Annotated in this window: 53 protein-coding genes and 3 tRNA genes; 21 read left to right on the top strand and 35 right to left on the bottom strand. The window is 41.6% G+C overall.

The features are described 5' to 3' along the window. Positions 1-13: 13 nt before the first annotated feature. Positions 14-622: a nucleotide exchange factor GrpE gene (grpE, locus tag N480_RS13185; protein WP_063372964.1), complete on the bottom strand. Its 609-nt coding sequence runs from the start codon at positions 620-622 to the stop codon at positions 14-16. Between the two features lie 58 nt (positions 623-680). Continuing rightward, positions 681-1,625 carry an HrcA family transcriptional regulator gene (locus N480_RS13180; protein WP_063372963.1) on the bottom strand — a complete coding sequence of 315 codons (945 nt, stop codon included), beginning with the start codon at positions 1,623-1,625 and terminating at the stop codon, positions 681-683. 93 nt (positions 1,626-1,718) lie between these two features. On the opposite strand from N480_RS13180, the gene nadK reads away from it, so the two are divergent. From nadK to recN, 3 genes are all read left to right on the top strand, one after another. Next, complete coding sequence (gene nadK / locus N480_RS13175) at positions 1,719-2,603, top strand: NAD(+) kinase (RefSeq protein ID WP_063372962.1); 885 nt, start codon at positions 1,719-1,721, stop codon at positions 2,601-2,603. A 62-nt stretch (positions 2,604-2,665) separates the two neighbouring features. Further along, the gene (locus tag N480_RS13170; protein WP_063372961.1) at positions 2,666-3,256 is read left to right on the top strand and encodes a hypothetical protein; all 591 of its coding nucleotides are present in this window, start codon (positions 2,666-2,668) and stop codon (positions 3,254-3,256) included. A 62-nt stretch (positions 3,257-3,318) separates the two neighbouring features. Continuing rightward, on the top strand, positions 3,319-4,998 hold the full coding sequence (recN, locus tag N480_RS13165; RefSeq protein ID WP_063372960.1) for a DNA repair protein RecN: 1,680 nt from the start codon (positions 3,319-3,321) through the stop codon (positions 4,996-4,998). A 74-nt stretch (positions 4,999-5,072) separates the two neighbouring features. On the opposite strand, the gene N480_RS13160 is transcribed toward recN, so the two are convergent. The 4 genes from N480_RS13160 to N480_RS13145 form a co-directional block, all read right to left on the bottom strand. Further along, positions 5,073-5,660 (bottom strand): cytochrome b, encoded by a 588-nt coding sequence (locus N480_RS13160; RefSeq protein ID WP_063372959.1) that lies wholly within the window; start codon positions 5,658-5,660, stop codon positions 5,073-5,075. A gap of 242 nt (positions 5,661-5,902) precedes the next feature. Then, entirely contained in the window at positions 5,903-7,318 is a 1,416-nt protein-coding gene (locus N480_RS13155) for an FAD-dependent oxidoreductase (RefSeq protein ID WP_063372958.1), read from the bottom strand. A 10-nt stretch (positions 7,319-7,328) separates the two neighbouring features. Further along, positions 7,329-11,789: a glutamate synthase large subunit gene (gene gltB, locus N480_RS13150; protein ID WP_063372957.1), complete on the bottom strand. Its 4,461-nt coding sequence runs from the start codon at positions 11,787-11,789 to the stop codon at positions 7,329-7,331. Between the two features lie 476 nt (positions 11,790-12,265). Then, positions 12,266-12,601 carry a Grx4 family monothiol glutaredoxin gene (locus N480_RS13145; RefSeq protein WP_063359249.1) on the bottom strand — a complete coding sequence of 112 codons (336 nt, stop codon included), beginning with the start codon at positions 12,599-12,601 and terminating at the stop codon, positions 12,266-12,268. A 233-nt stretch (positions 12,602-12,834) separates the two neighbouring features. On the opposite strand from N480_RS13145, the gene N480_RS13140 reads away from it, so the two are divergent. The 4 genes from N480_RS13140 (at position 12,835) to N480_RS13125 (ending at position 18,366) form a co-directional block, all read left to right on the top strand. Then, on the top strand, positions 12,835-13,416 hold the full coding sequence (locus tag N480_RS13140; protein ID WP_063372956.1) for a Fe-Mn family superoxide dismutase: 582 nt from the start codon (positions 12,835-12,837) through the stop codon (positions 13,414-13,416). A gap of 191 nt (positions 13,417-13,607) precedes the next feature. Continuing rightward, positions 13,608-15,530 carry a PrkA family serine protein kinase gene (locus tag N480_RS13135; RefSeq protein WP_063372955.1) on the top strand — a complete coding sequence of 641 codons (1,923 nt, stop codon included), beginning with the start codon at positions 13,608-13,610 and terminating at the stop codon, positions 15,528-15,530. A gap of 23 nt (positions 15,531-15,553) precedes the next feature. Beyond that, a complete protein-coding gene (locus N480_RS13130; RefSeq protein ID WP_063372954.1) occupies positions 15,554-16,840 on the top strand; it encodes a YeaH/YhbH family protein in 1,287 nt (428 codons plus the stop codon). 17 nt (positions 16,841-16,857) lie between these two features. Then, positions 16,858-18,366: a SpoVR family protein gene (locus N480_RS13125; RefSeq protein WP_063372953.1), complete on the top strand. Its 1,509-nt coding sequence runs from the start codon at positions 16,858-16,860 to the stop codon at positions 18,364-18,366. A gap of 92 nt (positions 18,367-18,458) precedes the next feature. Here the strand turns inward: N480_RS13125 and N480_RS13120 are convergent, their stop codons facing one another. Together N480_RS13120 and N480_RS13115 are read right to left on the bottom strand one after the other, a co-directional pair. Next, positions 18,459-19,430, bottom strand: a complete 972-nt coding sequence (locus N480_RS13120; RefSeq protein ID WP_063372952.1) for a sensor domain-containing diguanylate cyclase — start codon at positions 19,428-19,430, stop codon at positions 18,459-18,461. Between the two features lie 4 nt (positions 19,431-19,434). Then, complete coding sequence (locus N480_RS13115) at positions 19,435-20,439, bottom strand: response regulator (protein ID WP_063372951.1); 1,005 nt, start codon at positions 20,437-20,439, stop codon at positions 19,435-19,437. 192 nt (positions 20,440-20,631) lie between these two features. Here N480_RS13115 and tpx point away from each other — a divergent pair, with 192 nt between their 5' ends. Further along, a complete protein-coding gene (gene tpx / locus N480_RS13110; protein WP_063372950.1) occupies positions 20,632-21,219 on the top strand; it encodes a thiol peroxidase in 588 nt (195 codons plus the stop codon). 50 nt (positions 21,220-21,269) lie between these two features. Here tpx and htpG read toward each other — a convergent pair whose 3' ends face one another. Together htpG and N480_RS13100 are read right to left on the bottom strand one after the other, a co-directional pair. Further along, positions 21,270-23,186 carry a molecular chaperone HtpG gene (gene htpG, locus N480_RS13105; protein WP_063372949.1) on the bottom strand — a complete coding sequence of 639 codons (1,917 nt, stop codon included), beginning with the start codon at positions 23,184-23,186 and terminating at the stop codon, positions 21,270-21,272. 232 nt (positions 23,187-23,418) lie between these two features. Further along, positions 23,419-23,721: a helix-turn-helix transcriptional regulator gene (locus N480_RS13100; protein WP_081225449.1), complete on the bottom strand. Its 303-nt coding sequence runs from the start codon at positions 23,719-23,721 to the stop codon at positions 23,419-23,421. Positions 23,722-23,908: 187 nt separating this feature from the next. Between N480_RS13100 and N480_RS13095 the strand changes: the two genes are divergently transcribed. Beyond that, positions 23,909-24,361, top strand: a complete 453-nt coding sequence (locus tag N480_RS13095) for a helix-turn-helix domain-containing protein (RefSeq protein ID WP_063372948.1) — start codon at positions 23,909-23,911, stop codon at positions 24,359-24,361. A 340-nt stretch (positions 24,362-24,701) separates the two neighbouring features. Here N480_RS13095 and N480_RS13090 read toward each other — a convergent pair whose 3' ends face one another. The 12 genes from N480_RS13090 to N480_RS13035 all read right to left on the bottom strand — a co-directional run bounded on the left by N480_RS13090 (position 24,702) and on the right by N480_RS13035 (position 36,098). Continuing rightward, positions 24,702-25,046: a hypothetical protein gene (locus N480_RS13090; protein ID WP_063372947.1), complete on the bottom strand. Its 345-nt coding sequence runs from the start codon at positions 25,044-25,046 to the stop codon at positions 24,702-24,704. Between the two features lies 1 nt (position 25,047). Then, on the bottom strand, positions 25,048-25,599 hold the full coding sequence (locus N480_RS13085) for a hypothetical protein (RefSeq protein ID WP_063372946.1): 552 nt from the start codon (positions 25,597-25,599) through the stop codon (positions 25,048-25,050). A 228-nt stretch (positions 25,600-25,827) separates the two neighbouring features. Beyond that, entirely contained in the window at positions 25,828-26,202 is a 375-nt protein-coding gene (locus N480_RS13080; RefSeq protein ID WP_155732850.1) for a hypothetical protein, read from the bottom strand. Positions 26,203-26,493: 291 nt separating this feature from the next. Next, on the bottom strand, positions 26,494-27,093 hold the full coding sequence (gene recR, locus N480_RS13075; RefSeq protein ID WP_063372944.1) for a recombination mediator RecR: 600 nt from the start codon (positions 27,091-27,093) through the stop codon (positions 26,494-26,496). 152 nt (positions 27,094-27,245) lie between these two features. Continuing rightward, positions 27,246-27,803, bottom strand: a complete 558-nt coding sequence (locus tag N480_RS13070; protein WP_063372943.1) for a rhomboid family intramembrane serine protease — start codon at positions 27,801-27,803, stop codon at positions 27,246-27,248. A 121-nt stretch (positions 27,804-27,924) separates the two neighbouring features. Then, entirely contained in the window at positions 27,925-29,784 is a 1,860-nt protein-coding gene (locus N480_RS13065) for a M48 family metallopeptidase (protein ID WP_063372942.1), read from the bottom strand. Between the two features lie 393 nt (positions 29,785-30,177). Continuing rightward, positions 30,178-30,504 (bottom strand): YbaB/EbfC family nucleoid-associated protein, encoded by a 327-nt coding sequence (locus N480_RS13060; RefSeq protein ID WP_010368987.1) that lies wholly within the window; start codon positions 30,502-30,504, stop codon positions 30,178-30,180. Between the two features lie 58 nt (positions 30,505-30,562). Further along, positions 30,563-33,028 carry a DNA polymerase III subunit gamma/tau gene (dnaX, locus tag N480_RS13055; protein ID WP_063372941.1) on the bottom strand — a complete coding sequence of 822 codons (2,466 nt, stop codon included), beginning with the start codon at positions 33,026-33,028 and terminating at the stop codon, positions 30,563-30,565. A 5-nt stretch (positions 33,029-33,033) separates the two neighbouring features. Beyond that, positions 33,034-33,579 (bottom strand): adenine phosphoribosyltransferase, encoded by a 546-nt coding sequence (gene apt / locus N480_RS13050; RefSeq protein WP_063372940.1) that lies wholly within the window; start codon positions 33,577-33,579, stop codon positions 33,034-33,036. A gap of 385 nt (positions 33,580-33,964) precedes the next feature. Next, positions 33,965-34,732 (bottom strand): DNA-binding domain-containing protein, encoded by a 768-nt coding sequence (locus N480_RS13045; RefSeq protein WP_063372939.1) that lies wholly within the window; start codon positions 34,730-34,732, stop codon positions 33,965-33,967. Beyond that, positions 34,732-35,571 (bottom strand): DUF692 domain-containing protein, encoded by an 840-nt coding sequence (locus tag N480_RS13040; protein ID WP_063372938.1) that lies wholly within the window; start codon positions 35,569-35,571, stop codon positions 34,732-34,734. The genes N480_RS13045 and N480_RS13040 overlap by 1 nt, the downstream gene beginning before the upstream one ends. 56 nt (positions 35,572-35,627) lie before the next feature. Then, entirely contained in the window at positions 35,628-36,098 is a 471-nt protein-coding gene (locus N480_RS13035; RefSeq protein WP_063372937.1) for a hypothetical protein, read from the bottom strand. 196 nt (positions 36,099-36,294) lie between these two features. Between N480_RS13035 and N480_RS13030 the strand changes: the two genes are divergently transcribed. Then, a complete protein-coding gene (locus tag N480_RS13030) occupies positions 36,295-37,275 on the top strand; it encodes a tRNA-dihydrouridine synthase (RefSeq protein WP_063372936.1) in 981 nt (326 codons plus the stop codon). 42 nt (positions 37,276-37,317) lie between these two features. Next, positions 37,318-37,668 (top strand): TraR/DksA family transcriptional regulator, encoded by a 351-nt coding sequence (locus N480_RS13025; protein WP_063372935.1) that lies wholly within the window; start codon positions 37,318-37,320, stop codon positions 37,666-37,668. Here N480_RS13025 and N480_RS13020 read toward each other — a convergent pair. From N480_RS13020 to N480_RS12975, 10 genes are all read right to left on the bottom strand, one after another. After that, entirely contained in the window at positions 37,658-38,692 is a 1,035-nt protein-coding gene (locus N480_RS13020) for a hypothetical protein (RefSeq protein WP_081231869.1), read from the bottom strand. The genes N480_RS13025 and N480_RS13020 overlap by 11 nt on opposite strands. 240 nt (positions 38,693-38,932) lie before the next feature. Next, entirely contained in the window at positions 38,933-40,195 is a 1,263-nt protein-coding gene (locus tag N480_RS13015) for a hypothetical protein (protein WP_063372934.1), read from the bottom strand. Between the two features lie 10 nt (positions 40,196-40,205). Continuing rightward, positions 40,206-40,820, bottom strand: coding sequence for an energy transducer TonB (locus N480_RS13010; protein ID WP_063372933.1), 615 nt, complete (start codon positions 40,818-40,820; stop codon positions 40,206-40,208). After that, a complete protein-coding gene (locus N480_RS13005) occupies positions 40,820-41,224 on the bottom strand; it encodes an ExbD/TolR family protein (RefSeq protein WP_023402250.1) in 405 nt (134 codons plus the stop codon). The genes N480_RS13010 and N480_RS13005 overlap by 1 nt, the downstream gene beginning before the upstream one ends. A gap of 14 nt (positions 41,225-41,238) precedes the next feature. Next, entirely contained in the window at positions 41,239-41,763 is a 525-nt protein-coding gene (locus tag N480_RS13000; RefSeq protein WP_023402251.1) for a MotA/TolQ/ExbB proton channel family protein, read from the bottom strand. Then, positions 41,763-43,127: a MotA/TolQ/ExbB proton channel family protein gene (locus tag N480_RS12995; RefSeq protein WP_063372932.1), complete on the bottom strand. Its 1,365-nt coding sequence runs from the start codon at positions 43,125-43,127 to the stop codon at positions 41,763-41,765. The genes N480_RS13000 and N480_RS12995 overlap by 1 nt, the downstream gene beginning before the upstream one ends. 6 nt (positions 43,128-43,133) lie before the next feature. Next, complete coding sequence (locus tag N480_RS12990) at positions 43,134-43,904, bottom strand: DUF3450 domain-containing protein (protein WP_063357095.1); 771 nt, start codon at positions 43,902-43,904, stop codon at positions 43,134-43,136. A 385-nt stretch (positions 43,905-44,289) separates the two neighbouring features. Beyond that, on the bottom strand, positions 44,290-44,949 hold the full coding sequence (locus N480_RS12985; protein ID WP_063372931.1) for a CatA-like O-acetyltransferase: 660 nt from the start codon (positions 44,947-44,949) through the stop codon (positions 44,290-44,292). A gap of 59 nt (positions 44,950-45,008) precedes the next feature. Continuing rightward, positions 45,009-46,049: a Leu/Phe/Val dehydrogenase gene (locus N480_RS12980; protein WP_063372930.1), complete on the bottom strand. Its 1,041-nt coding sequence runs from the start codon at positions 46,047-46,049 to the stop codon at positions 45,009-45,011. Between the two features lie 500 nt (positions 46,050-46,549). Next, positions 46,550-48,076: a fumarate hydratase gene (locus tag N480_RS12975; protein WP_063372929.1), complete on the bottom strand. Its 1,527-nt coding sequence runs from the start codon at positions 48,074-48,076 to the stop codon at positions 46,550-46,552. Between the two features lie 237 nt (positions 48,077-48,313). Here N480_RS12975 and pabB point away from each other — a divergent pair, with 237 nt between their 5' ends. The 3 genes from pabB (at position 48,314) to N480_RS12960 (ending at position 51,691) form a co-directional block, all read left to right on the top strand. Beyond that, entirely contained in the window at positions 48,314-49,660 is a 1,347-nt protein-coding gene (gene pabB, locus N480_RS12970; protein WP_063372928.1) for an aminodeoxychorismate synthase component I, read from the top strand. A gap of 80 nt (positions 49,661-49,740) precedes the next feature. Continuing rightward, a complete protein-coding gene (locus tag N480_RS12965) occupies positions 49,741-50,214 on the top strand; it encodes an NUDIX hydrolase (protein WP_196761492.1) in 474 nt (157 codons plus the stop codon). Positions 50,215-50,314: 100 nt separating this feature from the next. Beyond that, entirely contained in the window at positions 50,315-51,691 is a 1,377-nt protein-coding gene (locus N480_RS12960) for an L-serine ammonia-lyase (protein ID WP_063372926.1), read from the top strand. A gap of 48 nt (positions 51,692-51,739) precedes the next feature. On the opposite strand, the gene cysB is transcribed toward N480_RS12960, so the two are convergent. Further along, a complete protein-coding gene (gene cysB, locus N480_RS12955; RefSeq protein ID WP_063372925.1) occupies positions 51,740-52,717 on the bottom strand; it encodes an HTH-type transcriptional regulator CysB in 978 nt (325 codons plus the stop codon). Between the two features lie 285 nt (positions 52,718-53,002). Between cysB and N480_RS12950 the strand changes: the two genes are divergently transcribed. Then, positions 53,003-53,764 carry a hypothetical protein gene (locus N480_RS12950; RefSeq protein ID WP_063372924.1) on the top strand — a complete coding sequence of 254 codons (762 nt, stop codon included), beginning with the start codon at positions 53,003-53,005 and terminating at the stop codon, positions 53,762-53,764. On the opposite strand, the gene N480_RS12945 is transcribed toward N480_RS12950, so the two are convergent. Then, positions 53,765-55,054 carry an NCS2 family permease gene (locus tag N480_RS12945; protein WP_063372978.1) on the bottom strand — a complete coding sequence of 430 codons (1,290 nt, stop codon included), beginning with the start codon at positions 55,052-55,054 and terminating at the stop codon, positions 53,765-53,767. Between the two features lie 118 nt (positions 55,055-55,172). Between N480_RS12945 and N480_RS12940 the strand changes: the two genes are divergently transcribed. The 3 genes from N480_RS12940 (at position 55,173) to N480_RS12930 (ending at position 56,640) form a co-directional block, all read left to right on the top strand. Next, complete coding sequence (locus tag N480_RS12940; RefSeq protein ID WP_063372923.1) at positions 55,173-55,628, top strand: tetratricopeptide repeat protein; 456 nt, start codon at positions 55,173-55,175, stop codon at positions 55,626-55,628. Positions 55,629-55,744: 116 nt separating this feature from the next. Beyond that, positions 55,745-56,170, top strand: a complete 426-nt coding sequence (locus tag N480_RS12935) for a SulA-like leucine-rich domain-containing protein (protein ID WP_063372922.1) — start codon at positions 55,745-55,747, stop codon at positions 56,168-56,170. Between the two features lie 14 nt (positions 56,171-56,184). Further along, a complete protein-coding gene (locus N480_RS12930) occupies positions 56,185-56,640 on the top strand; it encodes a YchJ family protein (protein ID WP_063372921.1) in 456 nt (151 codons plus the stop codon). Positions 56,641-56,735: 95 nt separating this feature from the next. Here N480_RS12930 and N480_RS12925 read toward each other — a convergent pair whose 3' ends face one another. Next, entirely contained in the window at positions 56,736-57,257 is a 522-nt protein-coding gene (locus N480_RS12925) for a VC2046/SO_2500 family protein (protein ID WP_063372920.1), read from the bottom strand. A 112-nt stretch (positions 57,258-57,369) separates the two neighbouring features. Here N480_RS12925 and N480_RS12920 point away from each other — a divergent pair. The 3 genes from N480_RS12920 (at position 57,370) to N480_RS12910 (ending at position 57,669) form a co-directional block, all read left to right on the top strand. Further along, positions 57,370-57,454 (top strand) — tRNA-Tyr (locus N480_RS12920). Positions 57,455-57,474: 20 nt separating this feature from the next. Continuing rightward, positions 57,475-57,559: transfer RNA gene (locus N480_RS12915), tRNA-Tyr, on the top strand. A gap of 25 nt (positions 57,560-57,584) precedes the next feature. Next, a tRNA-Tyr gene (locus N480_RS12910) sits at positions 57,585-57,669 on the top strand. Positions 57,670-57,671 lie beyond the last annotated feature (2 nt).

The following is a 57,671-nucleotide window of genomic DNA, read 5'->3' as shown; positions in this document are numbered from 1 at the left end:
ATAACAAGCTAGATTACTCAGCGGCCTTTGAAACCATAACCATTGCAGGTCTAAGTAGATGGCCATTTAACGTATAACCTTTTTGCATAACCGCTAACACCGTGTTCGGTGCTACGTCATTACTTGGTTGAATAGACATTGCTTGGTGGAATTCTGGAGAGAACGCCTCACCTTGTGGATTTACCGCTTCCACACCGTACTTGTTTAATGCATCTGAGAAGCTTTTCAGCGTCATTTCAACGCCTTCTAAGATAGATTTAGTTGCTTCATTCTCTTTATCAGCAAACTCAACCGCACGCTCTAAGTTATCGATTACAGGGAGTAGGTCGTTGGCAAATTTCTTAAGTGCGAGCTTGTGCGCTTTCTCAACATCTTGCGCTGCACGGCGACGCATGTTCTCTACTTCTGCAGCAGCGCGAACAACACCGTCTTTTTGACCTTCAATTGTTTGCTTTGCAGCTTCAAGCTCAGCGTATAAACCAGCAATTTCCTCTTCAGGGCTTAACTCAGCCTGTTCAGCCTGTGGCGCTTCTTCTTGTGTTTGCGCTTCAGCAGCTTGTTCTACTACTTCTTCTTGTGCAGTTTCTAATTCCTGCTCTGGTGCTTTTGTCTGCTCAGACATGAAAGTGTATCTCCGATTCTTTACAACTGCCGTAATTATGGGGATGGAATTTTTAGTTTCAAGAGTCTTTTTGCTCGATTCGCGTAAATTCCTCAATTATTGATTCAATTTGCGCTTCAGCGGGGCAAACGACACAAAACCGGCTTTGATACTCCTGATCCACAAAGTAAGGGACGCTCAATATCACGTAGCGAGATAGATTGGCTTCGTCCACTTCAGATCCTAATAATACTGACACGCCTTCGCGAAACGCTAATTTGTCTTCAACTTGATGCAAAAATGGTACACCAAGACTTAAATCATTAGATTGCTCTAAACGATTATAGATATGTCGTTCACCAACCACGATACTGTTATCAGTCCCAAGCTGTAAACTCAACTCCCGAGTCCACTGTGTGAGTAACTCGCGACAATTGGGCATCGCACTATTGGCCATTGCTCGCATGCGGTGTAACCCCTCTTTTAGGGTTTGCTGACTGAACACAGTATTCATCCACAATGCAAATTGATAACGTATTTCATCCGAATTGTCTGCTGGTTTGTTAATACAGATGTTTTGGGACTGCCCCGCTCTATCAATCAATAATACCAACCAGTGTTTTCTATCAAAGTCTAACACTTCGACACGAAACACTTTTTGACTACTAACTTGCGGTAAACCTACCACGCAACAAACCTGATATTGCTGACTAAGCGAATGTGCCAATGTCACAAGTTGCTCTTGTTCCGGCTGCCAATAAGAAGCTATATCGTCTAATTCAAAATACTCTTGTAGCCAATATTTGATACCAATATCTGATGGGACACGTCCAGCGGATGTATGCGGTGAAAACAGCAAACCTTGGTTTTCTAGTCGTGCCATTGCATTACGTACAGTTGCAGAACAAATTGCCATCCCTTTCATCTTGGCAATTTTACTGGACGCAACAGGCACCCCCTCTCCATTACAGTAAAGGCTCATCACAGCTGAAAAAACTTGTTTGTCGCGGGCACTTAATTTCATAATTATTTATGTTGGGGCTAATTTCAAAGTTTCAAGCGCCTCAAATTTAAGATAATCTTGGTAAAGTTTAAACACCAAGGATTTGCGTTAAAAATGAGCACTCCATTTAACACCATCGGCCTTATCGGAAAACCAAACCACGACGGCGCCGCTCAGACCTTACATCGCCTTTATACATTTTTGCAAGCACTCGGATATGAAGTTTTTGTCGAACGCCGCGCGGGTAAACAACTTACCGGCCTGGCAAGTAGCCAGCTTTTAGATCTTGTCGAGTTAGGTGAAAAATGTGATTTGGCTGTCGTCGTTGGCGGTGATGGCAACATGCTAGGCGCTGCGCGCGTACTCGCACGATTCGATGTTGCTGTAATTGGAGTAAACAGAGGCAACCTCGGCTTTTTGACCGACCTCAACCCTGACGACTTCGAGCCTGAGCTTGAACAAGTCTTAAGTGGTAAATTTGTCGAAGAACATCGCTTTCTTTTAGAAGTTGAAGTTTATAGACATGCCCAGCTCAAAAGCGCAAACCTTGCTGTCAATGAGGCTGTTCTGCACGCTGACAAAGTGGCACATATGATCGAATTTGAAGCCTTTATAGACGATCAGTTTGTATTTTCTCAGCGTTCTGACGGTTTAATAGTCACCACCCCCACAGGATCGACCGCCTACTCTCTCTCAGGTGGAGGCCCAATCTTAACGCCTGAGTTAAATGCAGTGGCGTTAGTGCCTATGTTTCCGCATACATTGTCCAGCCGTCCTCTGGTCGTTGATGCTAGTAAACAAATTAAATTGAAATTAAGTCCAGAAAACACAGCTAGCTTACAAGTTAGTTGCGACAGTCATGTCGTATTAGCATTGCTCCCCGGTGACGAAGTTGTGGTCAAAAAAGCATCTCAAAAGCTTCGCCTTATTCATCCTACAAGCTATTCCTACTACCATGTTCTTAGAGAAAAACTAAATTGGGGCAGTAGGCTTTACTAAAGCAAATTTGTTAAGCAGAATAGGGCTGATTTATTTTCTATATTAGGGAAAAGTAATACAACATGACTTACATAGTGATTGTGTCGATAGTGTTGCTCATCACTATCCTTGGCGTCTACATGGTTATTGAAAGCAATCGACAAAAAGCACGGGATGCCGAGAAACGCATTTTCAATGAGCGCGTTAAAGATATTACAGGTCTGTACAAACGAAAAATATCTGAGTATGTCGATTGCAAACTAATTAGGCCTAAACATGCGCCTAAGTTTAATGCAATCGTCAGTAATTTTTTCGTGGTTCAGCCTCACAATGATGAAAACCTAGACAGGCTGGAAAAAGTAAGTGAACTCTTACTCATGCAAATTGGTTCGGAACTCAATAAGTGCAGAAACAACGATAACCTTGAGCTGTTATCCGAGCAATTGTTTCTTTTTGCTGCTGAATTGCCTTCTACTGGTATTGCCTACAACAAAGCTTTCTATACCGAAGTTTTGCCTGCACTGATTTCACGCATTCAAACACCCGACTCATATGATGCAGATCCTGTAGACCAAGACTCTGATATTCAAGAGGAAGAGGCACAAACGGAAGAGTCAAAATCAGAATTGGACAATCCTCCTATGCAACGCCAAACGGCTGACATTGCCAATTAAAAAGTTGCTTTTTTAAAAAATGCTGTATAAATTAACAGTAAAATACTGTTTGGATATACAGCATGCTTACGAGTTTGCAAATTAAGAACTTTGCGATTGTCAGTGAATTAAACATTGATTGGCGTACTGGAATGACTGCAATCACTGGTGAAACCGGTGCAGGTAAATCAATTGCCATTGACGCCTTATCCCTATGTCTTGGTGAACGAGCAGATGCCAACGCTATTCGCCCGCAAAGTAGTAAAGCTGAAATCTCAGCACAGTTTGATATTCGAAGTTTACCCCAGGCACAAAAGTTCCTTTCTGAACTACTGCTTGATGATGACGAGCAAAACTGCATATTGCGCAGAGTAATTACGCGAAATGGCCGCAGTAAGAGCTTTATTAACGGCTCATCAGTCACCGCCGCTCAATTAAAAGAGCTTGGACAAATGCTCATCGCAATTCATGGCCAACATGCACACCAACTACTACTTAAACCCGAACATCAGCTTGGGTTACTTGATGCTTATGCTGGCCACCATAATTTGCTCAGTGCAGTCAAAGCACAGTATAACCATTACCAAAAACTACAAAAAGAACATACTCACTTAATAAAACAACAGCAGGCCCAAGCAGCAAAAAAGCAGTTGTTAGAGTATCAAGTTGAAGAGCTGGATGAATTTGCCTTACAAGCAGGAGAATATGAGCAAATAGAGGCTGAGCACAACCGATTAAGCCACTCACAAACGCTCGTTGAGAGCTGCCAAAGAGAACTCATGAGCCTGTACGAGCAGGATGATCAAACAGTATTGGGGCAATTGCAGCACAGCGTACAAACTTTCAGTGAACTCAGCAGTTTAGATAAGTCTTTGGAGGGTATTAGCATGATGCTCAATGAAGCTGCGGTACAATTGGAAGAAGCTTGTCGAGAGATCCGTAGTTATGGAGAAAGTGTCGAGCAAGATCCATTACGCTTACAGGAAATAGAAGAGCGCATTACTCAAGCCATGGCTCTATCGCGAAAACATCAGATACAACCTGATCAATTGGCAGCACATCACACAGCCTTGAAGTTAGAGTTGGACGGCATTTGCTCCGACAATGCTCGTATAGACCATTTAGAGCACGAAATAGCTGAAGCGCTTCATGCCTATCATATTTCGGCAAATCAATTGAGTGAAAGTAGAGCGATATCGGCAGACAAGCTGAACACCTTAATCACCGAAAGCATGCATGAGCTATCAATGGAAAATGGCCGTTTTGCAATAGAATTAGTCAAAGAAAATGACCGACGCCCCAATGAGTTGGGAATGGATAGCATTGACTTTTTAGTATCTACTAACCCCGGGCAGCCAATGCAACCGCTCGCAAAAGTGGCTTCTGGTGGTGAGCTTTCTCGTATTAGCTTAGCAATACAAGTTATCATCGCGAACAAAGTAACTACCCCAACGCTAATCTTTGATGAAGTGGATGTTGGTATTTCGGGCCCAACTGCATCGCAAGTTGGCAAACAACTTCGCTTGCTAGGCGGTTCAACGCAAGTGATTTGTGTTACTCACCTACCTCAAGTTGCCTGTAGTGGCCACCAGCAGTTTTTCGTTAAAAAGGACGTAGACAACGATCAAACTTATACCTCGATGGTCCCTTTAGACGAGAATAAGCGAATAGATGAAATAGCAAGACTACTTGGAGGCGACAGCGTAAGTGAAACGACCCGTGCAAGCGCAAAAGAGCTCCTAACAGTTCAGCGCTGTGCTTAAGCTAAGTCAGACGTCGATATAAGCCTTGTTACAGCAGCCATGACAATTGAGTGTTTGTAACAAGGTGACAAGGGTTACCTGCTGGAAGTCATTTTTAATAGTGTTCTATCTTTTTTCACATAGTGATGAAAAAATGCGGCCCCGGCGTGCCCAGCAATCAATATCCAGATCAACCAAGCGCCAAGTATTTCCTTGTGAATAAAGTCTACTGGCTCTTCAAGCTCGGCGAAAGTCAGTCCTAAACCATCTGAGACAATGTATTGAAACATAGCGGTACTCTCAAACTTTGGAATATCAAACATGAAAAAGAACTCAGTATTGACGCCTGTACCAATATAACCTGTTACTGGAGCAATAATCATAACAGCGTAAAGCACGAAGTGACCTAGATGTGCCGCGAGATGTTCAAGCTTAGAGCCTGGTTCAAGCTTGGGTGATTGATTCATCACTCGCCACACTATACGCAGCACAACAATAACCATAATTGATACACCAAACGATAAATGTAACTGCAATGCATTCCAATTTTCTGGAGTCTTTACTTCTGTAAACCATTGTCGGTAATAGACTGATATGTAAGCCGCTAAGAACAAAACTGCTGTTGTCCAGTGGATCCATTTAGCAATACAGCCATAAGTCAGCTCAGTATTTTTAATACTCATATTTGTCTCGTTTTCAATTCTAATTGACGCATGTTGCTTACTATTCTAGGACATTAATCTCACTAAGAGTTATGCCAATTATGGGACAGTTCAATCTGCAAAAAAGAATATCTAAATCGGAACCGACATGTTTGATATTAAGAGCCAACAGCCAAAAAAGAAAAAACCCCAATACAAAATTTGTATTGGGGTTTGCTACGTAATATAGATTCTCACATCATGTGATGATTTACTCTAAACACCTAAACATCTATATAATCTAGGATCCCTTCAGCTGCGTTTCTACCCTCAAAAATGGCTGTGACAACTAAATCTGAACCTCTTACAGCATCACCACCTGCAAAGATTTTTGGGTTGCTTGTTTGGTGGGTAAATGTATTTTGCTCAGGTGCGACAATACCACCCCAATGATTTATTTCGACGTCATAGCTGGCAAGCCACTCAAGGTTATGTGGCTTAAAGCCAAATGCCAAAATGACAGCATCTGCTTCAATGACGTGCTCAGAACCAGCTACTTCTTGTGCTTTGCGTCGACCATTACTATCTGGCTCACCCAGTTCTGTTTTCACCATTTTTACGCCACATACATCGCCCTGCGCATTCAGTACAATACCTTTTGGTTGAATGTTAAATTGAAAGTCTACACCCTCTTCTTTCGCATTTTTCACTTCGCGTTTTGAACCCGGCATATTTTCTTCGTCCCGGCGATAAGCACAAATTACCGAACTGGCTTTTTGCCTAACAGAAGTTCTTACGCAGTCCATTGCTGTATCACCACCGCCTAATACAACTACGCGCTTGTCTGTCATACTGATATACGGCTGCTGAGATTCGTCATAGCCCATTACTCGATTTGTATTACCGATCAAAAATGGTAAGGCGTCATATACTTGCTTAGCATCTTCATTTTCTAAACCACCGCGCATGTATTGATAAGTTCCAACACCGACAAACACTGCATCATACTCTGCAAGTAAGTCATCCATGCTGATATCTTTGCCGACTTCAGTGTTTAACTTAAACTCAACACCCATTTCACTGAAAATTTCTCTGCGCTTCTCCATCACCGACTTTTCAAGTTTAAAAGAAGGGATACCAAATGTTAGCAAGCCGCCAATTTCTGGGTTACGGTCAAACACCACCGCTTTTACACCATTTCTCACCAATATATCAGCACACCCCAATCCCGCAGGACCCGCACCAATAATCGCGACCTTTTTATCTGTCCAATTGACATATGACAAATCTGGCTTCCAGCCCTGCGCAAAAGCGGTATCTGTGATGTACTTCTCTATGTTGCCAATGGTTACGGCACCAAACTCTTCATTTAACGTACATGCACCTTCACAAAGCCTATCTTGTGGACATACTCGCCCACAAACCTCCGGTAAGCTATTTGTTCTATGTGATAACTCAGCCGCTTCGATTATCCGACCAGTACGGATCAGTTTCAGCCACTGAGGAATATAGTTATGAACAGGACATTTCCATTCACAATATGGGTTTCCGCAATCCAAGCACCTATCTGCCTGAGAGTCCACTTGCTGCCCAGAAAATGGTTCATAAATCTCAACAAAGGAACTTTTGCGTGTAGAGATTGGTTTTTTTCGTGGGTCTACACGCTGAACATCGATAAATTGATAAACATTTTCGCTCATAATTCCTCCTTTACTGTGCCTGTACTCTAAGCTCAGCACTACTTCTAGCACGATGACCAAGTAAGCTCTTTACATCGCTTGACTTCGGCTTAACCAACTTAAACATAGGAATGTACAAGTCAAAGTTCGCTAAAACTTGCTCAGCTCTGTCTGATCCTGTGAGCTCTAAGTGTTCAGCGATTAACCCTCTTAAATGTTCTTGATGCGAGGGGAGCTGTTCTAGGGTCATAACCTCAACCAACTCAGGATTGAAACGTTTACCTATGTCATTTTCTTCATCCAACACATAAGCAAAGCCACCAGTCATGCCCGCTCCAAAGTTGACACCAATTTGTCCAAGCACACAGACAACGCCTCCGGTCATATATTCACAACCATTGTCACCCAAGCCCTCCACAACCGCTTGAACGCCCGAGTTACGAACAGCAAATCGCTCACCGACTCTGCCAGCAGCAAACAGCTTTCCGCCTGTTGCACCGTAAAGGCATGTATTTCCAGCAATGGCAGCTTGATGCGATTTGAAGCTAGAACCAAGAGGCGATCTAATAACTAACTTTCCACCAGCCATACCTTTACCAACATAATCATTGGCATCCCCAACCAGTGTTAATTCCAACCCTCCAGCATTCCATACGCCAAACGATTGTCCCGCGGTACCATGTAATTCAATTGACACAGGATCCGCTGCCATACCTTGATTGCCATACTTACTCGCAATATAACCAGAGAGCATGGCACCAACAGAACGATCGGTATTTTTAATTCGGTTTACTAATGAAATACCAGATTTAGAGTCAATCGCTTGCTGTGCTTTACTCAACAGAGATTCGTTTAACTCGCCTCGATAGTGGGAGGTGTTTTCTGCACTACAGTAAAGCGTTTGCTGGCTCGGATTATTTGGCTTAGCCAAAATTGGGCTCAGATCTAGCTTGCGCTGCTTATCGCTATTACCTTCCAATACTTCAAGTAACTCGGTACGACCAATCAAATCGGTGAGTTTTGTTACACCCAAAGAAGCCATTATTTCCCTCGCTTCTTGGGCGATAAATTTAAAGTAATTCATTGCCATTTCAGGCAAGCCATGGAAGTGTCTTTGTCTTAAAGTATCATCTTGTGTTGCAACGCCAGTTGCACAGTTGTTCAAATGACATATTCTGAGGTATTTACACCCCAAAGCAACCATAGGACCGGTGCCAAAACCAAAGCTTTCAGCGCCGAGAATCGCAGCTTTGATAATATCTAAACCCGTTTTTAGACCGCCATCCGTTTGCAAGCGAATACGGTGCCTTAAACCATTCTCAACTAGGGCTTGCTGTGTTTCAGCTAAACCTAGCTCCCACGGGCAGCCAGCATATTTAACCGATGTCAGAGGGCTAGCACCGGTACCACCATCATAACCAGCTATCGTAATTAGATCGGCATAGGCCTTAGCCACCCCAGTTGCAATAGTCCCTACACCAGGCTCTGATACTAGTTTCACAGAGATCATAGCGGTAGGGTTGACCTGTTTCAGATCAAAAATAAGCTGTGCGAGATCTTCAATTGAATATATATCGTGATGCGGAGGTGGAGAAATTAACGTTACCCCAGGTACTGAATATCGCAATTTTGCAATGTAAGGGGTTACTTTTTCTCCTGGCAATTGACCACCTTCTCCAGGCTTTGCGCCTTGCGCCACTTTAATCTGAATGACATCTGCACTTTGTAAATAATGCGGAGTGACCCCAAAACGCCCTGAAGCCACTTGTTTGATACGAGAATTGCGCTCGTTGCCAAATCGCGCTTTATCTTCACCGCCCTCCCCTGAGTTAGAGTATCCGCCCAGTCTATTCATCGCGATCGCTAGGGCTTCGTGCGCTTCAGGTGATAATGCGCCAATACTCATTGCGGCAGAGTCAAAACGTTTATATAACTCGGACGCCGGTTCAACATCGTCTACTGATACGCCAGACTCTGGCAGTTTTAATTGCATTAGGTCTCGTAAATTTGTCACTGGACGATTGTTAACGATTTCAGCGTACTTTAAATAATCCTCATACTTCCCTGATTTAACAGCGACCTGTAAAGATTGAACCACATCAGGGTTGTAAGCATGATACTCACCACCGTGAACAAACTTTAATAGCCCACCGTGACTTAATAATTTACGCTTACTGTATGCGAGCTGATTGAGCAATTTAGACTCAGCCTCAAAGTTGTCAAAATCAGCACCTTTGATCCGACTTACAACGCCTTTAAAGCATAAATCTACAACTTCGTCTGCCAGACCAACTGCCTCAAAGAGCATTGAACAACGATACGACGCAATCGTGCTAATCCCCATCTTTGACATAATTTTGTATAAGCCTTTATTAATTGCATTACGATAAGCAAGTGTCACATCACGATAGGACTTTTTAATTACTCCTTTATCCACAAGAGAGACGAGTGTTTCATAGGCTAAATAAGGGTAAATCGCAGTGGCACCAAAACCCAGAAGCACGGCAAACTGGTGTGGATCTCTTGCACTTCCTGTTTCAACAACAATATTTGAATCGCAGCGTAAGTTATTCTTAACCAAGCACTGCTGAACAGCACCTACTGCCATAGCTGCGGGAATCGGTAGCTTCCCTTTTTCAATGTCTCTGTCTGTAAGAAGTACCATTACGCACCCAAGTGCAGCTTTCTCTTGTGCTTCATCACACACTCTGCGAATAGCTTGCTGCAACCCTTCTTCGGCTGGGTTGTAATTTAAGCTCACTTCACCCACTTTGTAGTGTGCATCGTCAGCCGATTTCAGCTGCTGGACATCTGAATAGGTTAAGATTGGAGAATTAAACTGTAGACGCTTTGCATGCCCGGTCGTTTCGTTAAAAACATTTTGCTCTCGACCAATACACGTTGCCAGAGACATAACATGGTTTTCTCTAAGCGGGTCTATCGGCGGGTTCGTTACTTGAGCAAACTTTTGTCTGAAGTAGTCGTACAAAGAGCGTGCCCCCTGTGAAAGCACGGCAAAGGGTGTATCGTCGCCCATGGATCCAGTCGCTTCTTGACCATTAGCGCCCATCACACTGATCACTTGCTCAACTTCTTCGTTGCTATAACCAAATTGCTTTTGATAGGTCAGCAGCACATCATCGCAAAAATCTCTCTGCCCAGCGTCTTTTTCATCAAGCTCCTCAAAAGGTGTTAAACGCTGAACATTTTGTTCTAGCCACGCTCGATAGGGGTGTCTCGCCTTTAAATCCTGATCAATTTCTGATGACTGCCAGATTTTGCCATGTAATGTATCGACAACAAGTAATTCACCAGGCCCGACTCTGCCCTTTTCAATGACTTCATCGGCTTCATAATCCCATATACCAACTTCAGACGCGATCGTAATAAAACCGTCTTGAGTCACTACATACCTCGCTGGCCTCAAGCCGTTTCTGTCTAGATTACATGCTGCAAAACGACCGTCAGACATTACAATACCGGCGGGTCCATCCCATGGTTCCATATGCATTGAATTAAAGTCATAAAACGCTCTTAAGTCGTCGTCCATTGCGCGATTTTTTTGCCATGCAGGTGGTACGAGCATACGCATGGCCCTAAAAATATCCATTCCACCAGCAAGAAACAGTTCAAGAATATTATCCAAGCTCGAAGAGTCTGAACCGGATTCATTTACAAATGGCGCAGCAACTTGTAAGTCTGGCAACAACGGTGAGGAAAACTTGTAAGCGCGCGCACTTGCCCACTGTCGGTTACCCATAATCGTGTTAATTTCACCATTGTGAGCGAGATAACGGAACGGTTGCGCTAGCGGCCATTTTGGTTGTGTATTGGTAGAAAAGCGCTGATGGAATACACAAATCGCGCTGGTCATTCTTAAATCAGCGAGATCCTGATAAAAATTAGGTAGATCAGATGGCATCATCAGACCTTTATATACGGTCACGAGCCCAGACAAGCTTGCTATATAAAACTGCTCATCATTGGTAATTCGCTTTTCGATTCTACGTCTGGCGACATACAATCTACGCTCCAAATCTTTTGGTCGCCATCCCTCCGGGGCACTCACAAAAACCTGCTCAAATTGTGGCAGTTGTGATTTCGCGATAGGCCCAAGCATAGACGGCTGAGTCGGCACTACTCGCCAACCAACAATTGAAAGTGTTTCTTTTTCTAGTTCTTCATTAACAATGCTTTTAGCAATATTGGCAAGCGTTGGGTCTGAGTTTAAAAATACCATCCCAACAGCATAGTTTTTACCCAAACGCCATTCGTTTTCAGCAGCTATTGCGCGGAAAAAGCTATCAGGCTTTTGTAACAGCAAGCCACAGCCGTCACCCGTTTTACCATCCGCAGCAATTCCACCTCGATGCTGCATGCGATCAAGCCCAGTTATCGCGGTACGAATTAATTTATGAGTAGCTTGTCCTTGCGCATGCGCAATTAGACCAAAGCCACAGTTATCTCTTTCTAATGCCGAGTCATATAACATAGACCCCTCCCCTTGCTACTACTGCCAGCTGGATTGACTTCGACGATTTACTGGCAGATATTCAAAATTAGCGCTGAATCAAATGTGAGTCAATCAAAAAAAGAATAAATATTCACCCTCTTGAATATTTCTCAACGACCCCTTTTTGTAACCAATATTTAATAACTTGCAATATTGCAGGTAAATATGACATCAAAAACAAAATGACACCGGTATCAAATGTTAAATAACCCAAAACACGCACAAGCAACCAGCCAGTTTACGTAAACGTAAACATGCAGCTTTATGAATAACTATTCACAAGCGTGATATTTGTCATTTCCGTAAGTCATGCCAGTAAGCGCTACCTGTAGGTAAGGTGCCAAGGTTAAGGTTACGAATGTATAAGGCGGGAAAAGTAAGCGAATAAAGAAGAAGTAATAAAACGAAAAACCCGAGCTATTGCTCGGGTTCACAGTAAAAATATTTAGCAGTGATTATTCTGCTGCTTCTTTATACTTTGCTGCTGTTTCTGTGATAAGAGGCTGTAACTCGCCCTTTTGGAACATCTCGATGATGATATCACAACCACCAATAAGCTCACCTTCAACCCAAAGCTGCGGGAATGTTGGCCAATTTGCGTAGTGCGGAAGCTCAGCTCGGATGTCTGGGTTTAGTAAGATGTCAACATAAGCAAATTGCTCACCGCACGCCATAAGGGCTTGTGAAGCTTGAGAAGAAAAACCACAATTAGGTAACTTTGGAGAGCCCTTCATATATAGAAGAATCGGGTTTTCTGCAATTTGCTGTTTAATCTTTTCAATGGTTTCCATATATACCTCAAATGACGATAAGATCGTTTCACACGCACTTGACTGGTTAAAAATAGTGCATATGAATCATTCAGACTACAAGTCTTAGCAACTGCCATTGCTGTTTGCTAAAACTTGAGTAAAATACTCAGGAATTATAGTATCACTATATAGAACCAAAACGTACTGAAATGTGCCCGTAGCAAGGCATCTTTTTACTGTTTTGGGAATTCAACATAAAAATGGAGATTAAAATGGCTTTTGAACTACCGTCACTTCCTTATGCTATTGATGCACTAGAGCCGCACATTTCTAAAGAGACTTTAGAATTTCACCACGGCAAACACCACAATACATACGTTGTTAAGCTAAATGGCCTAGTAGAAGGTACTGACTTCGCTAATAAAACGCTAGATGAAGTTGTTCTTAGCTCTGAAGGTGGCATTTTCAACAATGCAGCTCAAATCTGGAACCACACTTTCTACTGGCACAGCTTGGCACCAAACGGTGGTGGCGAAGCTAAAGGTAAAGTAGCTGAGCTTATTAACGCAAAGTGGGGCTCTTTTGCGGCATTCCAAGATGCATTTAATGACAAAGCAGTTAACAACTTCGGTTCAAGCTGGACTTGGTTAGTACAACTAGCAGATGGTTCTTTAGATATCGTTAATACTTCTAACGCTGCTACACCATTTACTGAAGAAGGTGTTACACCAATTTTAACAGTTGACCTGTGGGAACACGCTTACTATATCGATTACCGCAACGTTCGCCCAGAATACTTAAAAGGATTCTGGTCTCTAGTTAACTGGGATTTCGCAAACGAAAATCTAGCTTAATTACAACAGTATAACTGTACCAATTTAAGCAATAAAAAAGACGCAAGTGCGTCTTTTTTTACACCTTTCAAGTTTCGCTATCACATTAAATTCTCATATTTTTTAAGCAAATATCCAATAACGCGACTAAGCTTTAATTAAGCCTTGCATTTTAACCCCAGCTAATTTTTAACAGGTTATTGGAGTTTGATATGACTATATTTGAGCATTACCAATCCCGATACGAAGCAGCAAAAGAAGAAGAGTTCACAATCGCTGAATTTCTCGATATTTGTAAAGAGGATAAGGCAGCTTATGCCAGTGCGCCTGAAAGGTTGCTCATGGCCATTGGTGAGCCAGAAATGATAGACACCTCTACCGACGCAAGATTGAGTCGGCTATTCTCGAATCGGGTTATCGCGCGCTACCCCGCATTTCAAGAGTTTTATGGCATGGAAGATGCCATTGAGCAAATCGTTTCATATTTAAAACATGCAGCTCAAGGCCTTGAAGAGTGTAAACAAGTACTGTATTTACTCGGACCTGTCGGTGGTGGTAAATCTTCCATCGCTGAAAAGTTAAAGTATTTAATGCAGCAAGTTCCTGTGTATGCCATCAAAGGTTCCCCGGTCAACGACCACCCCTTAAGTCTATTCAACGCGCAGGAAGATGGTGAACTACTTGAAAAAGAGTACGGTATTTCAAAACGCTACCTTAAAACGGTCATGTCTCCTTGGGCAACCAAGCGTCTACATGAATACAATGGTGATATTAGCCAGTTCAAAGTTGTAAAACGATACCCATCAATTCTTGATCAAGTCGCTATTGCTAAAACAGAGCCTGGTGATGAAAATAATCAGGATATCTCAGCACTTGTAGGTAAAGTGGATATACGTAAATTAGAACATTTTGCGCAGAATGATCCTGACGCATATGCTTATTCTGGTGCACTTTGTTTGGCAAACCAAGGCCTGATGGAATTCGTTGAGATGTTCAAAGCGCCAATAAAAGTGTTGCACCCTCTCCTAACAGCCACACAAGAGGGCAACTATAACGGGACAGAAGGCATCTCGGCGCTACCGTTTAATGGTATTATCCTTGCCCACTCCAATGAGTCAGAATGGCAAACCTTTAAAAACAACAAAAACAATGAAGCATTTTTGGACCGTGTGTTCATTGTGAAAGTACCATACTGTCTGCGCGTCTCAGAAGAAGTAAAAATCTATAAAAAGCTTCTCGAGAATAGTGAACTTAAAAATGCGCAATGCGCCCCAGGCACATTGGAAACCTTGGCAAAGTTTTCTTCTCTTTCGAGAATTAAAGAACCCGAGAATTCTAGTATTTATTCAAAAATGCGCGTCTATGACGGTGAAAGCTTAAAAGATACGGACCCTAAGGCAAAATCTTACCAAGAATACAGAGACTATGCCGGGGTGGATGAAGGCATGAATGGCTTGTCTACGCGCTTCGCCTTTAAGATTCTCTCACGGGTATTTAACTTTGACCATACTGAAGTCGCAGCAAACCCTGTGCACCTTTTCTACGTGCTTGAACAACAGATAGAGAGAGAGCAATTTAATGCCGAGATACAAGAGCGATACCTAAGCCACTTAAAAGGTTACTTGATACCTCAATATGTAGAGTTTATAGGTAAAGAGCTGCAAACAGCTTATCTAGAGTCTTATTCGGAATATGGTCAGAATATTTTTGACCGTTATGTTACGTATGCTGATTTTTGGATTCAGGACCAAGAGTATAGAGATCCAGATACTGGGCAGCTTTTCGATAGATCAGCGCTCAATGCTGAACTAGAGAAAATAGAAAAGCCAGCGGGTATTTCTAATCCAAAAGACTTCAGAAATGAAATAGTAAATTTCGTTTTACGTGCTCGGGCCCACCACAATGGCGATAACCCTGTTTGGACGAGCTACGAAAAGCTTAGAACAGTTATTGAGAAAAAAATGTTCTCTAATACTGAAGATTTACTACCCGTTATCTCTTTCAATGCCAAAACTTCAGCCGAAGATCAGAAAAAGCATGAGGACTTCGTCAATCGAATGATGGAAAAAGGATATACCCAGAAACAGGTTCGGTTACTTTCTGAATGGTATTTAAGAGTTAGAAAGTCACAGTAATCTTAGCGATTGGAGGGTGGTCTATGGCACATTTCATCGATCGAAGATTGAATGGGAAGAACAAAAGTACGCCGAATAGACAAAGGTTTATTCGGCGCTACAAAAAACAAATAAAAGAGGCTGTCTCTGACGCCATCAATAAAAGAAGTGTAACTGACATCAGCAGTGGAGAAAGTATTTCTATTCCGCAACGAGATATTAGTGAGCCGATATTTCATCAGGGTAAAGGTGGAAATAGAGAGCATATCCACCCAGGTAATGATCAGTTTACAACTGGGGATAAAATCCAAAGGCCACCTTCAGGTCAAGGCGGTGGCGCTGGCGAGGGCAACGCCAGCGATCAAGGTGAAGGGCAAGATGACTTTGTATTTTCAATATCAAAAGATGAATACCTAGATCTACTTTTTGAAGATTTAGAGTTGCCTAATCTGCAAAAGAGTCAGCTTGATAAGTTAGTACAAATGAAAACTCATCGCGCGGGTTTTTGTAATGACGGCATGCCCAGCAATTTGGACATTGTACGCTCACTGAAGGGGTCTATTGCACGAAGAATAGCAATGACCGCTGGGAAAAGAGGCCGTTTAAAGGAACTTGAGCAAGAGCTTGAGGCACTTCTGGCAGAGCCAGTGCCGCCTCAACAAAAAATTCAACAGCTCGAAGAAGAAATTGAAACGCTTAAAAAACGCATTGCTGCAGTGCCGTTTATTGATAACTATGACTTGAGATTTAGAAATTATGAAAAAAGGCCACATCCAACCAGCAAAGCTGTGATGTTTTGTTTAATGGATGTTTCCGGCTCAATGGATCAAGCTACAAAAGACATGGCAAAACGTTTTTATATTTTACTTTATCAGTTCCTGACCAGAACCTATAAAGACATAGAAGTAGTATATATACGCCACCATACTCAGGCTAAAGAAGTCGATGAGCAAGAGTTCTTTTACTCTCAAGAAACTGGTGGGACGATTGTATCAAGCGCCCTAAAGTTAATGGATGAGATTGTAGCAGAGCGATATTCGCAAGGTGATTGGAATATCTACGCAGCGCAAGCATCTGATGGAGATAACTGGGCCGACGATTCACCACACTGTACCGATATTCTCGCTAATAAACTACTGAAGATGGTTCGATATTACGCTTATATAGAAATAACCACCCGGGCTCATCAGAGTTTGTGGCGTGAGTACCAAGGACTATCCGCAGCCTATAATAATTTTGCTATGCAGCACATTCGTTCGGTTGAAGATATTTATCCTATCTTCCGAGAATTGTTCAAGAAAAACCGCCAAAAACAGCAAGGTGCAGCATAATCAGAGGGGAAGCGCAAATGACCTATAACCCTTTAAATGACGGTCCTGATTGGACATTTGAACGGCTTGAGATTTATCAAGCTGAGATTGCTCGGGTAGCAGAACACTACCGATTAGATACCTACCCAAATCAAATTGAAGTAATAACTGCAGAACAGATGATGGACGCGTATTCAAGCGTTGGTATGCCTATCGGCTATGCGCATTGGTCATACGGTAAAAAGTTTATTCAAACAGAGCAAAACTATAAACGTGGTCAAATGGGGCTGGCCTACGAAATTGTGATTAACTCAGATCCCTGTATTGCTTACTTGATGGAAGAAAATACGCTGCCAATGCAGGCTCTGGTTATGGCACATGCATGTTATGGGCATAACTCTTTCTTTAAAGGTAATTATCTATTCAAAACATGGACAGATGCATCATCCATTATCGATTATCTTGTTTTCGCAAAAAATTATGTCGCTCAATGTGAAGAGAAGTATGGGATCGAAGAAGTGGAAAACTTGTTGGACTCATGTCACGCATTGATGAATTATGGAGTTGATAGATATAAACGCCCTCAACAAATCTCTTTATTTGAAGAGCAAAAGAGACAGAAAGAAAGAGAGGATTATCTACAATCACAGGTGAATGAGCTTTGGAAAACGATTCCCACAAATAAACAAGAGGATACTGAAAGTTTACTCAAGTTTCCTTCTGAGCCGCAAGAAAACATTCTCTACTTTATCGAAAAGAACGCTCCCCTACTCGAGTCGTGGCAACGAGAGATAATACGTATCGTGCGCAAGATATCTCAATACTTCTACCCTCAGAGACAAACTCAGGTAATGAATGAGGGCTGGGCTACGTTTTGGCATTATACGATATTGAATCATTTATATGACGAAGGAAAGCTTAGTGACGCGTTTATGTTGGAATTTTTACAAAGCCATACCAATGTGGTTTACCAACCGCCATACAATAGCAAGTTTTACTCTGGTATAAACCCATATGCACTTGGGTTTAATATGATGGTCGATATTCGCCGTATTTGTGAAAATCCAACTGAAGAAGATAAATACTGGTTTCCAGAATTTGCAGGAAAAGATTGGCTAGATACCTTGCACTTTGCGATGGAGAACTTTAAAGACGAGAGTTTTGTTAGTCAGTTTTTGTCACCTAAAATTATCAGGGACTTTAAGCTATTTTCAATTCTTGATAAAGAGTCATCTCCGCATTTAGAAGTTAGTGCAATTCATGATGAAAGTGGGTATCTAAAAGTTAGAAATAGCCTCTCTGCACATTATAACTTAAGTAACAATGAGCCAAATATTCAAGTGTATAATGTTGATGTTAGAGGCGATCGATCATTAACATTGCGATATGTCCCTCAAGATAAGATCCCCCTCGCTGAATCTAAAATTGAAGTACTCAAGCATTTGTATCGCCTTTGGGGCTTTGAAGTGAGATTAGAGCAACTAGAAGAAGATGGTACTATCACCTTACTCGGTCAATGCCCATTAGAATCTGCGGACACAGATTGAATATCAATTGAGAGCTTGAAAGTAAAAACTTTCAAGCTTTTGAAATACTAATTCACACCTAACTGACACAGATGTAATGTCTCAAGTTAAGTTTACTGAGACATTGATTGCTCATAGATTGTGACTTTATTTCTGCCATTTTCTTTAGAATGGTAAAGCGCTGCGTCTGTGGCCTCAATCCACTGCTCATGCTTACTGAATGCTTCGTCATAGCTCGCGATACCTAGACTGACTGTCAGCTTAATTTCTTTTTTATCATAATAAATGACTGAGTTTTCTATCATACTGCGCAGCCTTTCAGCAAAAATCATCGCGCCTTCAGCGTCGGTATCCACAAGCGTTACCGCAAACTCTTCTCCACCATACCGGCCTGCAATATCAGTTTCGCGCAATGTCTTTTTTAATAAGTCTGAGATATGCCTAATGGCTTCGTCACCACCGCTATGCCCATACTCATCATTAATACGCTTAAAAAAATCGATATCAAACATTAATAAACTGCTACAACCATGGTTTCTTTTCAGCCGTTTAAACTCATGTCTGAGCGATTCTTCCCAATACCCTCTATTTGACAACTTTGTTAATGCATCTGTTCGACTCATTTCTTCAAGCGTCTTATTCGCTTTTTCAAGCTCAAGCTTATTCATCGCTTCGTCAGTAACATCATAAAGAATGACACAAATATGTCCTACTTCACCTGTTACCGTTGTTAACGGGATAAACGTTGCGTTCTGATACATGTATTCCGCTTTGCCAGTAATTGGGCGATAATTTTTGAAGCGGAATATGTAAGGCTGTTGTTCCCAAATAGTGAAAGAGCGATTTTTTAACACAAAAACGGGTTCTGCTTTTCCCCTAAACCAAGATTCATCGATACTTGGAAATAGGTCAAACACATCTTTATCTTTCACAGCACTCGGTAGCAAACCAGAATGGTTTTCCATAAAACCATTCCAAATACAAACACGGTAGTCTCTGTCTAGTACAACCAGCCCAACGTCTACAGTGTTAAACATATCCATTAGCCAATGGATTTCATTCATATCAAAATCAGAAGCAGGCATAATTCTAGTCGTCTAATAGGTAAGCAACTTTGTATTTCAGCGTTTTCAAAGAATCCTCTGTAAACAACAGCATCAAGTCGCAGTTAATATTGTGGTGTTCTATTCCATAGCTTATTTCAATTGCTAATGTTCTTTGCCACCTAGATTTGTTAGCTTTTACCAATTCGGAAACTTCGCAATGCTGACCTAACACCACTGGGTGTCCCTGACTAAAAGGCATGTCTAGTTGTCGCGACAACCCTGTTAAAATGGCGCCAATTAGAATATTACTTACATCCATTAACAGCTCGAGCTCTACTTTTTGGTTGAGCTCTCCATCGTATTTCATCAAGGATGCGATTTCTTTAAAACTGGAATCATTTAGCAGCAATAATGCCTCTCCCGAGACACCTCCACCAATAAATCCCTGACATACTCCGGAAGTAGTTGCATTTGCATCTATTGCCTGTAACGCCATGTGTAACTCATTTACTTCAAGTACATTGACATTGGGGATTGGCAATTCAACAAAAACATTCAATAGCCTTGCCAGCAGATCGCCAGCTTGACCCATCGCAACATTGGCGATTTCTTGATAAATATCTCTGATCTCGGGCTCTAATTGCTCGCCGAGCTTATGGACCAAGTTGGCTCGGATCGCCTTGTCTTTGATCCCGTGGTGAGTGATGATTTCTTCGAGTTTTTGGGCATCGCAAGGCTTGCGGATAAAATCTATTGCGCCGAGCTCCATTACTCTTTGATGAGCATTAGGCTGGATATCTCCAGATACCACCACGGTTAAAACATTTAAATCTTGCTCTTGGATAGCCTGCAGTACTTCATATCCATCCATGTGCGGCATGTTGAGATCTAGAAAAAGAATTTCCGGAGAAATTACTTTAATCTTTTCTATACAATCCAATCCATGCTCTGCAAACTCAACTTTTATATCCCAGTCATCAGGCAAAGAGCGGGCTAATTGCCTGCGTGCAAGTTTAGAATCATCGCAAATTAGGATGGGTGTTGACATAAAAGCTCTCTATTATTTGGGTTTATTTTTACCCAAGAATTCTAATTATAGTTATTACACAGCAGCGTTGAGAGTAAATATGTTAATCAATGCATGACCAATTTACAATCCAAATTACTGCCGAAGCTTGGTTATATAAAATCAGTATAATACACTGTCGAGAATTGCGAAAAATTTAAAAAGGAATACGTTATGCGTAAAGTCTCTTTTTTGGCAACAATGTTATTTGCCACAAGCTGTTTTGCTGCCTCAGCTGCACTTTCCGAAAACCAGCTAGATCAAGGTAAAGTTATGGCTGGAGGGAAGCCTGTAACCTTACTTGGTAGCGGTGTTAAATTGGGTGATCAGGCGCCCAACTTTAAAGTTGTCAATGCAGATTTTACACCCGTTTCTCTAACTGAATTTGAGGGAAAAGCCGTTTTAATTAGCGTAGTCCCCAGCTTAGATACAGGAATTTGTAGCCTGCAGACTAAATACTTTAACGAGAAAGTCGCCAGTGAATATCCTGAAGTCATCATGCTAACGGTGAGCACTGATCTGCCTTTCGCACAAAAGCGATTCTGTAAGCAAGAAGGCGTTGATAAGGTGCAGACATTATCAGATTCCGTCTGGCGCAACTTCGGCGAGCAGTATGGCTTACTCATAAAGGATATGGGTTTACTAAGCAGAGCAGTATTTGTACTTGATAAATCACATAAGGTTCAATACAAGCAGTTGGTTGCAAATTTAGCAACAGAACCAGACTACGATGCTGCGATAGCCGCATTAAAAGCGCTATGATACACAAAATAAAAAAGCCAGCATAAGCTGGCTTTTTTACTCACTAAAGATTACTTGCTCAAATCAAGCATTAACTTGTTCAAACGAGTCACAAAGCCGACAGGATCTTTCAGACTGCCTCGTTCTGCCAATAGCGCTTGGTCGAACAAAACTTCTGACCATTGTGCAAACTTATCTTCATCCTGCTCATCATTTAAATGTTTAACTAATTGGTGCTCTGGATTTAATTCAAAAATTGGTTTGCTTTCAGGTGCAGACTGGCCAATTGATTCCATGAGCTTCTGCATTTGCGAACTCATATCATGATCATCAACGACCACACATGCTGGAGAGTCTGTTAGACGATGCGTAAAGCGAACTTCTTTAACTTTGTCACCTAGTGACGCTGAAATACGCTCAACAAGTCCAGCTACATCTTTTTCGCTCTCTTCCTGCGCCTTTTTAGACTCTTCGTCCTCTAAGTCACCTAGGTCTAAATCGCCACGTGTCACAGACTGGAACTGCTTACCATCGAATTCTGTTAGATGGCCCATCATCCACTCATCAACACGGTCTGACATAAGTAGCACTTCAATGCCCTTCTTACGGAAGATCTCAAGATGTGGAGAGCTCTTAGCTGTTGCAAAACTATCTGCAACTACATAGTAAATCTTATCCTGGCCTTCCTGCATGCGCTCGACGTACTGCTCAAGTGACACGTTCTGAGTGCTTTCATCTGTGCTTGTTGAGCTGAATCGTAATAGTTTTGCAATCGCTTCTTTGTTTGCTGCGTCTTCAGCCGGACCTTCTTTAATTACTTGGCCAAACTCATTCCAAAATGTCTGGTACTCTTCAGGTTTATTCTTGCCCATTCGGTCAAGCATCTTCAATACTCGAGATGTACAGCCCTTGCGTATGGCCTGTGTAATTTTGTTATCTTGAAGAATTTCTCGTGATACATTCAGAGGTAAATCATTTGAGTCCAACAAACCTTTTACAAATCGTAAATAGCTTGGCATGAACTGTTCAGCATCGTCCATGATAAAGACACGTTGAACATATAACTTCAAACCTGTTTGACGGTCACGGTTCCAAAGGTCAAAAGGTGCCTTCTTCGGAATATACAATAAGCTAGTGTATTCTGTCTTACCCTCAACTTTGTTATGTGCCCATGTTAGAGGCTCTTCCCAATCGTGTCCTACGTGCTTGTAAAACTCTTTGTACTCTTCTTCAGAGATCTCTGATTTGTCGCGTGTCCAAAGAGCTGTAGCACGGTTGATCGCTTCCCACTCGCCAGGTTGCGCTTCAATTTTTTCGCCATCTGGACCTTCAGATTCAGGTACTGGTGCTTTAAACATTTCTACAGGAATAGAAATATGATCAGAGTACTTAGTAATGATTGAGCGTAAGCGGAATTCATCTAGGAACTCACCTTCGTCTTCTCGTAAATGAAGGGTAATTTCAGTTCCTCGTTCAGCCTTTTCAACATCTGCCAGTGAGTACTCGCCTTCACCTTTTGACTGCCACTCAACAGCTGTGGTTTCACCTGCTTTTCTTGTGCGTACCGTCACCTCATCTGCAACGATAAATGCAGAATAAAAACCAACACCAAACTGCCCAATTAATTGAGAGTCCTTAGCTTGATCTCCCGTAAGATTTTGGAAGAATTCGGCTGTGCCTGATTTTGCTATTGTACCAAGCGAGTTAATCACTTCCTCACGGGACATACCGATACCATTATCAGAGATAGTGACAGTTTTAGCATCCTTATCGGCGCTTACACGTACTTTAAGGTCAGCATCACCTTCATACAAGTCACCATTTTGCAAAGCTAAATAGCGCAGCTTGTCTGCTGCATCTGACGCATTTGACACAAGTTCACGTAAAAATATTTCTTTGTTTGAGTACAAAGAATGGATCATGAGGTTTAGAAGCTTACCTACATCGGTGCCAAACTGGTGGTTTTCTTTATTTTTAATATCAGACATTCGATATATCCTAATCAATTTAGTACAAAAGCTCGTCGTACTAGTATTCTATTTGTAAAGTTATGGTTAGGTATATTGTGTTGTGAAAAGGTTTTTCAAGAGGAAAAAATAATTTTTTTTGTTGCCGATGTTCGTAAGTACGAAGCAAAGTATTATTTAATTAGTACTCACTGTACTGCACGAAACATAAGTTTAGCGCAGTACTTTTAACAGCCTAACAGAGTCAGGGTCACTATGCTGATTTTCGCGCCACAAAAGCCATGTCAGAAGCGTCGCTTTGCTCTAAAAGCATAAGAAAATTAGGTTTGCCGAATAACATCATTACATCTAATAGTTGTGAAGCTGATAATTCCGTTTTCCCAGATTCCCAGTTTGAAATGGTTGCTTGGTCAACTGGTGTAACCAGGCTTTTACCTAATTGAGCCTGTGTTAAGTTCATGTCTTGACGCAGTCTGCGTATAGTCATTTGAATATAACGTTTAGCATCTTGTGTTTGCGCTTTACGCGAACGTTCATTTCTAGAGATCACACTCATAACATATCCATATCTATTTTCAGCATTCTACTAACATTAAGCTGGATATGTTTACTAACAGAGCTAGTTCACCCAACTAAAAGTCAGAAAAAATGATTAAATTAACCCCGACCCAATTAGACAACTGAATTCATTTAATGTAGTCTATCTGGGTCAACTGAGTAAATAATTGATCGGATTGGGTTATATGTCAACAACTTTTGCAACAAGATTGAAACAACTAAGGGTTTCCTTAGAAGAATCACAAATTAGTTTTTCTGAAATATTAGATATACCTACCGCCTCATATCGTAAGTATGAAAAAGGAGAGAGGGAGCCTACGCTATCTGTAATTGAAAAGTTTTTTTCACACCCGTTAACGGAGAAGCATGCGTGTTGGTTAATCACTGGCCAAGAGAGACCCAATGCGACCACTTTAACCCCATCCACTCAGTCAGAAAATGTAACCCAATCGTACGATAAAGACTTTGAATCTCAGTTTTTGAAAGCAGCAAAAGAAAGTTTACTCTTTATTTGCCACCTTGGATGGTTTAAAAGAGGTAAAGAAGTCAACTTCGATAATTGTGGCAAAATTTTATTGAGAGACCTACAACCATTTTTAGACAAACGAGTTGTAAACCCAACTAAAAAGGTCGGCTAGCGCAAAACATGTCGAATGCTAGTTAAACATAGCAATAAATTCAAATTTCAGTATCGAGCCAAAGGATACAAAGGCAAAGCAGGTTACTATTGCGTAACGACGTCTGCTTTCGAATAAAATTCTAATTTGGCAGCGCCTCTCATATAAAGCATACAAAAGCCCATTCCTTGTAGCTAATAGCTCACTAAAATACATATTTACCCTAAGTATTTGTCACTAAGACTCTGTGGTAGCTTGAATCGGCTTCAATTCGTTTTATAAATTAAATAGAACCATAAGGGAAATAAATTGAGTGCACCATTGCAGAGTACACAGTATGGTAAAGTAGTATGCGCGGAGATTATTTTATAACTTTAAGACTAGGTTTTGGTTCTGTCTCTTCTTGAGTTTGATAATTGAAATCTTTTGAATCGTCTCGAAAATCTTCAACGCGCTTTAAAACCATTTGTACGCCATCATGCTTTGCTAGGTCATTTTCACTTTCTAATGCCTCTCCTAAGTCCATAACAATTTCGTAGGCTTTATTGTAGAGCTCGTCCGGTACCTCTGTTTCCTCTTTTGTTTTGACCAAAAAAGCTCGGACTTTTTTTTCGAGGCGAGTTAATTCGTGACCATTGATGACTACCGCCAAAATAAAACAAATGACCAAACAATAAATCAACAATAAAACTATTAGTAGTGGCATGTCAGCTTTCCCTAGCAAACTTATTGATCATGAAGATCTTCAACGGGTATTTCGCGACCAAGATAAATTGAACAATGGTAATTGTTAGGAGCAATATAGAAAAAGCTGAGTTGAATGCAGCAATATCCATATAACCATAAACAATTAGCTGGGTTGTTTTTAATACCATACTAAGAAATTGCAGGTAACAACAAAACCTCGCAACAGGAGAAAACGTACAGCCTCTCACAGCATGCAAAAGTGTCAAGGTAATAATGATAGAAGCTGACGTACAGGCCGCGATAAAATGGTAAATCTGCCTCAGAGCCATTGGTTCAATAGGCAACGTTACTATGTAATCTAGCAGCTGTTGAAAAAGTACGTAAAAAACAAGTGTTACCAAGGCAGCCAGAAAACATGAGTGCAACTCATGGTCAGCTCTCGTTTTAAGACTTCCAGAACGGCCAAACAATAAGCCTAAACGATACTGCTTAAAGTAATAAAGCAAATAAACGACAACAAGAAGCATGAGTGCTTTAAGTACCCAGCTAATTAAGTCTATAAATTCATTCATAAATGTGAGTTACTATAAAACTTCTAGGTAATTTAAGCACATATTATTCTGGTCGTTAATCAGCTCGCATTCAAACACTCTACCTAAACCACTCATTATTATTGTTTTGTCATTTTTCGGCTGCTTTTTATAGTTTAAAATTCCTTAACCGCTTAAAAATCCGTTTTGAACAAACATAAGCTGCTCATTTTCCGTGAAGAAAAAAGAGATAGTGCTAAGCCTCAACACTTATTTCACGACCCATAAGCCGTTTCTCTTCTTACAAGCTTGATCGTCTAGTTCAGATTCACCTTCGTCGATTTTATTCGTCTCAGGTTGTTTTTGATTTCTAAACTTTTCAACACGTCGAAATACGCTCTTGACACCATCATACTTGACCATGTCATTATTGCACTCCAGTACCGCTCCCAAATCATCTACTATTTCATACGCCTGATAGTAATCTTTTTGGGTGATCACGTCTTCGCTATCTGCAGAGTCCTTTGCAATTAGTTTTTTTAACTTTTTTTCTATATTATTTAGGCTATGACCCTTTACTATCACGGTTAAACAGATAGTAATTGCCAACATATAAAGTAATATAGCAGCGATTAGCATTGTCACAGTTTATACCTTGTTTGTATCTAGTAACGTATATATTACAAGTAATAGTTAAATTGCCGCATAAACATCAGGAGTCTCAAATTTTTGCTCAAGACACCATATTCAAGTCCACCACCTTACTGAGTCTTCAAAATAATCATCAGTAAATATTCCGGCACTAAAATAATATGTCCCCCAAACTAGAATTGCAACCTCTAATTTTACATTTTGTAAACAATACAGAGGTGCAAGCCTTGTTTAGGTTAAAATGATAAGCTATTGAACAGATTGAGATTTAATTCGAACGCAACGTTAGAGCGTTTTTCTTCCAGAAAATGCATGCATTAACGTCATCCCATCCACTAAATCTAGCTCACCACCGACGGGCATACCGTGGGCTATTCTCGACGCTTTAACATCAAGGTTACTACAAAGTTCTGCAATGTAATGCGCTGTTGCTTCCCCTTCAACCGTTGGGTTTGTCGCAAGAATAACCTCTTGAATACCACCTTGTTGTAACCTGCCTTGGAGTATATCTAGACCAATCTCTTGAGGCCCAATACCATCTAACGGCGATAGATGTCCCATTAAAACAAAGTATAATCCACTATATTGCCCGGTTTGTTCTATAGCGAGCACATCTGTTGGAGATTCAACAATACACAGTAGTCCAGTGTCTTGACGTTTTACACTAGTGCAAATATCACAAATAGACGTTTCTGAAAATGTTCGGCAAGATTCACAATGGCCGATGCTCGTCATTGCTTCGGTCAAACAGTTACCCAGTTGAGCTCCACCATCACGGTCTCGCTCCAGTAAATGAAAAGCAATGCGCTGAGCAGACTTGGGACCGATCCCAGGTAAGCATCTCAATGCTTCAACTAAGGCGGCTAATTTTGGTGATAACTGCATATATCCTCAATGTCGGTACCTTTGCACCGAATGAAATGACTCGCTAGAGTGCGATAATAAGTGATTCAATCAGTGATTGAAAGCAATCAAATAAACACAAAGTTCAATTGCTTCTATTTTGTCCTTCCCTCCATTGTTTATTAGAATAAAAACTAGTTTTTATTCTTCAACAGATAAGAGAAACCTAAGCCACTAGCAAAACCAAATAGGTGCCCAGAGCTACTTGTTTGCTCAGAAAAGTCAAAAAGAGTAGCGAAAAAGCGAATGTTCGCATAATAAGTTAGCGCAATTAGTGCCGCCAAGTACACAAATCCGATAAGGTTGCGTTGAAATAATGCCATGCCAATTAGATAGCCGTAATAACCCATAATAATGCCAGATGCACCTATATGATTTCCGTCCCCTGCAAACAACCAAACGCAAAGACCTGTACTTACAGCTATACCCAGCGTAGCTCTCTTAAAACAAGCCTGTTTGCTCATGAGGTAGCCGCTAATAGCTAAGCCTATTAAGTTTCCACTCAAGTGCGACCAACCATTATGTATGAATGGCGAAGTAAAGATACCGATTAAATGCAATTCATTTTGTGGAATAATGCCAAAGGCATTTAAAGGCACACCAATCAGATCCAGTAATACCACTAAAATCATGATTGCCGATGCATATAAAATCAGCGAAAGGTTACTTGGTGGAAAAAATTTCGACTTCATATCTCATTGTGTTTCTCGATTGTAATTGACGTAACATCGAAGATGTCACCGACGCGCAGTCGATGACCCTTCAAATGCCATTGCTTTGCCACTAATAGCACTTCTGTTAAAGTTTATCCTTTTAAATGACTTGCTTCCCCATCGTTATAACATTCTTGTACAGTTTCTTATCATTTCCTTTGGTAAGTACAAACACAGTAATGTCGGACTCTATTTCCAATGAACCGATTATTTTTTCAGCCAAATTGTCAGAGATATAAAACCCGCTTTTAGCGTTCACTGCAAATATCAATACGTGGCTATCAGCAAAGTTTTTTACTTTTTTTTGTGCTACCCATGCTGCTTTTACTTTCTTATTTGCTTTGATTTGTTTGACTAAAGGAGCCAATAAGTTTTCAGGTATTGTCGTTGGCTCTATAGTATCTTTGCAGCTAACAGCATTACGCTCTTTACTTGCTTCTCGATAAATTCCTTCCAGATTATGCATTCTCTCTAGCCAAACATTCGCTTCCTCTGTGCGCTCTTTGTCAACGAGATACATATAAGCAACCTTTGACGATGCTTCTAACAACTCATGTTTTGCTGAAGCCTTTTCCAAGTATTGCAGCCCCGTATCATCTTTTTGTGCCAATATAGCTTTTCCTAATGCAAATTGACCATCAGCATCATTGGGATACAATTCATTGAAAGCGCGATATAAGCGTATCGCTTCATTTTCACTCACAAACTTTTCCTGCAAATATGCCAACCTCCAAAGCTCATCCTTGCTCAATTCTTTGATTCCTTTAATTTTCAGCCTATCATATTCCAGTTTCTCTTCCTGAATGAACTTATGCTCTTGCTTCCAACCATCTAAGTTCCATTCACTCCATTGCGCATCCAGCATCATCGCAACTTCATTGACTCGTTCACCAAATAGTCGCTTTACAGCAGAATTTTCTGTAGGAGAAAAATCAATACTTTCCCCTTTTAAAGCAGTAAGTCTATCCGTTAAACAAGGGTGCGTATCTCGGTAATTTGTAACCTCTTTTTTAGCGAAATTGATTGCAGAAATAGCCTCATTAGCTGAAATTTCGTTTTGCTGCATGAACTTTACAAGACCAGCAAAAGGTAAAATATGGGGTTCAGGCAACTCTAGTATAGAATTGCTAAACGGCTTCCAGTAGTTTTCTTGGATGAAGTTTGAATATGCATGTAACTTCAATAAGGCTGAAGCAGCAACTTCATTTGACGACTGTTCGCCGGCAACATGATCAGCTTCGTATTCATTTTGCCTAGCTAAAGCAAACGAGTAAGCAGAAAATCTAGGGCTATACCAATTAAAAAAAGCCCTAATTGGGGCGGTCGTCCACCCATTATGTTGTTCAAGGTTGAACATCATATTCTGCCAAGACTCTCTAGCTCGATATATACAGCCACTAAACTTACTGTGATTTCCAGACAAATGCGCTAGCTCGTGCGCAACAACCGATTTCGTCTCTTCAATAGTCAAAGACAATAACAGTTCAAAACCAACTATTAGTGTATTGTGCATAAACCCAAATGCTAGGAACCTTGGAGTTTGAACAATTGCAGCATTAAACTCTGGAGTAATAATTACTTGGTGTATACGCGGGGCCTTCAAGTTACATTGAAGTTCATCGATTATGCTGAATAACTCTGGTGAGTGTTCCCTCGTAATAATGACACCTTCAGGTTTAGGCCACCTTATAAATACAGACTTGAATAGTACCCACGCCATAATTAACAGAGGGATAAACAATTTCTTCTTGAATAGTAGTAATAAGAACATTGAACTGGAAAAGGCCAGCCAAACAGTGCCAGCAAAAAGTCCAAATAGAACAAAGGTGATTGCTAAAATAATCGCATAGCCAAGTATAGAATAGCGAAATAGCTTACGCTCATATAATTTGGGATCGTTAGAAAGGTCCCGTTCGGCTTGCGCTAGCAGATTTTGAATTTTTTCTTGTTTTCTGTCCATAGAATATAACGTCTCCAATTGAGTGAGCTAAACTTGTAACCTTGACTAATGTCTAAAATTTCTAATAAAAGTAATAAATTAAATTAGGTTTAATTTACCATTACCCTACTAAGCTTGCCAACAAACCATCCAGTTTAATTGGATAATATCGTGCCATATCTTTTACCTTGATGTGATATATCGGAGCCCTTTTGAAGTGGCTTTTCGAGCTAAGATTAAATAAGCAGTCAATTTTTATCCCTGTTCTACAACTTACACTTAAGTAGTCAGTCGTGAGTATTGTGCACAACGTCACAAGAGAAAATACCCTATTTATTCCCTGTGCTTCTTTGGTATCCCAAATTTTAAACAAAAAAATAGCGCCAAAAGGCGCTATTTTTAAAGGATTCTAAATTAGAACGGCATTTTGAAGCCTGGAGGCATCTGCATACCACCAGTTACTTCTGACATACGCTTTTGAGTTTCTTCACCTACACGACGTACAGCATCATTAACTGCTGCCGCAAGTAAGTCCTCAATCATGTCTTTGTCATCTTCCATTAGGCTTTCATCAATTTCTACACGACGAACATTATGGCTACCTAGCATTGTAACTTTAACTAAGCCAGCGCCTGCTTCGCCTGTAACTTCTAGGCTTTTAATCTCTTCTTGGGCTTTTTCCATGCGCTCTTGCATTTGCTGAGCTTGCTTCATGATATTGCCCATTCCACCTTTAAACATAGTGTGCTCTCTTACTTCAAAAATTAATTGGCTAAAAGATAAGGTCTATTGTAACTAATTACAATGCCTTTACCGATTTTTCGTTTACCGTTGCGTCAAATTCCGCCACCATTGTTTGAATCACAGGATCTGAATTAACAGCGTCTACAGCCTCTAAATATCGTTGATGATCTATGTCCTGTTGAATTAAAAATGGCGTTGACTGCACTTGCTCAACAAACTCTAATTGTAAATCAATAGACTCATTAAGCACTTTCGCAAAAGACTCCTGTAGTTTTTCTCTGAGCATAGGTGAGTCTAAGTGTTGTTGGCTTAATTCCGTTCTCAATAAACACGTGTTTGCCTGTTTATGATACATGGCATGCAATGCAAACTGCCTAACACGCCCACTTAATTCCATCGCTTCAATCAACTTGGCCCAATCATCTTTTTGATGTGCAAATTTAATTTCACTAATAGGGCTGACAAAGTTTTCAGGAATTGGGATCTCAATTTTGTGTTCCTCTTCATCTGATTTAGATTGCTGAGGAGTAAGTTGCTCAATTAATTCAGGCGCTAGTTTACTTTCATCTTTTTTAAAGCGCTCGGAGATCTCTGGTTTTTTGGCCTTAGGCTTGTGAATGTGCTGCGTGGATGTAACATCTCCCCTCGTGTTATCACCATGGCTACCTACCGGTGCTGCACTTGACTCTGAGAAATTACCCACCGGCTTTGTAGCAAAATCAGCTCGCGGTAATGCGCTTTGTGTAACAACTTTCTCTACTGACTGTGTCACGCCCGCCTGTTCAGGCTTTTTTGGCGGTTCACTGCCTCCCAGCAATTTGCCTGCTCCTGAGATTTGCCTATTTTGTAATATCTTAGCAATTGCCGACTGAGCTTCACCTTGTTTTTGTGAATACAAAGTTTGGGGGTCCTGAACACTTGCTGGAGATTGCTGAGCAGGCTGGTTCGTTGCCATATCTGGGTTGACAGGTGCATTATCATTTGGTTGATATTGAGCTTGCTCATCAAAACCTTGTGCTGCTGCTTGCGCCATCACATCATTGAACTGCTGTTCAATAGGTGGCAACTGCTCTTGAGGTGCAGTCATTGAATTTGGACTAGGTTCTAATTGCGTAACGTGCTGCGGGCCACTTTGCGACTCAGAATTATTTGTCACAGAGTGGTGATTTGGCGATTCCGCTCCGCTATTTTGAAACTGGTTACGTTGAGCTGCCATAGGCGTTGTTCGTTCATTTACCGGTTGCAGCTGAGTTGCGAGGCTGTCTTGCGACATACTTTCAGTAGTTTGCTTTGGCTGTGCCTGTGTATTTGCCGACACTGGCGCCTGCGCTTTACTCTGATTAGTATTTAATATATCACGCAAAGCACCGGCCCGAGATTTACCCGAGCTTTGTCCGCTGTTCGTACCAGAGGCCGCAGGAACTTGCTGAGACAAATCAGTACCTTCAAAAGCGAGTAAGCGTAACATCACCATTTCGAAACCAAGTTTGGCATCCGGTGCCCAACTTAAGTCCTTTTTACCAGATAGCAAAAGCTGATAATAAAATTGTGCTGTTTGAGGTGAAATTTGCTCTGAAAGCGTTTTTATCTGCTGCTTATCAAACTGTCCTATATGCGCAGCTTGAGGCACTAATTGAGTCAACTGAATGACATGCATCAAAGAAATTAAGTCATCAATAACACTCGTGAAGTTACCATTTTTTAGTGCAATGTTGTCAATTTCTGACATTAGGGCCGAACCATCTTGGCATAGAATTGCGCTCATTAATAACATTGCATGAGCGCTATCCATTAACCCTAGCATTTGCTGAACGGCAGAAACGCTAAGCTGACCATTGGTCTGAGCTATCGCCTGATCTGTCAAACTTAAAGCGTCGCGCATACTGCCATCAGCTGCCTTAGCGATAATATCTAGCGCTTCTTGCTCAAACTGAAAGTTCTCGCACGGTAAAATCTTTGCAAGTTGCTCAACGATTTGACCTTTGGCCATTGCATTTAAGTTAAATTGTAAACATCGCGATAAAATCGTTATCGGTAATTTTTGTGGATCAGTGGTCGCCAGCAAAAACTTCACATGCTCAGGAGGCTCCTCTAGCGTTTTAAGCAACGCATTAAAGCTATGTTTAGAGAGCATGTGTACTTCATCAATTAAATACACCTTATATCGACCTCTGGTCGGTGCATATTGAACGTTATCAAGTATCTCTCGCGTATCTTCAACTTTTGTACGTGAAGCAGCGTCTATCTCAATCAGGTCAATAAACTTCCCTGACTCTATTTCTTCACACGTACCGCACTGCCCGCAAGGAGTTGATGATATGCCCTCTTCACAGTTTAAGCTTTTTGCAAAGATCCTAGCAATGGTGGTCTTGCCTACTCCACGAGTCCCGGTAAACAAATATGCATGATGTAAACGCTGTTCATTTAACGCATTGATTAAAGCCTGTTTTACATGCTCTTGCCCCATCATTTCGTGGAATGATTGAGGCCGCCACTTTCTTGCTAAGACCTGATAGCTCATCGATATTACTCGCCGTCGAACTCTACTAATTTTAAAATATTGATGCCAAGCGCTTCGACTCTTTGCTCACCACCTAGTTCTGGAAGTGATATTACAAATGCAGCATCTGTCGCTTCACCACCTAAACGTGATACCAACTTAGCCGTTGCTTCAATCGTACCGCCAGTCGCAAGTAGGTCATCAACCAATAGTACTTTGTCACCTTGATCGATTGCATCTTTGTGCAGCTCTAGCGTGTCTTCACCATATTCTAATTGATATGATTGACTGACTACTTCTCTAGGCAACTTTCCTGGTTTGCGAACAGGAATAAAAGGAATACCTAACTCTAATGCCAATGGGGCACCGAAAATAAAACCTCTAGATTCTGTACCAATAATTTTGTCAAAGCCTTGATTTTTGTATGCATCAACAAAAGCATCTAACGTTGCTTTGAACGCAGCTGGGTTGGCAAGCAAAGTTGTTACATCTCTAAACATGATCCCTTCTTTAGGATAATTAGGGACTGTTGCAATGCTATCTTTGATCAAAGCAATATTTTCTTGTGTCATAATGGTTCGTTTTTAGATTTTAAGTCGAAAGAAGATGATTATAACAAGAATGGATCGAGTTGAAACGAGATTGAGTGAAATTCGAGGAAAAAACAAAGCCTAAATCAATTAATGGGTCCAACTTGGCTAGTTTGTGACCCATCATAAAAAATATAACGATTTTAGAACCACACTTAGTTTCCGGCTCCTAGCGTTAGCCAACCTAAAATTGCGTTTAAGCAGCCTATCACGACAAAACAAGCTAGAAAGGCCAAGAAGTATTTAACATTAAATGGATCTTTACAATCACTTTCAGACATAGTGGTTACCTTATTTGAGACCTTACACTGATACGACACAATGTCAGGCCAAAGCACGAAACGTGCGCCAATATTAGTAGATGTTATTAGGCAAATAAAGTATTACTAGTCCTTTTATCAACAATAATACCCAATGATACAAATTGCTGGAGGGTCTGCTGAGCACCAATTGCCAATTGCTCAGACGTAAAGTTAGGCAGTTGCTCCGCGATATTGAGACAAAGTTCAGTAATGCTTATCCCAGGTACGGTCGTTATGGCGTCTAGCAACATTACTGTCATAGGATTTACAGAGATAAATTGCGTTTCATCATCGAGGTCTCTGTAAACAACGAAGCAATAAGGTCCGCCCTCTGGAGATTGTGGTTGAAACTCTGTTTGAATTTGATGCACAGGAAACTCATAATGCACGCACCGCACGGTATTTGAAACAAATAAAGCGGTATCTAACTCCAGAGCAGACTGCCTTTTGCGCTCACTTTTGTCCCGCTCACAAATAGATACGTCCAATTCTATCCATTCATAATGTGCAAGTTCATACATAAAGCTGGGGTCGCAGTCTTTTTTAATATAATCAGTTTCTAGATAGTTGAGAAACTCTCGGCTGATTTCTAAAAAGTACGGGCTTTTGCAGTCATGTTCGACAAAAAATTGCCTGACCAATCGCTGCCAATTATCCGCTGTATACAAACTTTTCAGTACAGGAAACGCGGATGCTACAAAGTTTTCAATATTATTGAAAAACAGCTCCCTATAGACTTTCATGCGACGATCTTCTATGTCAGATGGCTTAGGTCTATTATCTGGATCTTTAATGTGCGCAACAAAGTCAGCCTGAACTTGTTCAAACGACATTAGGCAATCCCCCTTTGACAAGTTCGATACGCTTCTTGCACGGCGTGAATCTGATCGACTTCCTCTAGCAAAGTTTCCATCGGAGGAATATTAAAATCTCGCTCTAACAAAGTCGGGAAGATCCCGTGAATTTCATACGCTTTGGAAAGTAAGCTCCACACTGGGTCGCAAACATCAGCGCCATGTGTGTCTATAAGCAAATCGTGATCTTCTTCATAGTGCCCAGCTACATGCCCATAAGCAATGCGCTTTGACGGCATTGCTGCGAGGAAGGCTTCTGCATCATAGCCATGATTAACTGAATTTACATAGATATTATTAACATCAAGAAGTAAATCGCAATCAGCTTCTTCTAATACCGCTAGCGTGAAGTCCAACTCCGACATTTCTTGTCCAGGAGCGGCATAGTAAGAGACATTTTCCACCGCGATTCGCCTTTCTAACCTCTCTTGTACCTCCCGAATGCGCTTGGCAGTATGCTTTACAGCTTCTTCAGTAAACGGGATAGGCATCAAGTCATACATATGCCCTGTGCCTGAACAGTAGCTAAGGTGTTCGCTGTAACATTGAATATTGTGTTGTGTGAAAAAGTGCTTTAGTGCCTTTAGGAACTCTATATCCAGCTCAGCTGTAGCACCAAGCGATAACGATAGCCCATGGCATACGAAGTTATGTTGCTCCGTTAAACGAGAAAACTGTGTACCAAACTTTCCACCTAGGTTCATCCAGTTTTCTGGTGCTACCTCGTAAAAACCTACCTTATTAGAAGGGGTCGCTAAAACCTCTTCCAACATTTCTCGACGTAACCCTAGACCAACGCTACCGATAGCTTTCTTCATCAATACTCCTACAGGCAAAACACCTAACTAACCGTTTACTTTATTACTTTATCCGACTAGTGGCTGCCACCGCATTTGCCTTCACCACATTTGCCTTCTGATTTGCTCTTTGCGCTACCGCCGCACTTGCCTTCGCCACATTTGCCTTCAGACTTACTCTTTGCACCACCGCATTTGCCTTCACCACACTTGCCTTCAGATTTGCTTTTAGCGCCACCGCATTTGCCTTCGCCACACTTGCCTTCTTTGCTTTTAGCATCACCGCCGCATTTGCCTTCACCGCACTTACCTTCTTTACTTTTAGCATCGCCGCCGCATTTACCTTCACCGCATTTGCCTTCTTTACTTTTCGCGCCACCGCATTTACCTTCACCGCATTTACCTTCGCTGGCATCTAATTGATAACCTGCAGTCATCACTTCATAAGAGAAAGGGTTTGCAGATGCATCTGTTGATGTAAGTGCTGCTGTGCTTACAACTGCTGCGCTTAACGTCAAAGCTAATGAGTTTTTCTTTACTGTGTTCATAGTGTTATCTCTCAGTCTTTAATTCGGGTTCGTTTAATAGACCCCATTTCCTTAAAACTAATTTCAAAGTTTTTTAATTTTTGAGTTTCGAGCGTTTCAATATCGGCTATTTCTTTAGAAGTAAAGGCAAGATTTATATTAATTATTATCTCCTTCTCATATAGAATAGCGCGAATTTTCAATTGGTGCAGTGCTCATGAAACTTATATTGGCCCCGATGGAGGGCGTAGTCGATTTTAAAATGCGAGAATTGCTGTCTGACTTAGGCGGCTTTGATCTCTGCGTGACTGAGTTTATCCGTGTGGTTGATCTCACTCTGCCAAGGCGAGTGTTTATGCGCTATTGCCCAGAACTATTAAATGGTGGCTATACACGAGCAGGAACACCCGTTCGAATACAGCTTCTCGGTCAAGTCCCTCACGTGCTCGCGGCGAATGCAAGAAAGGCTGTTAAACTTGGCTCTCACGGCGTTGATCTCAATTTTGGCTGCCCTGCCAAAACAGTAAACAAAAGCAAAGGCGGCGCAGTTTTACTCAAAGAGCCAGAACAAATGTACCAGATAATCAAAGCTGTAAGAGACGCGGTTCCTGAAGAGCACGAAGTAAGCGCTAAAATTAGGCTTGGATTTGACGATGATGCAAATAGCACAGAAATTGTAGACGCGGTGCAAAGCGCAGGTGCTTCCAGCCTTGCAATTCATGCCAGAACCAAACGCGATGGATACCGCCCTCCCGCCTACTGGGAGAAAATACCACCTCTGCTCTCGAGACTTTCCATCCCGGTTGTTGCAAATGGGGAAATTTGGCAGGTAGAAGATGCAGTTCGCTGCCAACAGCAGAGTCAATGTTCTGACTTGATGCTAGGAAGAGGTGCATTAGCAACACCTGATCTTGCTGCAAAAATAAAAGCGCATATGCAAGGCGTTAGTTATTCACCGTTAACATGGCAAGAAGTGGTTTATCATATTGTGCACTCTTCCATGCACCAAGATGAGAATGTCAGTGAGAAATACTTTTCTTCACGCACCAAGCAATGGCTTGGATATTTGAAGTTACAATATTCAGAAGCACATGACTTGTTCGAAGAAATTAAACGTTTAAAAGCCAAAAGCGATGTTGTTGATGTTTTGGAGAAATATGCAAAGTCCCCGTCACTTGATTCAAATCATAGCATCTAACTGTCTGCAATAGATAATGGTCATTCAGAGGAGAACCTGCCCATGAATGATAATCTACTAAACCAGTACCAATTAAAGCTAGCCGATGAACTAGTGCAAACTCGTGAAAGCTTTATTGAAGATTTAAAAACGACGAGTAATCCGGTTACATCTCAGCTTGCTGAGATGCTTCAGCAAACATCCCCCTCAGATTGGGTTGACAGTATTGATGACAAAATTTGCCCCAGTCAATTTCCAAACTACACGAGGCTCGTTCAGATTGAGGCCGCAATGTGCCAAATTGACATCGGGCAGTTTGGGTTTTGCTGCGATTGTGAAAAAGAAATAGAAGTGGAGCTGTTAAATCAAGACCCCACAACACAGCGATGTAAATGCTGCCAATCTAAATCGTAGATAATGCCTTTATATATGGCAGTATGGCCATATTAGTCGCTGGATAAAAAGCGATATTTTTCAACAATGCATGGGCTTGAGCGTCATTCAGGGCTAACCGGGATTGAAGTCTATGCATTGCTTGATCTTGTGACCAAGCATACAAATGAATACCAAGGTCCACCTCCGCAACGACGGCCAACACTTTCCATTTTGACAAAGGGATACGCTCATAACAATTGGCCAGTGTCCTCTTAATGTCAACATAGCTATCACGCCAATTCAGCCCTGGCATGGCATCGCAGTATGCGGCAGTGATCGCCAAAATAGCGGGGAAACGTGACTCCGTACTCCCGCTGAATTCAATTGAGCCATTCACAGCCGTTACTCTGGCACTTAAAAACGTAGCCAATTCGTAGGGATCATGAGTTTGGCCAGAGTAATAATTGAGTTTACTTTGATACCACTCTTTGCCATTTGGCAACTGATAAAGGCCAATCCCAGATCGAGCCTTATACTCCGACAAATACTGCTCTAGTGCCTGCTTATGTGCACTATCGAACCTTGACTCGGCCAAATAATCCAGCAGTTGCATACGCTCTAACCTCGACAAAATCACATGGCTCTCGCGCCCAGCTTTCAGTCGAGCCAATACTAACTTTAACCACTCATCCAAGCTTTCATCAGACACTTCTTTGTATGTATGCTTAATTACATCGGTATGTGGTGGCCATGCAAAGAATCGCTCAGGGTAGCGCTCCTGAATCTTCAGATACTTAATTGACTCCCTTTGCTCTTCAGACAAACGAGCCATATCAACGGAGTGAAGCAGTTCATGACGAGACCTTAAATAATGCTCATCAAACGGCATCGCTTTAGTAAGGCCTTCATTTTGGGCTCTCGCTGCATCTGATATAGCAAACCAATTTAGTGCCTGAATGGACCTAAAGAATTCATCAAAAGAGAGCGTTCGCGGAGGCTCAGAGCAAGCGTTTAACAGGAGAAGGCAAGAAAAAGTAAAGAGCGCTATACATCTCTTAAGCATAAAATCCCCAATGATTTAACAGTTATTATCGACAATATTCTGCATTTGATAGTCACGTGATATTGACGCAACAGGTTGGTAGTTCAATGGACTTGAATAGTTTACGCAATCTGAGATAAGAAGTCGTGTTCTAAATCAATATTTGATTTCACAGACTAAAACGAATGAGGTATAGCAAGTATCTACTTTAACTGGCGTGTTTAAAAGGAAATAAAAAAGCCCCTGACGGGGCTTTTTTAATTAAAGACTGATGCCTTTACGTTGTGCTTTCTCTTTAATAAAAGAGGCCCAACTGCGAGCGAACTTGCGTGTCTTAGGATCTTCTTGAGCCTTAACAATCGCACGGTAAGCTTGCTTGTACTTTTCTTGATAAAGATAAGCTTCTGCTAAGTCAGAGTAGATAGTACCCTTTTTCTTAGAACCCAGTTCAAGTGCTTTATTTAAACGAACAACTGCAGCTGCATATTGCAGGTCTTGTAGCAATAAGCTACCAGCCTTTCTATACAGCTCTGCATCGTCTTCAAATTTAGCTGCTTCTTCGTAGTACTGAGCTGCTTTTGCAATGTTCTTCGCTTGGTGGAAGTAACTCGCTGTAGCAGTCACATTTTGCTTGTTACGCTCAATGTTTTTATCTTTGATTGCCTTTTCAAACGTAATAGCCGCTTTGTAAGGAATTTCATTCAAAGAGTAGTAACTACCAAGAATCTTGTAGTGATTCTCTTTCTCAAAATAGCCTTTCTGAAATGCAATTTCCATCACAGTCTGACCTTTACGGTACTCTTCTGTTTGCATATAGAAAGAACCAAGTTGAGTCCAAACTTGTTTGTCTTCAGGGAAGATCTTAACAAGTTCCTCAGCAACACTAACTGCATTCTTAAACTGTTTAAGTTCGAAGTACGAACCAATTTTCAGCATATAGAATGACTTGTTAGGCTCTTCTTTATTTAAAGCAATAGCTTGATCAGCTGGCTTGATTACATCAGCAAACTTTTTAAGTTCATAGTTTGCTTGTGCAATACGACCGTATACTTTCGAGTCTTCTTCACCCGTAAAGTCCATCCAATCGTAATAAGCCTTCTTTGCACCTTCATACTGCTCGGTACCTACAAGTAAGTCACCTAGCAACTTCATAAGATCAGCTTGATCTTTGAAGTTTAGTACGTCAGGAGCAATCGCTTGACGAATGTACTTGATAGCCGTTTTATACTCTTCTTTTTGAGCATAAAGGTTACCTAAGTAACGATTAACCGTTGCTTTATCAAACTCATCTGAAGCGTCGATTTCAAGTAACAAAGCAATTGCTTCATCTACTTTATCTTCGTTGTAAAGGTCAAAAGCTTTGATGACCTTTTTACCAACACGCTCACCCATGACTTTTGTCTTAGCTTTTTTGCGCTCTTCGATCTTTGCAGGATCTGGAGCAGCAACTGCTGCGGTGCTCAGTGCACCGCCAGCTAAAGACATCATCAGAGCAAGAGCTGTTGCTTTTGACATTTGCTTCATATCTTACTCCTTAGTCTTGGTTAAGTTTGAAATCAAGTTGAACTTGAATACCAAATTGCTTTTCAGGCTTGCCGTCAACAATCTTTGGTCTGTATTTCCACTTACGAAGTGCTCTTTGCGCTTCACGGTTGAAAATACGCTTCGGTTCAGCTGCGATTACTTTAATATCTTCTACACCACCTAGCTCATTGATTGTAAATTCAAGCTGTACCCAGCCTTCTTTACCATCACGCGCTGCTTGCGGTGGGTATTTAGGTTCAATACGAACGATCGGTGTTGCTTCACCATCACGACCGAAATCACCCGGGCCACTCAGACCACCTGCCGTACCACCAATATTGATGCTAGGCATGTTAAAACCGATAGCGCCTGCAGCAGGATTTGATGTCTCTGGCTGCGGCGGCTGCGGCTTAGGCGGCTGCTTTGGCGGTGGAGGAGGTGGAGGCGGTACACGCTTCCTCTCCTGCACGTCTGATTCAGGTGGATTCGACATAATCTCGACTATGATCTCTTCCTTTTGGTTGTCTGCCCTATCAGCTCCACCGGAGATTAGGTAAGACATAAAGAAGAACAAGCCGAAAGTTACTGCCCCACCTGCTAGAAGTGAAAACAGAAATCGAATCATTACTTAGCTCCAGCTATTGAAATCTTCAGACCGTCATCAGTTGCCTTGATTTGGTCCATTACCTTCACAACAACACCGTGCTTAGCACCTTTATCCGCTTGGATAATTACTGTCTCAGTTTGTTGTTCAGCCAATAGATTTTCAAGGTTAGCGCTTACACGCTCAACATCTACCTGACGCTTATCCATCCAAATCTCACCGTTTTCACGGATTGCGATAAAGATGTTCGCATTTTTCTTAGTTTGAGCCTGTGCAGCTTTTGGCTTTTTAACTTCAATGCCTGCCTCTTTAACAAAAGAGGTAGTTACGATGAAGAAGATCAACATGATGAATACGATGTCAAGCATCGGTGTCATATCTACTGCTGCTTCTTCTTCTTCACGAAAACGCTGTTTACGTGCCATATTTATATCTCTCTCTAGTGATGTGGCAAGCTATCGATTAGTTTTTCTTTAGCCATTTTTGCTCTCGCCTCAAGACGAGTACTAAAGAATACACCAGATAGTGCCGCAACCATTCCAGCCATTGTTGGTATCGTCGCCATTGAAATGCCTGATGCCATCAAACGCGGGTTACCAGTACCTTGAGTAGCCATGGTTTCGAATACCGAAATCATACCTGTAACAGTACCTAGTAGACCGATTAATGGACACATTGCAACCAATGTTTTGATAATCAACATACGCTCATCTAATTTTTCAGACGCTTCAGAAACCCATGCTTCACGGATTCTGTGTGCGTACCAAGATGTAGTATCTTGGCGGGCATCCCATTTAGCTACAATCCCCTTATGCATTCTAGGGAACTCAACTAATAGGAACCAATAGCGCTCAATCATTAATACCCACATAAGAAAGAGTGCCATTGCGACAACGAATAGTACGTCGCCGCCTGTAGCAACAAAATCCCTGATAGATTCCCACGTCTCCACCAGGACTAGCATTATGCTTTCTCCTTCTCCGCGTGCGCAGCAACGATACCCGCGCTTTGCTCGTCAAGAATGTGTAGGATTGATTTACTACGACCAGCAACAATAGCGTGAAGTAGGATTAGTGGTAGCGCAGCAATTAGACCAAGAGCTGTTGTAACAAGTGCTAGAGAGATGTTACCTGCCATGATCTTCGGATCACCAGTACCGAATAGAGTGATTGATTCGAACGTCAAGATCATACCTACAACCGTACCTAGTAGACCTAGTAACGGAGCGATAGCTGCAAGGATCTTGATGATGTTGATACCAGCTTCAATGCGAGGCGTTTCACGTAGAATTGCTTCGTCAAGTTTAAGCTCAAGGTTCTCAACGTCTTGGTTCTTGTTATCGTGGTACACTTTCAAGATACGGCCAAGTGGGTTGTTATCACTTGGGTTATTAGCGTTCTTGATTTGTGACTTGATCTTAGCACCAACTACCATTAGGTCTAGGAAACGTACTAATGCGATTAGTGCACCTAGCGCTAACAATGCAGTGATGATGTAACCAACAGTGTCACCTTGGTGCCAACGCTCTTCAACACTTGCTTTTTGCGTGTTTAGACGAAGGATAGCACCACGAGTTGGATCTACTACGAAAGGAACGTAGCTGCTTGCAGACGTGTTAAGCAGATCAGAAACTGTTGCAACAACGTTTGAAGCAGGTTGCTTACCTAGAGGAACAATTGATTTGTTCTCTGCATCGTATACAACATAACCGTCTTTAGTTACAAGGTTGAAGTTACCAATACGAGTAACTTGCTTAACATTGATGTCACCGCTTAGCTCAGCTACTTCAGCTTCGAAAGTAGAAGTCTTAGCTGATTCAGTCATTTCTGTTTGGAATGCAATCCAAAGCTCTTCAAGTTCACGAGTAGTTGGTAGCTCTTTAGCTGCAGCTAGTGAACGAAGAACTTCAGCACGTCCTGGCTTTTCAGCACTTACGATTGACGCTTCGATTGAACCGATTGCATCAGCTGATGAACGACGTACAACACCAAACATCTCACCAAGAGTACCCTGTGCATTTACTAGCTCAGTCTCTTTATCAGCAAGTGTGATTTCGTTTTGCTTGAATTCTCTGTTAAGACGCTCACCACGTGCTTTTTCAGCAGCTAGGTCACGCTTTGCTTTGTTTAGTAGTGCTTGCTTGTCAGCACGCTCAGACAAGAACTCTTGCTCACGAGCTTTGTTAATTTTACCTTCAGAAATACGATTCTGTTTAACTTGCTCAAGGATCTTGTCTAGTGCTTCCGTGTTTGCATGTGCATTCAACGCGGCACCAGCAGAAACTGTTAATGCTGCAGCAACTGCAAAACCTTTAAATAGTTTCTTCATGTTTTATTACTCCGCGCCGAAAATAGGAAGTTTAACTAGTTCTGGGGCAGCCTGACCACGTGCAATACGGATCATGTCTTTGATAGGCTTAAGGTATTCTTCACCTAGAGATTGCCACTGCTTAGCATTGTTGTCCCAAACCCATGCATTCTTTTGATCGAATGATTGAGCAACATATGCGATACGACCTAGACGAGCGAAGTCAACGTTGATGTTTTTACCGTTAATTTCAAGAGAACCTTGAGAAGCTGTCATTGCTGTGCCGTATGCAGTTTCAACAGTGTAAGCTTCTAGTACCTGACGGTACTTCTCTGAAGTAGTTACTTTTGCGTTTGAAAGAGTTTCACGTAGTCTTTCTACGCGCTCTAAACGCTTTTCAGTATCGAACGGGACGTCCGCTTTGATGAATTGCTCGAGTGTATCAATCATGCGATACATCAAAGGCACAACGTCTTGCTTAGTTTTATCAACTGTCGCGATTTGACGCTCTAGAGACTCAATGTTTGCATTTTGGTCCGCTACCAAACGTGCAACGTGGTCGTTGTAAACTTTTAAAAGTTCTGTTTCATCGACAGTAGTGCGGTATTCTGCAATCATTTCGATTGACTGACCGTAAATATTATCAACTTTTTCTTGAGACTTTTGAGCAGCCTTTTGAGTTTGCTGACCTACTTTCTGTATGTCATTCAAAGGATCTGCCATCACATTGCTGCTTGCAAATGCTGCTGCGCCGAATAACGCTGAAGCTACAAGACTCTTTCTGATTTTAACAGACATAGTTCCCAACCAATTAAGTAATGTTACTTTTATAATTTTTGCACTCGACTATAGAAGAGTACCCCGGATACCTTTTTAGAAGTATCAACCGTGCAATAATGCTAAATGCATTTGCCCATGTCAACTTCATGTTTAAAACTAATTTTGTAATCGCTTTTCTAATAAAATGAAATAAAACATCACATTAACAACAAAACAACCAAAAAAAACTTAAATCACTTACTTTTCATACACAAAGCAACTTAATTAACAATTTATTACAGTTAAAATTTCGCCAAAAATAGAGCTCGCAAAACTAAAAACTCTTTGATTAGGCTATAATTTTCAAACTGTTAGAGACAAAAATACGTAGAAAAAAATTGCGTATAACACAATATTGTTGTCCCTAAAATTTTTTTTCTTCTTCTAATTGGCAACATAACGCAATGATTTGTCTTTGAAATTCATCTAGGAATAGTGATAAATGGTACCCATCTACCAAACCATGATGTACCTCAATTGATACAGGCAGACTATTTTTGTCTTCATTTAATTTACCAAAAATTATTTTTGGTATGCCTAAATTGTCTTCACTATGCCTTGCATGCTTGAAACTAGTGAATTGAAACCAAGGCAAAATAGATACGTAGACTTGTTCAACCGAGCTACAATTTGATAAAAACATTTCGCCCAATAAAGGTTGCGACAAGCCGACCTTTTTATTCTCTTCTGATTGTTGAATGAATTCATTAACATCGCTACTTTCACTCAGTGTGATGAACCTGAAGGTATTATCCTCTCTTAAAAAGGTACTACTAATTGTCACCTTCTCGGATTCGACGGGACAACCATCGACTATCCGATAACGCATAAAGTCACACTGTTCAATCGTTCGTGATAAACAATAAAGATAGCAGTAAGTGAAGGACAGATCAGCTTGTGAAGCTTTAATATATAGAGAATGAGTATTGAGATTTGTAGTGATATTGAAGTTTGGATCTGCAAAGTCTTGATAAAACTCAAAGTGCTCTTTGCGCTCCCACGAGTCTAAAGCGATTTTTTTCATTTTAACAACTATAAAAAAAGGGCGAATACGCCCTTCATTATAGCTTTTTCAAGTAACGATTATAATCCGTTCTCGATGATTTCTTGCGCTAACTCGTCTGCAATAACGTGAGTAGATTTTTTCTCGTCATCAGAACGCTTAAAAATCTCAGCCAGCGTGTCAAAAATGCCTTCAACATGCTTAGTTGCTTGCGCTTCGTTATAGCCTTCAGGTTTGGTCTCATAATATACATTAATGATACCACCAGCATTGATTACATAATCAGGCGCGTAAAGTACGCCCTTTTCACGCAATACATCACCATGGCGCGGTTCTGCAAGCTGATTGTTTGCACAACCGGCAATGATAGTCGCTTTAATACGAGGAATGGTTTCATCATTGACTGTTGCACCAAGTGCACATGGTGCATACACATCTACATCTAAGTCGTAGATTTCATCAATATCTACTGCCACTGCGCCAAAGTCAGTAACGACTCTATCAACCGATGCTTGATTGATGTCTGTTACAAATAACTTCGCACCAGCTTCGTGCAAATATTTACACAGGCCATACGCTACAGCGCCAAGGCCTTGCACAGCTACTTTTACACCAGACAAGTCTTGGTGTCCAAACTTATGCTGGTACGCTGCTTTAATACCTAGGAACGTGCCTAAAGCAGTAAATGGAGACGGGTTGCCGCTTTTGCCTTCAAGACCTAAAACGTAATCAGTTTCTTTGTGCATCATCATGACATCACCAGTGGTGATATTCACATCTTCTGCTGAGTAATAACTACCGCCTAATCTCTCTAGGTGTCTACCAAATGCTCTAAAAAGTTCTTCAGACTTAATGCTTTTCGCATCACCAATGATCACTGATTTACCGCCACCGAACGGTAAACGAGCTACTGCATTCTTGTAAGTCATGCCTTTAGAAAGACGTAACACATCGTATACTGCGTCTTGATCTTCTGCATAATCCCATAAACGACAGCCACCAACAGCTGGGCCTAGCTTAGTACTATGCACAGCGATAATTGCTTTTAAGCCCGACTTTTCATCTGAGCAAAACACAACTTGTTCATGGTTATCAAATTCAACTTGGTTAAATACAGCCACTTTGATTATTCTCCGATTATTGTCTGAACGTGTCAGATAGCGCTGAAATTGGCTTGACTCTACCACTAACCTTTTAGTCAATCCAGCAAATGAGATGATCTAAGCTCATTACATCATCAACACGCATATATAATCCAAAATAAATTAAATATAAAGATAGGTTTTCTATGAAAACAATTTTAAAAAACATATTTAATTAGAAATACCCATTAAATTTAGAGCTTCTGTTTACGTAAACGTAAAGCAATAGCCCTGTGTAAGTATAAATTTACACGAGCTAGATTCAAATTAAATTGTTAACAATTTTTGCGCTAATTCACTGCCAGTGTATCAAATCATAAACAGTGGAAAGATGACAAATTAAGCGTTCTGAAATATGTTGCGTGCTAAGAGTAAGCACTTCGCGTTGGTAAAAAGATAATTGAGAGGCAGGATATTGGCCAAAGAACAAAGTTGTTATTAAAGAAGGTGGTAACCACCACCTTCTTTATGTTGCTAGTTTATCTTAACTTGCTATCAAGTTCCTCAATCTTAGCTTTCCAGATTGCAGGACCTTGAGTATGTGCATTGGCACCTTCACTATCTACAGCAACCGTTACTGGCATGTCCTCTACTTCAAACTCGTAGATTGCCTCCATACCCAAGTCTTCAAACGCGACCACACGAGATTTCTTGATCGCCTTAGCAACTAAGTACGCAGCACCACCGACAGCCATCAAGTAGACAGCTTTGTTTTGCTTGATTGATTCGACAGTTGCAGGACCACGTTCCGCCTTACCGATCATGCCAACAAGGCCTGTTTTCTCAAGCATCAAATCTGTGAACTTATCCATACGTGTTGAAGTGGTTGGGCCAGCAGGACCTACCACCTCATCACCAACTGCGTCTACAGGGCCCACGTAATAAATAAACTTATTGGTAAAGTCGACACCCTCAGGCAGGCCTTGTCCAGAGTTGATCATTTCTTGTAAACGCTTATGCGCAGCATCACGGCCTGTCAAAATTTTGCCTGACAATAATACCGTTTCACCCATTTTCCAATCTTGGATGTCTTCTTTGGTCAGTGTATCAAGGTTAACTCGGCGAGTATCTTCACCCACTTCCCACGTTACTTCTGGCCAATCTTCTAGTTTTGGCGCTTTCAGATCTGCCGGGCCAGAGCCATTAAGCGTGAAATGTACATGACGCGTAGCGGCACAATTCGGGATCATTACCACAGGTTTCGAAGCTGCGTGTGTTGGCGCTGTTTTGATTTTCACATCAACAACCGTTGTCAAACCACCAAGACCCTGCGCACCTATGCCCAGCTTATTAGCTCTTTCAAAGATATCTAAACGCAGTTTCTCTTCAGCTGTCTCAGCACCACGCTCCTGTAAATCATGAATATCGACAGGGTCCATCAGTGATTCTTTTGCCAGTACAGCCGCTTTTTCAGCTGTACCACCAATACCAATGCCTATCATTCCCGGTGGACACCAACCGGCGCCCATTGTAGGTAATGTTTTTTCAACCCATGCCGCAACGTCATCAGATGGGTTAAGCATTGCCATTTTAGTTTTGTTTTCTGAACCGCCGCCTTTAGCTGCAATCATAACTTCTACCTCTGCACCAGGTACTAAATCTACATGTACAACAGAGGGCGTATTGTCTTTGGTGTTTTTACGGCTACCCGCTGGATCTGCCACGATTGAAGCGCGTAATGGATTATCTGGGTTCGTGTAAGCACGACGTGTACCTTCATCCACCATTTGCTGCACTGTTAAGTCTGTTTTGTCCCACTTAACATCCATACCTACTTTTACAAAACAAGTAACGATGCCCGTATCTTGGCATAGTGGACGCTTGCCCTCTGCAGACATACGAGAGTTAATTAAAATTTGCGCTATTGCGTCTTTTGCAGCTTTACTCTGTTCATTGTTATATGCTTTTTCCAAAGCTTGCACAAAATCTAGCGGGTGATAAAAAGAAATGTATTGCAGTGCATCTTCAATGCTATCAATAAAATCTTGCTGACGGATAATGCTCATGACGGTTCCTTTATTTGCTATTTAGGGTTGCTAAACAGCCTGTACTTGGTAAGTAGAAAAGCAAGCTAACCGCAGTAAGTTGAATATTGATGAGTAAACCGACTACACGCCCCGAGTTTACAATCAACATCCTTACACTGTATATGGTTATTAGTTATCGCTTATCTACTCTATAGATTCACATCTAATTATGATAACCTCCTCGCCCGTTTCGGGCTAGTTTTCAGGGGCAAGTAAATGATAAATGCGCAGAATAAATGCATTGCTGTTGACATTTCTCTCTCTACGGTAGAAGTTTTCGAACAATTTGCGCAGCATAAATACGCAATCTTGTTAGATTCAAGTGACGCAGTACATGAAAATAGTCACTTCGACATCATTAGTTTTAACCCAGTACATATCCTTGAGGCAAAATCAGGGCAAGCTTTCCTTGACGGAATACAACAAAATCTCAGTGTCTTTGAAATTCTCAAACAGAAGTTGTCCCTTTTATGCCCTGAACGTGTCACAGGGATGCCATTTGTGGGTGGTTGGTTAGGTTATTTCGGATACGATTTAGGCCGCTATATCGAAAAGCTTCCTGAGTCAGCTCTGACAGATATTTCATTACCCGATATGACCGTAGGCTTGTATTTAGATGCACTCATATTCGATAACCAACAGCAAAAGTGGTTTTATGTCTGTCAGTCAAATGCAAATCGGCTTGATGAATACTTAGCAATTTTAAACAGTGCCGCATCAAGTCCAAAACCATTTAAGTTACTAACTGATTGGCAGTCAAACATGACCAAACAGCAGTATCAAACCAAATTTGATCAAATACACCAATATCTTCTCAGCGGAGATTGCTATCAAATCAACTTAGCGCAGCGCTTTAGCGCACAATTCACTGGCTCCCCTTGGCAAGCATATAAAAAGTTAAGAGCGAACAACAAATCGCCATTCGCTGCGTTTTATAATCTAGGTGAGGACACCGCCATTGTGTCCGTATCGCCAGAGCGGTTTATCTCTGTAAGAAAAAACCAAGTCGAAACAAAACCCATTAAGGGCACTTTACCCAGACTATCTGACCCTGCTCAAGACATCGAGCAGGCAAAAACCTTACAAGGTTCAAGTAAAGACCGCGCCGAAAATGTCATGATAGTCGACCTATTAAGAAATGATCTCGGCAAAGTTGCCAAGGCGGGCACCGTCACGGTACCAAAGCTGTTTGAAATAGAAAGTTTCCCTGCGGTCCATCACCTTGTAAGCACCGTAACCAGCGAACTTGCAAACGGAAAGAGCGCAATAGATCAACTAGAGGCAGCGTTTCCAGGTGGCTCTATCACTGGCGCGCCAAAAATTAGGGCTATGGAAATTATAGAAGAGCTTGAACCACATCGTCGTAGCGCGTACTGCGGCTCTATGGGATACCTGAGTGCATGTGGTGACATGGATACGTCTATCACCATTCGTACGCTTGTTTGTGCACAAAACACGATTTATTGTTGGGCCGGTGGTGGTATTGTTGCTGACTCTCAAGTAGACGCGGAGTACCAAGAAACTTATCATAAAGTAAATAAGATTTTACCCGTACTTAAATGAAGCTTGAGCACATAATCAGTAAATATACGCTGTCGAAAAGCGCACACTCTACTTCTCATTTGACAGGAGTGAAAAGTGCTGTGCTTGTGCCACTTATCGAGTTTGATGGCCAAGCGCATATGTTGCTATGTAAACGTAATGCCAACCTTAGGGCCCACCCCAGTCAAATCTGCTTCCCAGGCGGTAAAATTGAAGCCCATGATTCCTCTGTGCAAGACGCTGCTTTACGGGAAACCTTTGAAGAGATTAGCTTAGCTAGAGAGTTTGTAACCCCACTTGGTCAGCTTGCAACGCATAGCTCCTTGAGCGGATTTCATATTACGCCAATTCTCGCGAAAGTAGAAAACAGCGCAACATGGGCACGCACAAGCAGTGAAGTAGAGCAAGTTTTTACACTCCCAATACGTGATTTGATGACCCAAGAACACTGGCAAAGTTACACGACTCACTTTCGCGGGAAAGCCACGAGCATCAAAGGTTTCATGACACCTCATGGACTTCTCTGGGGCGCGACCGCTAGCATTATAACTAAATTTACCAACTCTCTAATTTAATCATCTAGCAAAACACTATTTTCCATCCGATAACGGGTTACTTCTGCAATAATTAACGTTATTATGTGCGCCCGTTCAGAGGCAATGATGAGTAAAATTTATGATTAGTGCATTTGATATGTTCAGTATCGGTATCGGGCCTTCTTCGTCCCATACCGTCGGACCGATGCGCGCTTCGCGTCTGTTCGTCAAAGATCTACAAAAAAGTAAACTAATTGACGACGTTACTGCGGTTAAAGTAGAGCTTTTTGGCTCACTAGGTCAAACAGGTATAGGTCACGGCTCAGGAAAAGCGGTTATCTTGGGCTTAGCAGGTTACGATCCTGAAACCATTGATGCTGATCTTGTTCCACAAATTCTAGAAAAAATTGAGCAAGAGCAAGTCATTTACCTTGATCAGCAGCACAAAGCAGATTTTCCTAAACAAGGTGCTGTTGTATTCCACCGTCGAAAAACACTGCCAAAACACTCTAACGCGATGGAAATACAAGCCTATAAGGGTGATGAGCTGCTTCATAGCCAAATCTACTACTCTATTGGTGGTGGCTTTATCGTGACAGATGAAGATTTCGAAGCTGAGAAACAGGCTGCGCTGGATGTTCGTGAACAAAACCCTGCACCATATTTGTTCGATACAGCGGAAGAGTTATTGTCTATTTGTAAAGAGACGGGCTTAAGTGTCTCTGCTTTGATGATGGCCAATGAAAAAACCCTGCGTTCTGAAAGCGATATAAAGCAAGAACTTTTCAATATTTGGGAAGTGATGAAGGCATGTATCGAACGTGGCATGCGCACTGAGGGTATTTTACCTGGTGGTCTAAAAGTTAAAAGACGCGCTCCTAGCCTTTATTTGAAACTTAATGTTGAAAACAGCAACGATCCATTGCGCGCTATGGATTGGGTAGACCTATTTGCCCTTGCGGTCAATGAAGAAAACGCTGCAGGTGGCCGTGTTGTTACAGCTCCCACTAATGGAGCAGCTGGGATCCTACCCGCTGTTTTGATGTACTATCATACGTTTATCAAAGAAATTGACGTCGAAATTGCTACCCGATACCTTTTGACGGCAGCTGCAATTGGCATTCTTTACAAGAAGAACGCTTCTATTTCAGGTGCGGAAGTAGGCTGCCAAGGTGAAGTGGGCGTCGCTTGTTCGATGGCGGCAGGTGCACTGACCGAAATCATGGGCGGAAATGTCGTTCATGTAGAAAATGCTGCTGAAATTGGCATGGAGCATAACCTAGGCCTAACATGTGACCCTGTTGGCGGATTAGTGCAAGTGCCTTGTATTGAAAGAAACGCAATGGGTGCCGTAAAAGCAATCAACGCTTCTCGCTTAGCGCTTCGAGGTACGGGTGACCAAAAAGTGTCGTTAGATAAAGTTATCAAGACCATGCTTGATACTGGTAATGATATGAAGACAAAATACAAAGAAACCGCTCGTGGCGGTCTCGCGGTAAACATTATCGAGTGTTAAGTCTTTGCATAGACATCACAGTAAAAAATAAAGCCGCACATTGCGGCTTTATTTAATTGGAAGAGTTACATTTGAGAATAACGCATCTACATCATCTTGATTTCGCATTAAGCTGGCTTTTTCTACCACGTCTTTAGTCAAATGTGGCGCAAAGCGCTCTATGAAATCATACATATACCCTCTTAAGAAACTGCCTTTTCTAAACCCAATTTTAGTTGTGCTCGCCTCAAACAAATGACTCGCATCAATACAAACTAGATCTTTATCTGCAATATCATCTACCGCCATTGTTGCTAACACGCCCACACCTAAGCCAAGACGCACATACGTTTTAATCACATCAGCATCCGTAGCGGTAAACACAATATGTGGCTCTAACCCATGAGCATTAAACGCTTTGTCTAATTCCGATCTGCCTGTGAAACCAAATACGTAAGTAATTAGCGAATATTTAGCAACATCTTGGACCGTGATATTTTTTCCTAGCTGAGCGAGTGGGTGGTCTTTTGTGACCACAATACTGCGATTCCAATGATAGCATGGCAACATGATCAAATCGCCGTATAAATGCAATGCTTCAGTCGCAATCGCAAAATCCGCATCGCCGCGCGCTGCTGCATCTGAAATCTGCTGCGGTGTACCTTGATGCATATGCAAAGATACCGCTGGGTATTTCTGCATAAAACCTTGAATAACGGGAGGCAGCGCATATCGAGCTTGCGTATGCGTTGTTGCTATATTTAGTTTACCTTGATCGGGCAAAGTATGCTCATTGGCTACTGCTTTTATGCCTTCAACCTTGGACAAAATTTCACGGGCGATGTTGATGATCTCATTACCCGCACTGGTGACATGCGTTAAGTGTTTGCCACTTCGACCAAAAATTTGCACACCCAATTCGTCTTCTAGCATACGTACCTGTTTTGAAATGCCTGGTTGAGAGGTGTAAAGACTCTCAGCGGTAGCAGACACATTCAAATTATGATTCAGTACTTCAACGATGTATTTCAACTGTTGTAATTTCATAACACTGTTTATTGTTTTAGTTGTTATCTAATAAGCGACTTGGTTTTCGATTTACGCAGAGCGCCGAGTCGGATCCATTCCTAGGCTAGCATATTTATCGTGTAGCTGATAGTAATTGTAACATTTGCGCAATCATATAAGAAATCTGTATTAGATACGTCTATACTGAAAAATGGTGTATTCAAAATCATTTACATACACCTTGTTATTAAAACTATCCAATATACAATTATTTGATGTAAGATAAAAAATATCGCCTTGGGTAGTTTACGTAGAGATTCGGGTATGTTTGTTTCCATAATAATATTATTGATTGTTGCTTTAGTTGTAATTGCAGTGTGGGTTAGTGCTATTCAACAACATAAAGAGAAACAAGAAGCAGAGAGACGCAAAGAGCTGTCAAAGCAAAAACGGATCATCGAAGAATCTGAGGATGTGTTGCTTAACAGCTCAAATATTCCTATGTCTGGGGATATGCTTCGAATCATCCAAAAGCGTATTCACGACGCCCTTGCGACAATGGTAGAGCTCTCACCAACATCAAGAGAGTTAAAAAACCGCTTACACGAATCTCAAGAGCGTATGAATTCAGATCCCGGTAAACTGAATGACAGCGACAATGTATCTCTTCCTGACAACGACAAACAGTTAATCGCCCTAGTCCAAGGCATTAAAAAGGTAAGACACTTACTGCGTTCAGAGCACAGCAAGGGTAAAGTCGATACTCAAGTTTTCGTAAAAGAAGACAGACGTCTTGAAAAGATTCAGTTAAGAATCAACGTTGAAAGCCAAATTAAAAGGGGCCTTTCTGCTAAAACAGCCAATATGGTTGGATCTGCACGCCAATACTTTGAAAAGGCATACGCCACAATTATGGCTGTAACCTATAGCGATGAATACGTCACTGAAAAGAAAAATCAACTTGAAGGGTATTTGAATGAAATCAGCGTCGAGTTGAAAGCTTCAAACGCATCTGCAGTTAAGAAAAAAGCAGAGAAGGAAAAGGACGATCTCGATGTCCTTTTCGCCCCCAAAAAGAAGTGGTGATCAGCTAATAGCAAACTTTAAAATAAACAAAATTGTTAATACCCAAACACTGATAGAAATTTCGTCTTTTCTATTACAAGCTAACTTGACCGCTGTGTATGCGATAAACCCAAGAGCAATACCGTGTGCAATCGAAAAGGTAAGGGGCGTCATTAACAGCACCACGCTTACAGGAATTGCATCGGTCATATCATCCCAGTTTACCAGTTTTAAGTTTTGTAGCATAAGAACCGCTACATAGAGAATCGCACCAGCTGTTGCATAAGCAGGGACCATTTGTGCCAATGGTGCAAAAAACATCATAAGAAGAAAGCAAACACCAACGACCACAGCTGTGAGCCCTGTCCTGCCGCCAACAGAAACGCCTGAGACAGATTCAATGTATGACGTCGTTGTTGAAGTGCCTAAGAACGAGCCAGCGACGGTTGCCGTGCTGTCTGCTGATAGCGCCCGGCCTAAGCGTGGCATATTCCCTTTTTCATCTGCAATTCCTGCTTTTTGAGTCACTGCTACCAGCGTGCCACTTGTATCGAATAGATCTACAAATAAAAATGCAAACACCACACTGAGCATGGTTACCTCAAGCGCCCCAGCGATATCTAACTGTCCAAAGGTTGGCGCTATACTGGGTGGTACTGAAACAATACCAGAGTACTCAACAAGGCCTGCACTCCAAGCGACTACAGTAACGAGTAAAATGCTAATCAGTACCCCGCTTTTGAATTCTCGATACATCAGAGCGGTAATGACAAATAAACTGAGAATAGCTAAAAGAGGACCTGGGCTTGTAATGTCACCCAACTGAACGAAAGTTGCAGGGCTTGAAACGATAATTTCAGAGTTTTTTAAAGCAATTAAAGCGAGAAAAGCACCAATGCCAGTTGCGATTGCTCGTTTCAATACCACAGGAATAGCTTGAATTACCCACTCTCTTATTTTAAAAATACTCAATACTAAAAATAAGCAGCCTGACAAAAATACGGCACCCAATGCCGTTTGCCAACTGTGCCCCATTCCAAGCACAACACCATAGGTAAAGAAAGCATTGAGGCCCATTCCAGGCGCCAGCGCAAGAGGGTAATTAGCCCAAAAGCCCATAATAAAGCAACCGATAGCCGCAGCTAAACAAGTAGCGACGAAAGCCGCACCGTGGTCAATACCTGCTTGAGCGAGCATTGCAGGGTTTACAAATACAATGTAAACCATCGTAATAAACGTAGTCAGGCCGGCCACTACCTCAGTCTTTGCATCGGTTTGAAGTGCCTTGAGCGAAAAAAGTCTTTCTAGCATGTCTTTGTATTTTAAATAGAAACGGGGCCGCAATTTTACCATAAATCGTTCTCTTTATAGGACAAATAAAGCAAAAATCGGCTACACTGTAGGCTAGGTTGTAATAAGTGAAGTGAGTATGAAAAACAGTCAATCTACAAAGGCTTACAGTGGTGACTTAGAGCAACAGCTGCTAAATGTGCTCGAATTTGTAACGCAGGAGCCAGATCCTAAGCACCAATGGCCAGAGGGACAGGACCCCGATCAAGCTTATAAAAAAGGCCTCTACTACATAAAAGAAAAACAATATCCATTAGCAGCTAAATGGATGAGGTTAGCTGCCATGTCTGGGGACAATAAGGCGCAATTCTATTTGGGACTATTGTTTATTAAAGGACAAGGTGTCCCTAAGAGCGTATTTCATGGTGTCGCTTGGCTTAGCTTGGCACAAAGCCAAGGCAATATGGCCGCAGAAAGTACTTTAAAAGAAGTCAGACCACATTTAACTACAAAACGTTATTTAGACGCGCAATGTTATGCCGCAACGTTATATGAGCAAATCCATCAACTAAATCATTTTAAAACAGAACGTTAACCTGAATTAGGACTAAGCACTGCAAAAAAGATTAAAAAAACATCAGATGTAACCTTGATCAAAAATGCTGTATGAAATACTGTATATACACTGTATAAACAATCAGTATTAAAATTATGTTACATACTTCGACCATTTTAAAAGCAAGTGCGGCAGGCCTTCCAAATCAGGCAAACTTTAATATTGTAAATACATCTGATGAAGCCACAACCAGCTTAGAACTTATGAAAATATTGGGTTTTTGCAATTCGAAAGCTGGTTGGACATTGTTAATAGCACCCAACCAAACAATAAATAAGTCTATGCTGGATGACTTCGGCATCGACATCAATAAGCTGCTAGTTTTAAAGCTCAAAGATCTGATAAACTTAGAACACACTCTAGATTGCGCTCTGCACAATGGTAACTTTGCAGCTGTAATCACTGGGCCTGGTATCTTATCAGCCCGACAAATGAAACAGCGAAGCTTAAATAACTCCGAAACAGCCCTATTTTGTTTTAAGGAGGTTTGCAAACTACCAATGTCAGAGGTCGCACATTAATTATTAGGTTTTATATGTGTTTTTGTGGTCAAGCTCTGCCTTTTGAACAGTGCTGTAACCTTTTCATTACTGGACAGAGCAAACCAGAAAATGCCGAGCAGTTGATGCGCTCGAGGTATAGCGCGTACTGTGTAAAAGATGGTGAGTATATCGTCAACACCTACGCCTCGGAAAAACGACGTGAGCATACAGCAGAAGACATACTCTTATTTGCCAATCAAGTTGAGTTTATCAATTTAGAAGTCGTTCACACTGATCAGGACCAAAGCTACCAATACGTTGAATTCAAGGCTTCTTATTTAGAGGGGCAACAACTGGAAATACTCCATGAACGCTCACGATTTATTAAAGAAGGTGGTGAGTGGATGTATCTCGATGGCAACTTGTTCGCTTGCGCTGGAAAAAAAGTAAGCCGAAACGATCCTTGTCCGTGCTTAAGTGGGAAAAAGTTTAAGAAGTGTCACGGCTAATTGTACTCACTCTATGAATATTCATGTTTAACCACCAACGCATTATATTGACACTGTATAAGTACTTCTGATTGACCCCCAATAGATCTAGCTTGCTACACTGCAACACGTAATTGAGATTGCATTTCCCCACTGGCAAGCTGGTCGTAAAATCCCGCCGCATCCATTTCCCGATCTTGAAGTTTTATCTCAGGGCTCTGCTGCTTGAAGAGCTTAGCTCGCACAGCTGGCTCTAAATTTTCAACCACAGAAAGAGGAACATGTAATTTATTGTCGCGTATATGCAGCGGCTCTGGGTCTAAGCATTCATTCAGCTTAATATCTTCCAAGCCACCATCTTTTACGAAGTAACGGTTGTATTGACCAATCAGAAAGTCATACTCTGCTGGGGCAAGTGGTTTTTTGGGCCCTACTTGCAACTCCTTTTTTAACGCCTCTTCTGACTTATCTTTCTCATCAACCGCCGAACGAGGAAAATCAAATTGACTGAAATCTAACGCATCTTGAGACAACGCACTCAATAGCAACGCGAAGTCTCCTCGTCGCGATTCTCGCACACTTAAGTTAAGGGCAATACCTAACTGTGCTTCCTTGAGTAACAATTGTTCTATCTGCATGGATTTTCGCCAAAAAATTCAAAGTCTGAAATTTTATCGGCATTTTTTGAAAAAACTTTAGGACATTTCTTTACATCGTCAAAAACTTTGATATTATCAGCGCCGTTGTTGAGGAGGGGTTCCCGAGCGGCCAAAGGGATCAGACTGTAAATCTGACGGCTCAGCCTTCGCTGGTTCGAATCCAGCTCCCTCCACCATCAACGACAAAGTACAATTCGGAGGGGTTCCCGAGCGGCCAAAGGGATCAGACTGTAAATCTGACGGCTCAGCCTTCGCTGGTTCGAATCCAGCTCCCTCCACCACTTTGTACTTTAGCTCACTTTATGTGGAGGGGTTCCCGAGCGGCCAAAGGGATCAGACTGTAAATCTGACGGCTCAGCCTTCGCTGGTTCGAATCCAGCTCCCTCCACCACT

It is taken from the genome of Pseudoalteromonas luteoviolacea S2607 (genome assembly GCF_001625575.1).
Classification (GTDB): Bacteria; Pseudomonadota; Gammaproteobacteria; order Enterobacterales; family Alteromonadaceae; genus Pseudoalteromonas; species Pseudoalteromonas luteoviolacea_E.
The sequence above is the reverse complement of the archived record's forward strand: the minus strand, read 5'-3'. Positions and strand labels throughout refer to the sequence as shown.

What these genes read in the sequence shown, in the direction of transcription:
- N480_RS13120 (WP_063372952.1), bottom strand. Translation starts at nt 19,430, where the DNA reads ATGCCTGCTTCTGATTTTGATATGAATGAAATCCATTGGCTAATGGAT.
- cysB (WP_063372925.1), bottom strand. Translation starts at nt 52,717, where the DNA reads ATGAAATTACAACAGTTGAAATACATCGTTGAAGTACTGAATCATAAT.
- N480_RS13035 (WP_063372937.1), bottom strand. Translation starts at nt 36,098, where the DNA reads ATGAACACAGTAAAGAAAAACTCATTAGCTTTGACGTTAAGCGCAGCA.
- N480_RS12950 (WP_063372924.1), top strand. Translation starts at nt 53,003, where the DNA reads ATGTTTGTTTCCATAATAATATTATTGATTGTTGCTTTAGTTGTAATT.
- N480_RS13060 (WP_010368987.1), bottom strand. Translation starts at nt 30,504, where the DNA reads ATGTTTAAAGGTGGAATGGGCAATATCATGAAGCAAGCTCAGCAAATG.
- N480_RS13045 (WP_063372939.1), bottom strand. Translation starts at nt 34,732, where the DNA reads ATGTCGTTTGAACAAGTTCAGGCTGACTTTGTTGCGCACATTAAAGAT.
- N480_RS12960 (WP_063372926.1), top strand. Translation starts at nt 50,315, where the DNA reads ATGATTAGTGCATTTGATATGTTCAGTATCGGTATCGGGCCTTCTTCG.
- apt (WP_063372940.1), bottom strand. Translation starts at nt 33,579, where the DNA reads ATGACACAAGAAAATATTGCTTTGATCAAAGATAGCATTGCAACAGTC.
- N480_RS13020 (WP_081231869.1), bottom strand. Translation starts at nt 38,692, where the DNA reads ATGCTTAAGAGATGTATAGCGCTCTTTACTTTTTCTTGCCTTCTCCTG.
- tpx (WP_063372950.1), top strand. Translation starts at nt 20,632, where the DNA reads ATGCGTAAAGTCTCTTTTTTGGCAACAATGTTATTTGCCACAAGCTGT.
- nadK (WP_063372962.1), top strand. Translation starts at nt 1,719, where the DNA reads ATGAGCACTCCATTTAACACCATCGGCCTTATCGGAAAACCAAACCAC.
- N480_RS12995 (WP_063372932.1), bottom strand. Translation starts at nt 43,127, where the DNA reads ATGAAGAAACTATTTAAAGGTTTTGCAGTTGCTGCAGCATTAACAGTT.
- N480_RS12940 (WP_063372923.1), top strand. Translation starts at nt 55,173, where the DNA reads ATGAAAAACAGTCAATCTACAAAGGCTTACAGTGGTGACTTAGAGCAA.
- N480_RS12985 (WP_063372931.1), bottom strand. Translation starts at nt 44,949, where the DNA reads ATGAAAAAAATCGCTTTAGACTCGTGGGAGCGCAAAGAGCACTTTGAG.
- N480_RS13180 (WP_063372963.1), bottom strand. Translation starts at nt 1,625, where the DNA reads ATGAAATTAAGTGCCCGCGACAAACAAGTTTTTTCAGCTGTGATGAGC.
- N480_RS13145 (WP_063359249.1), bottom strand. Translation starts at nt 12,601, where the DNA reads ATGGAAACCATTGAAAAGATTAAACAGCAAATTGCAGAAAACCCGATT.
- N480_RS13160 (WP_063372959.1), bottom strand. Translation starts at nt 5,660, where the DNA reads ATGAGTATTAAAAATACTGAGCTGACTTATGGCTGTATTGCTAAATGG.
- N480_RS12935 (WP_063372922.1), top strand. Translation starts at nt 55,745, where the DNA reads ATGTTACATACTTCGACCATTTTAAAAGCAAGTGCGGCAGGCCTTCCA.
- grpE (WP_063372964.1), bottom strand. Translation starts at nt 622, where the DNA reads ATGTCTGAGCAGACAAAAGCACCAGAGCAGGAATTAGAAACTGCACAA.
- N480_RS13170 (WP_063372961.1), top strand. Translation starts at nt 2,666, where the DNA reads ATGACTTACATAGTGATTGTGTCGATAGTGTTGCTCATCACTATCCTT.
- N480_RS12925 (WP_063372920.1), bottom strand. Translation starts at nt 57,257, where the DNA reads ATGCAGATAGAACAATTGTTACTCAAGGAAGCACAGTTAGGTATTGCC.
- N480_RS13090 (WP_063372947.1), bottom strand. Translation starts at nt 25,046, where the DNA reads ATGCCACTACTAATAGTTTTATTGTTGATTTATTGTTTGGTCATTTGT.
- pabB (WP_063372928.1), top strand. Translation starts at nt 48,314, where the DNA reads ATGATAAATGCGCAGAATAAATGCATTGCTGTTGACATTTCTCTCTCT.
- N480_RS12975 (WP_063372929.1), bottom strand. Translation starts at nt 48,076, where the DNA reads ATGAGCATTATCCGTCAGCAAGATTTTATTGATAGCATTGAAGATGCA.
- dnaX (WP_063372941.1), bottom strand. Translation starts at nt 33,028, where the DNA reads ATGAGCTATCAGGTCTTAGCAAGAAAGTGGCGGCCTCAATCATTCCAC.
- N480_RS13065 (WP_063372942.1), bottom strand. Translation starts at nt 29,784, where the DNA reads ATGGACAGAAAACAAGAAAAAATTCAAAATCTGCTAGCGCAAGCCGAA.
- htpG (WP_063372949.1), bottom strand. Translation starts at nt 23,186, where the DNA reads ATGTCTGATATTAAAAATAAAGAAAACCACCAGTTTGGCACCGATGTA.
- N480_RS13140 (WP_063372956.1), top strand. Translation starts at nt 12,835, where the DNA reads ATGGCTTTTGAACTACCGTCACTTCCTTATGCTATTGATGCACTAGAG.
- N480_RS13135 (WP_063372955.1), top strand. Translation starts at nt 13,608, where the DNA reads ATGACTATATTTGAGCATTACCAATCCCGATACGAAGCAGCAAAAGAA.
- N480_RS13130 (WP_063372954.1), top strand. Translation starts at nt 15,554, where the DNA reads ATGGCACATTTCATCGATCGAAGATTGAATGGGAAGAACAAAAGTACG.
- N480_RS13030 (WP_063372936.1), top strand. Translation starts at nt 36,295, where the DNA reads ATGAAACTTATATTGGCCCCGATGGAGGGCGTAGTCGATTTTAAAATG.
- gltB (WP_063372957.1), bottom strand. Translation starts at nt 11,789, where the DNA reads ATGTTATATGACTCGGCATTAGAAAGAGATAACTGTGGCTTTGGTCTA.
- N480_RS13085 (WP_063372946.1), bottom strand. Translation starts at nt 25,599, where the DNA reads ATGAATGAATTTATAGACTTAATTAGCTGGGTACTTAAAGCACTCATG.
- N480_RS13015 (WP_063372934.1), bottom strand. Translation starts at nt 40,195, where the DNA reads ATGAAGCAAATGTCAAAAGCAACAGCTCTTGCTCTGATGATGTCTTTA.
- N480_RS13000 (WP_023402251.1), bottom strand. Translation starts at nt 41,763, where the DNA reads ATGCTAGTCCTGGTGGAGACGTGGGAATCTATCAGGGATTTTGTTGCT.
- N480_RS13115 (WP_063372951.1), bottom strand. Translation starts at nt 20,439, where the DNA reads ATGTCAACACCCATCCTAATTTGCGATGATTCTAAACTTGCACGCAGG.
- N480_RS13040 (WP_063372938.1), bottom strand. Translation starts at nt 35,571, where the DNA reads ATGAAGAAAGCTATCGGTAGCGTTGGTCTAGGGTTACGTCGAGAAATG.
- recN (WP_063372960.1), top strand. Translation starts at nt 3,319, where the DNA reads ATGCTTACGAGTTTGCAAATTAAGAACTTTGCGATTGTCAGTGAATTA.
- N480_RS12930 (WP_063372921.1), top strand. Translation starts at nt 56,185, where the DNA reads ATGTGTTTTTGTGGTCAAGCTCTGCCTTTTGAACAGTGCTGTAACCTT.
- N480_RS13155 (WP_063372958.1), bottom strand. Translation starts at nt 7,318, where the DNA reads ATGAGCGAAAATGTTTATCAATTTATCGATGTTCAGCGTGTAGACCCA.
- N480_RS12990 (WP_063357095.1), bottom strand. Translation starts at nt 43,904, where the DNA reads ATGTCTGTTAAAATCAGAAAGAGTCTTGTAGCTTCAGCGTTATTCGGC.
- N480_RS13125 (WP_063372953.1), top strand. Translation starts at nt 16,858, where the DNA reads ATGACCTATAACCCTTTAAATGACGGTCCTGATTGGACATTTGAACGG.
- N480_RS13005 (WP_023402250.1), bottom strand. Translation starts at nt 41,224, where the DNA reads ATGGCACGTAAACAGCGTTTTCGTGAAGAAGAAGAAGCAGCAGTAGAT.
- N480_RS13095 (WP_063372948.1), top strand. Translation starts at nt 23,909, where the DNA reads ATGTCAACAACTTTTGCAACAAGATTGAAACAACTAAGGGTTTCCTTA.
- N480_RS13010 (WP_063372933.1), bottom strand. Translation starts at nt 40,820, where the DNA reads ATGATTCGATTTCTGTTTTCACTTCTAGCAGGTGGGGCAGTAACTTTC.
- N480_RS12945 (WP_063372978.1), bottom strand. Translation starts at nt 55,054, where the DNA reads ATGCTAGAAAGACTTTTTTCGCTCAAGGCACTTCAAACCGATGCAAAG.
- N480_RS13025 (WP_063372935.1), top strand. Translation starts at nt 37,318, where the DNA reads ATGAATGATAATCTACTAAACCAGTACCAATTAAAGCTAGCCGATGAA.
- N480_RS13070 (WP_063372943.1), bottom strand. Translation starts at nt 27,803, where the DNA reads ATGAAGTCGAAATTTTTTCCACCAAGTAACCTTTCGCTGATTTTATAT.
- N480_RS13100 (WP_081225449.1), bottom strand. Translation starts at nt 23,721, where the DNA reads ATGAGTGTGATCTCTAGAAATGAACGTTCGCGTAAAGCGCAAACACAA.
- recR (WP_063372944.1), bottom strand. Translation starts at nt 27,093, where the DNA reads ATGCAGTTATCACCAAAATTAGCCGCCTTAGTTGAAGCATTGAGATGC.